The organism is Subdoligranulum sp. DSM 23681 (assembly GCF_057005535.1).
Window position 1 is genome coordinate 2698594 of the sequence record NZ_CM168050.1, and the last position, 56797, is coordinate 2755390.

Genomic DNA, 56797 nt, shown 5'->3' on the forward strand with positions numbered 1-56797 from the left:
TACAACTCTACCGGCGCCTGCCTGGAGAGCGGGCTGGCACTGCTGAACGCCAACTCCCGCCTGATGGGCCAGATCGCCCGGATTTCCGGTGTGGTGCCCCAGGTGGCAGTGATCACCGGCACCTGTGCAGGTTCCTCCGCCGTGCAGGCGGCCGCCGCCGATCTGTGCGTCATGAGCAAGGACGCCGAGCTGTTCCTGAACGCACCGTTCACCAGTGAGGACAAGGTGTCCATTGCCGGCACTGCCGAGTTTGCCGCCCGCGCCGGTGTGGCTGCGGTCCTGGCCGATGACGACCTGCAGGCTGCCAAGAAGGCTGCCTCCATTGTGGCTTTGCTGCCCTCCAACAACCTGGCCGGCCCTGCGGTGTTTGATTTCGCCGCACCCGCCAAGCCGCTGGACCTCAATAAATATGAACCCGCTGCCGCGGCCGCTTCTCTGGCCGACGAAGGCAGCCTGGTGGAACTCTACGCCGGGTACGGCAAGGCCGTATATACCGCGCTGGGAACCGTGGGCGGTGCCGCTGTGGGCATCGTGGCCACGGCCAAGAGTGCCATCAACCACCATTGCACCGCCAAGGCGGCCCGTTTCATCCGCCTGTGTGATGCATACAGCATCCCTGTGCTGACCATCGTCAACACCGACGGTTTCGTCCGCAGCGAGGGAGACGACATGGCCGGCGGTATCCGTCAGGCTGCCCGTATGGCCGGTGTGTATGCTGAGGCCACCACCGTCAAGGTGGCTGTGCTGGCCGGTGAGGCCGTTGGCCCCATCTACACCGTCTTCGCCGCGTCCGCCGACTGGCGCATTGCCGTGGACGGCTGCACCATCGCGCCGCTGGCACCGGAAACGGCCGTCAGCGTTCTGTACAAGGACGAGATCTACGCCGCCGACAATGTGGAAAAAGCCACCAAGGCCAAGGCCGAAGCCTATAAGGCGGAGGTCTGCAGCGCTTCCGCCGCCGTGGCCGCCGGTTCCGCCGATGCCGCCGTGGCGCCTGCCGGCGTGCGTGCCGCCGTGGCCCAGGCCCTGGATATGATGGCCAGCAAGCGCGCGGTGCGTCTGGCCAAGAAGCACGGCAACATCACCCTGTAACATCACACGATCATACATACCAAGGAGGATTCTGTCATGAAACATCTCACCGTTACCGTCAACGGCGTTGCCTATGATGTGACTGTTGAAGAAACCGCCGGCGGCCCTGTGGCCCCCGCTGCCCCTGCTGCTCCGGCGCCCGCTCCTAAGCCGGCTGCTCCGGCTCCCGCGGCAGCGCCCGCACCTGCCGGTGCTGCCGGTGCCGTCACCGTTTCCGCCCCCATGCCCGGCAACATTCTGGATGTGCGCGTCCAGCCCGGTGCCTCTGTCAAGGCCGGCGACACCCTGATGATCCTGGAAGCCATGAAGATGGAAAACGAGATCTCGGCTCCGCAGGACGGCACCATTGCCAGCGTCAACGTGCGCAAGGGCGACACGGTGGCTTCCGGCGATGTGCTGTGCACCATGAACTGAGCCCCGCAGCAGTTTGAAAAAGAGGTGAATCAGATTGGCTAAGAAACCCATTCAGATCACGGAAGTTGTCCTGCGCGACGCCCATCAGTCGCTGCTGGCCACCCGTATGACCATCGACGAGATGCTCCCCATCCTCAAGACGATGGATGAAATCGGTTATTTTTCCATCGAGTGCTGGGGCGGCGCCACCTTTGATGCCTGCATCCGTTTCCTGGATGAAGACCCGTGGGAGCGCCTGCGCACCCTGCGCCGGGAAATGCCCAAGACCAAGCTGCAGATGCTGTTCCGCGGCCAGAACATGTTGGGCTACCGTCATTACGCCGACGACGCCGTGGAATACTTCGTGCAGAAGTCTGTGGCCAACGGTATCGACATCCTGCGTATCTTTGACGCCCTGAATGACCCGCGCAACCTGCAGACTGCCATCAAGGCCGCCCGCAAGGAAAAGGCCCATGTGCAGGCCTGCATCAGCTACACCCTGAGCCCGGTGCATACCAACGAATATTTCGTGGAGTATGCCAAACAGCTGGAAGAGATGGGCGCCGACTCCATCTGCATCAAGGATATGGCCGGCCTGCTCAAGCCCTACACCTGCTATGACCTGGTCAAGGCGCTGAAGGAAGCGGTCAGCATTCCCATCGATATCCACAGCCATTACACCGCCGGTCTGGCTTCCATGTCCATCCTGAAGGGCATCGAAGCGGGCGCCGACATCATTGATACCGCCATGAGCCCGCTGGCTCTGGGCACTTCCCATATGCCCACCGAGAGTCTGGTCGCCGCCCTGCAGGGCACCGACTACGACACCGGTCTGGACCTCGCCAAGCTGAACATCGTGCGGGAGCACTTTGCCAAGCTGCGTGAAAAGTACATTGCCAACGGCCAGATCAGCCCGAAGGTTCTGGGCGTGGACGCCAACACCCTGCTGTATCAGGTACCCGGCGGCATGCTGTCCAACATGATCAAGCAGCTGAAGGATGCCGGCAAGGAAGACCAGCTGGACGAAGTGCTCAAGGAGATCCCGCGGGTGCGTGAGGATGCCGGCTACCCGCCGCTGGTCACGCCCACCAGCCAGATCGTGGGTACCCAGGCCGTGTTCAACGTCATCATGGGCGAGCGCTACAAGATGGTCACGAAGGAGTTCAAGGGCCTGGTCCACGGCGATTACGGCAAGACTCCCGCGCCCATCAAGCCGGAGTTCTCCAAGATGATCCTCAAGGGCGAAGAGCCCATCACCTGCCGTCCCGCGGACCTGCTGGAACCCGAGATGGAGAAGATGAAGGCCGAAGCCGCCAAATATGTCATCCAGGAAGAGGACGTGCTGACCTACGCCATGTTCCCGCAGGTCGCCCCCAAATTCTTTGAAAAGCGCAACGCCCGCCTGCACGGTGTGGATGCGCAGCATGCGGACTACGAAAACAAGTCCCATCCGGTCTGATTTTTCGCTGACTGAAACCCAAAGCCCCCGCGCTGTATGGCGCGGGGGCTTTTTCTGCCTGTATGCCGCCCTTTGCCTTGCCAAACAGCGATGTGGGTAGTATAATAAATTGAATACCTATCAGGAAAAATTTGCTGTGTAAGATATGAGGAGTTCAGGTATGGTTCTCAGCATGACAGGCTATGGTCGGGCCGAGCAGACGCTCAACGGCCGCAATATCACAGTGGAGCTGCGCAGCGTCAACGCGCGCTTTTTCGAGTATTCTTCCCGGCTGCCGCGCACCTGCGGCTTTCTGGACGACAAGCTCAAAGCGCTGGTGGCCGACCGTGTCCATCGCGGCAAGGTGGAACTGAATCTCACCATCCAGAGTGTGGCCGCCGCCGACACCGTGGTGCAGATCAACTGGCCTCTGGCTGAAAGCTACCGTCATGCCCTGCATGCCATGGCGGAACGGCTGGACATCAAGAATGACGTCACCGTCACCGCACTGGCCCGTTTCCCCGATGTGCTGACCCAGACCGCGGCTCCCGCTGACCCGGATGCTTTGTGGGCGGATGTGTCTTCGGTGGCTGCCCAGGCGGTGGATGCCTTCCTGGCCATGCGCGCCACCGAGGGCGCCAAGCTCAAGGAAGATGTGGAAAACCGCCTGCAGGTGGTGGAAGACCTGGTGGGCCAGATCGAACAGGGAAGCGCCGGCCGGGTACAGGCCTACACCGAACGCCTGTATGCCCGCCTGCAGGAATTGCTGGCCGACCGCAATATTGACGAAAGCCGCATCCTCACCGAGGCTGCTCTTTTTGCGGACAAGACCGCCATTGATGAAGAGACCGTGCGCCTGCACAGTCATGTGGCCCAGTACCGGGAAATCCTGGCCCTGGATGAGCCCATCGGCCGCAAACTGGATTTCCTGACCCAGGAACTGAACCGGGAAGCCAACACCATCGGCTCCAAGTGCCAGGACGCTGCCCTGACCCGCCTGGTGGTGGCTCTCAAATCTGAGATCGAGAAGATCCGGGAACAGATCCAGAACATCGAATAAGGGGCAGGTATGAAACTGATCAATATCGGGTTCGGCAATCTGGTCAATGCCGACCGGCTCATCGCCGCGGTCAGTCCGGAATCCGCACCCATCAAGCGTATCGTACAGGACGCCCGGGACAAGGGTGCCGTCATTGATGCCACCTACGGCCGCCGCACCCAATCGGTGCTCATCATGGACTCCGACCATGTGGTTCTCTCGGCCTTTCCGCCGGAAACCATTCTCGGCCGCACGCAGGAGGAAGCCGCACCGTGATCCGGTGTGCTTATAGATGGATACAGGTGTATAGGAAAGCAAAAGAATAGGGGATGCTAAAGTATGAAAGGCGAAAAGTACCTGTTTGTTGTGTCGGGGCCGTCCGGCACCGGCAAGGATACCGTTGTGTCCAAGCTGCTCGGTGACCATCCGGATGTGAAGAAGACGGTGTCCGCCACCACCCGTCCCATGCGGGAAGGGGAAGTGGATGGCGTCAACTACCACTTCCTCAGCAAGGAACATTTCAAGGAAGCGCTGGACGCGGATGGCATCGTGGAATACACCTGCTATTGCGAGAACTATTACGGGACCCTGCGTTCCGAGATCGAACGCCACATGAAGGCGGAAGAACCGGTCATTCTGGTCATCGAGGTGGAGGGCGCCGGCAACATCAAGCGGCTGTACCCGGGTTCCACTACCATCTTTGTACTGCCGCCGGATATGCAGGAGCTGGAACACCGCCTGCGCTGCCGCGGTACCGAGACCGAGGAGGTCATCCAGAAACGCCTCAAGCGTGCCGAAACCGAGATTGCCCGCTCCGCCGACTACGACGAACATGTGGTCAACGATGTGGTGCAGGATTGCGCCGACCGCATCTACGGCATTATCCGGCATCGCCTGATGCAGGAGGATTGATCCGCCCGCACAAGAGGGGAGGACCTGTTTGTCCATGATTGCAAAGGTGGCGGTGAATGACGCCACCATTCATTTCGATAAGTTGTACTCCTATCTTGTCCCCGCAGAACTGGACGGCCATTTGTGGCCGGGCGGCATCGTGCTGGTACCTTTCGGTCGTGGCGACCGGCCCCGCATGGCGGTGGTACTGCAGATGGAGGAAGAAGCCGACCCGGACCCGCGGCTCAAGACCCTGCTGGCCGCCGCACCGGAAGACGCCCGTCTGACCCCCGACCTGCTGGATCTGGTCCGTTTCCTGAAGGACCGGTATTTCTGCACCTGGTACGAGGCAGTCAAGGCCATCATCCCGTACGGGGCCCAGTACCGTCCCGGTGTGGAAAACGGAAAACCGGTGGTACAGAACCGTCTGAGCCGCCCGGTGGAAACGGTGTACACCCTGGTGGGGGAACTGCCTGCCAGGCCAAAGCCCGGACCACGGCAGCAGGCCGCGGTGGAACTGCTGCGCGGCGGCCCCATGTCCCGCCACGACCTGGAGGAACAGGGGGTGGGCCGGACCACCCTGGATGCTCTGTGCAAAAAGGGGATCCTGCAGGCGGAGGAACGCTTCAAGTCTCTGGATCTGTTTTCGGACATCCCCTTTGATCCCCGTCCGGTGGAACTTTCTGCCGAACAGCAGGCAGCCTTTGACCGGCTCAGAGCGGACCTGGATGCCCGACAGCCCCGGGCAGCACTGCTGTACGGTGTTACCGGCAGCGGCAAGACGGCGGTCTTCCTCAAGCTCATTGAGCACACCCTGGCCCAGGGGCGTCGGGCGCTGGTGCTGGTGCCGGAGATCGGCCTCACCCCCCAGATGATCCGCCGCCTGAAAGCCATGTTCGGCAGTCGCCTTGCCGTGCAACACAGTGCGCTGAACAACACCGAACGCCTTTTGCAGTGGCGGATGATCCAGCAGGGAAATGCGGATATCGTGGTGGGGACCCGCAGCGCGATCTTTGCGCCGCTGAAAGATATCGGGCTCATCATTCTGGATGAGGAGCAGGAACACACCTACCAGAGTGAATCCGCCCCCCGCTACTCCGCCCATGAGGTGGCCAGAAAACGTGCTGCGGCGGAAAACGCCCTGCTGGTTTTTGCCTCGGCCACCCCGCGCATCGAGACCACCTACGCCGCCCAGGCAGGGCGGATGGGGATGGTCACCTTGCGGGAACGGTACGGCGGCCGCCCGCTGCCCACGGTGGAGTTTGCCGATATGCGGGCTGAGATGACCGCCGGCAACCCACGGGAGATCAGCGCCCAGCTGGCCGGAGAACTGGCGGAAAACCTGCGCCGCGGGGAACAGAGCATCCTGCTGCTCAACCGCCGTGGCTATAACACGGTGGCCATGTGTGCCGACTGCGGCCAGGTGATCAAATGTCCCAACTGCAGCGTGCCCCTTGTCTATCACAAAAACCGGCAGGCCCTGATGTGCCATCACTGCGGCCACCAGGTCCATCCGGCGCCGGCCCGCTGCCCGGAATGCGGCGGTAAACTGCTGTACAGCGGTTTCGGGACCCAGCGGGTGGAGGAGGAACTCCACGAACTGCTGCCGTCTGCCCGCATCCTGCGCATGGACCAGGATTCCACCGGTCAGAAGGACGCGCATGAGACCATGCTGACCAAGTTTGCCCGCCAGGAGTACGATATCCTGTTGGGCACCCAGATGGTAGCCAAGGGTCTGGATTTTGAAAAGGTGACCCTGGTGGGAGTGCTGGGCATCGACTCCCTGCTTTTCGGGCAGGGGTTCCGCGCGTACGAAAGCGTGTTCAGTCTCATCACCCAGGTGGTGGGACGGGGCGGCCGCGCCGACCTGCCCGGCCGCGCGCTCATTCAGACGGCGGTGCCGGAACATCCTGTGTTGCAGCTGGCGGCCCGACAGGATTATCCTGCCTTTTATCAGGAAGAGATCTCTTTCCGCCGCCTGTGTCTGTATCCGCCGTTCTGTGCCCTGTGCGTCGTGGGCTTTATCGGCGCGCAGGAAGGGGCGGTGTTCACCGCAGCCAGCCGCTTCAGTCAGATTATGGCCGGACTGGCATCCAAACACCCTGACCTGCCGCTGCGGATGCTGGGCCCCGTGCCCATGAACATCCTGATGCTGGGCGGGCGGTACCGATACAAACTGACCCTGAAATGCCGCAACGACGCCCGGTTCCGTGCCCTGCTGCGGGCAGCGCTGGATGCCTACGCGGCCGAAAAACTACCCGGTAAGGCCGGCGTGGTCATTGATTTCAATTCGGACGGCGATTTGTAAAAGCCGTCACAAGATACAACAGATACGATTTTTGGAGGTTCTATATCATGGCACTTCGCACCATTGTCCAGGACGGCGACCCGATCCTGAAGAAAGTCTGCCGCCCCGTCACCAAGTTTGATGACCGTCTGGCCACTCTGCTGGACGATATGAAAGAGACCCTGTACGACGCCGACGGCTGGGGTCTGGCAGGGCCGCAGGTGGGCGTCATGCGCCGCATCTTCATCTCCCTGGATGACCGCAACGCTCCCGATCCGCTGCCGGAAGGAGAGCGCCTGCCCATCATGGAGTTCATCAACCCGGAGATCCTGGAACTCAGCGACGAGCAGGTGGAACTGTATGAAGGCTGTCTGTCCTTCCCGGGACATAACGGCGCCATCAAGCGTGCCAAGCATGTGAAGGTCCGGGCCCAGGACCGCCACGGGGAGTGGTTTGAACTGGAAGCCGATGACATGTTTGCCCGCTGCATCCAGCACGAGAACAACCATCTGGACGGCATCACCATCATGGATCTGGCAACCCATTTCTATGAGGATGACTACCCCGAAGACGAGGGCGAAGAATAATGCGTATCCTGTTCATGGGCACCCCGGACATTGCCGCCGAAAGCCTGGCCGCCCTGATTGCGGTGGGGCATGAGATCGTGGGCGTGTTCACCCGTGCCGACAAGCCGGTGGGCCGCAAGCAGATCCTCACTGCGCCGCCGGTCAAGCAGCTGGCGGTGCAGCACAACATTCCAGTGTGGCAGCCCGCCACCCTGCGGGACGGCAAGGCCGAACCGATCTTCCGGGAGCTGGCCCCTGATCTGGTGGTGGTGGTGGCCTACGGCCGTATCCTGCCGCCGGAACTGCTGCACATTGCGCCGTTGGGCTGCATCAATCTGCATGTGTCCCTGCTGCCCAAGTACCGCGGTTCGGCGCCCATCCAGTGGGCGGTGCTCAACGGCGATGCCGAGACCGGCGTCACCATCATGCAGCTGGACGAAGGCTGCGATACCGGGGATATCCTCATGGTGGAGCGGGTGCCCATCGGCCCCGAGACCACCAGTGGGGAGCTGTTCGACCAGGTTTCGGCCATCGGCGCCAAAACCCTGGTCACCGCGGTGGAAAAACTGGCTGCCGGGGAACTGACCCCCCAGCCCCAGGATGATTCCCAGGCCACCCAGGCGCCGCCTCTCAAAAAGGAGATGGCCAGGTTCGACTTCACCCAGTCTGCCGCCCACATCCACAACTGGGTGCGGGGAATGAACCCCTGGCCCGCCGCCTTCTTTGAACTGGACGGCAAAAAGGTCAAGGTTCTGGAAAGCCGCGTGGCTCCCAATGAAAACGCCGCCCCGGCGGGTACGGTGCTGGCACTCAAGCCGCTGACCATCGCCTGCGGGGAGGGCGCGGTGCAGCTGCTCACCGTCACGCCGGAAGGCGGTAAACCTATGGCCGGTACCGCCTGGGCGGCCGGACGCCGCCTCAAGGCGGGGGACAGCCTGTGACCGCCCGCTACCTGGCCGTCAAGGCCCTGGTACGTCAGGAACAGGATGGTTATGCCAACCTGGTACTGGATGCGGAACTCAGCCGCTGCCGCCCCCCGCTGGAAAGCCGGGACGCTGCCTTCGCCGCCCGTATCTTTTACACGGTGCTGGAACGGCGCAACCTGCTGGACTGGACCCTGGACCGCTTTCTCAAAAAGCCGGTGCGCAAGCTGGACGCCCCCGTGCGGGCCATCCTGCGGGCCGGACTGGCCCAGGCTTCCTATATGAAAGTACCTCTTCCCGCTGCCGTCAATGAATCGGTGAAGCTGGCCCGGGCTTTCGGCAAGACCAGCGCGGCGGGTATGGTCAACGCGGTGCTCCGCCGTGCCGCCGCCTGCCGTCCCGGACCGGAAGATTTTCCTGACCTTTCCCGGCGGCTGCAGACCTATTACAGCCTTTCCGCCCCGTGGCGGAGCTGCTGCAGGGGCAGTACGGGGAGGAAGCGGAGGCCATTGCCGCAGCTTTCTACCTGCCCGCTCCCACCTGGGTGCGGGTGAATTCCCTGAAAACCGACGCGTCCGCCCTTACCGAAAGCCTGACCAAAGAGGGCTGCACCGTGGAGCCGGGGCCATGGGCCCACTGCCTGCGGGTGCAGTTCCCGGGCAGCCCTGCCGCCACCAAAGCGTTCCGGCAGGGGCTGTTCCATGTACAGGGACTGGCCAGCCAGTTTGCGGCAGACAGCGTACAGGCCGCTCCCGGCATGCGGGTACTGGACTTGTGCGCCGCCCCCGGCGGTAAAAGCCTGACCATGGCCCAGGCCATGGAAGACAGGGGAGAGCTGTTCAGCGGCGAGGCCGTGGCTTCCCGTGTGCCGCTGCTGGAAAAAGCCTTCGCCCGCTGCGGGGTGACCTGCGCGCACCCGTTTCAGGCAGACGCCTCCCGGCCCAACGAAGCGCTGCTGAAAGCGCCTTTCGACCGGGTCCTGTGCGATGTGCCCTGCTCGGGGCTGGGGGTCATCGGCAAGAAGCCGGACATCCGTTACAAGGACCTGGCAGGGCTGGATGCGCTGTCTGCCCTGCAAAAAAAGATATTACAAAATGGTTCCAAATACCTTGCCGAAAACGGTCGTTTGGTGTATTCTACCTGTACGGTGAACCAAAACGAGAATGAGGAAGTTGTGGCGCAGTTCCTGCGGGATAACCCGGATTTTGCCGTTATCCCGCCCAAAAAACTGCCTGCCCAGGCCAGGGTTACCCCCTGCGGCACGCTGTTCCTGCCCGGAACGGACGGCTTTGACGGCTTCTTTGTGGCGGTTTTGGAGCGTAAACCGTGAAAGTTTTCGTAAATTTTACATCCTTTCGTGACCCAAAAATGACCAGAACATGGTATGATAGAAAGAGGTGGATTCATTGACGGACCAGCGCCCTGTGTGCCTGACCGACCTGACCCTGTCCCGCTTGACCGACTATGTCAAGGGGATGGGGCTGCCTGCGTTCCGGGCCAAACAGATCTTCAAGTGGGTGCACCAGAAGCTCGTCACGGATTTTTCCGCCATGACCGACCAGCCCAAGTCCCTGATCCAGACCCTGGAACAGACCTGCACCCTGGCGGCGCCCACTATCCGGCGGCGCCAGCAGTCCAAGGACGGCACGGTGAAGTATCTGCTTCAGCTGGCGGACGGCAACTGTATCGAAACGGTTCTCATGCGCTATCACTATGGCAACACCGTCTGCGTGTCCACCCAGGTGGGCTGCGCCATGGGATGTCGGTTCTGCGCCTCCACCCAGGCGGGGCGGGTGCGGGACCTGACCCCCGGAGAGATCGCTTCCGAAATTTACACCGCCCAGAAAGACACCGGCGAACGGGTTTCCCACATCGTGCTCATGGGCATCGGGGAACCTCTGCACAACTTTGACAACGTCATGGACTTTCTGGAGATCATCTCCTGCCCGGAAGGGTTGAATATCGGCATGCGCAACATCAGCCTGTCTACCTGCGGCCTGGTGCCCAAGATCGACGAGCTGGCCCAGCGCAAGCTGCAGCTGACCCTGTCGGTGTCCCTGCATGCGCCGGACAACGCCGTGCGCAGCAGCATGATGCCGGTGAATGACGCCTACCCGTTGGAAAAACTGATTCCGGCCTGCCGCCGGTACCAGAAGATCACCGGACGGCGCATCAGCTTTGAGTATTCCATGGTGCGGGGCGTCAACGATTCCCCGGCCATGGCCCGCAAGCTGGCGGACCTGATCCGGGGGATGAGCGCTCATGTGAACCTGATTCCTATCAACCCGGTGGACGGCAGCCCCTATTCCGCCACCGACGAAGAAAACGTCCGCCGTTTCCGCCAGATGCTGGAAGACCTGGGCGTCAATGCCACGGTGCGCCGCCGTCTCGGCGCCGACATCTCTGCCGCCTGCGGACAGCTGCGGCGGGAAGATGCCAAGCAGGCCGCCCAAAACGGGCAGGCCTGAGTATACTGTGAAAGGAAGGACCTGACTGCATGAAGATCGCAGGGCTCACCGATATCGGAAGCTGCCGCCAGGAAAATCAGGATAATTTCTGTGCCCGACAGCTGACCGATGGCTCCGGCTGGGGTGTGGTGTGCGACGGAATGGGCGGCGCCAACGGCGGCCGTGTGGCTTCGGCCATTGCCACCGCCAGCATGCTGCAGTATTTTGACCGCCAGCTGCGCTGCCTGCGCCACGGTGAGGAAAAGCAGTTCATCCTGCATGGATTTGATCTGACCAACCGCGCTGTGTACGAAAAAGCTACCTCCGACCCGGATATGCTGGGCATGGGCACCACCGGTGTCTGTGCCTATGTATACGGCAATATGGCCCATGTGGTCCATGCGGGGGACTCCCGCGCCTACCTGTGGCACGCCGGGACCATCCGCCAGATCACCCGGGATCATTCCATGGTGCAGCAGCTGGTGGACAGCGGCCAGATCACCCGGGAACAGGCGGCACTGCATCCCCAGAAGAACCTCATCACCCGGGCACTGGGGGTATCGGCCAGCATCGTGCCCGAATACAACCGCTGTGAAGTGGCGGCCGGCGATATTCTTCTTTTGTGTACCGACGGCCTGACCAATATGGTCCCCGATGAGGAGATTTCTCTGATTCTGCAGGAGTCAGCTTTTTTTGATGCGCCCCGGCTGCTGATCGACCGTGCTCTGCGCGGCGGCGGGCAGGACAACATCACCGTCCTGCTGTTGGGAGTGGAAAGTACGGATCAATCAAGGGAGGATACAAATGGATAACCTGATTGGTAAAAAACTGGACGGCCGTTATCTCATCGAAAGCCTGATCGGTGTGGGCGGCATGGCCAACGTCTACAAAGGTCGGGACATCCGCACCGGCAACGAGATCGCGGTCAAGGTCCTGAAAGAAGAATTCTTGGGCAATGAGGAACTGGTCCGCCGTTTCAAGAACGAAAGCAAGGCCATCTCCATCCTGGATCATCCCAACATCGTCAAGGTGTACGATGTTTCGGTGACCGACCAGCTGCAGTATATCGTGATGGAGTATATCGACGGCATCACCCTGAAAGAATACCTCAAGCAGCGCGGCGGTGCCCTGACCTGGAAAGAGGTCGTGCATTTTGCCACCCAGGTGCTTTCAGCCCTGGAACACGCCCACTCCAAGGGCATCGTTCACCGGGACGTCAAACCGCAGAACATTATGCTGCAGGCGGACGGTTCCATCAAGATGATGGACTTCGGCATCGCCCGGTTCTCCCGTGCCCAGAGCCAGACCATCAGCGATAAAGCCATTGGTTCGGTGCATTATATCAGCCCCGAACAGGCCAAGGGAGACCGCACCGATGCCCGCACCGACATCTATTCGGTGGGCGTGATGCTGTATGAGATGCTTTCCGGCCGCCTTCCCTTCGATGGCACCGGTACGGTGTCCATTGCCATCATGCAGATCTCCGAAAAGCCGAAGCCTCTGGCAGAAGTGGCTCCCAATGTGCCGGAAGGCCTGCGCCAGATCACCGAGAAGGCGATGGAAAAGGACCCTGATGCCCGCTATCAGAGCGCGGCGGAGATGCTGGAAGCCATCCGGGCCTTCAAGCAGAATCCCAGCATCCGGTTTGAGTACGAATACAACACCCAGGACTCGCCCAGCAAGACCATCAACAAGGTGGTGGGCGGTACCAAGTCTGGCATCAGCACCCAGCAGGCACGGCGCGCCGGCGCGCCCACTGCGGGAGGAAAGGGCAAAGGTAAGGGCGTGCGCAACGCAAAAGCAAAGTCCGCCGCAAAGGCAAAAGGTTTCTCTCTGCTGCCGATCTTCTTCGGCATGGCAGTGGCGTTTGTCATCGGCGCCTTCATCCTGGTGTACCTGATCTTCACCAACTCCACCAACCCGCTGTTCTCCAACCGCGCCAATGTCCAGCTCATCGACTTCGTGGGAATGACGGAGGACGAATTTCGTGCCTCGGAATACTTTTCCCTCCTGGACCCCGACATTGTGCAGGAGTACAACTCCAGCTATCCTGCCGGAACCATCTTTCAGCAGTCTCCCGCCGCAGGACGTACTGTGAAGGAGCAGCAGAAGATCACCCTGAAAGTCAGCCTGGGCACCGAATACGTCACCCTGCCCGATGTGGCCGGCAATGATAAAGCCACCGCCAAGCAGACCCTCACCGATCTGGGGGTCTCGGTGGTGACCAAGCGGGAGACCAACGACAGCGTGGGCGAAGGTACGGTCATCCGCACCGACCCTGCTGCCGGCAACCAGGTAGAAGGCGGTTCCACGGTCATTCTGTATGTGGCCAAGCCCTCGGTGGACACCAGCGTCATCGTTCCTGCCGTGGAAGGCCTGACCGAAGGGGAAGCCCGCAGCGAACTACGCGCTCTGAACCTGGTCACCAAGGTGGTGGAGCAGGCCAGCGACCAGCCCAAGGGCACGGTCCTGTCCCAGAACCCCAGCGCCGGTACCCAGACCAGCATCAACGGTGTGGTGGTGCTGTATGTTTCCACCGGTGTGCCGGAAGTGACCGTCGCTCCCAGCACCGGCGATACGCTGAACGGCGATCCCAACACGATCATCAAAGAATGGTATGAAGACCTGGGCGACGGCAACACCGAACGCCGCTGGAAGACCGGCGATGGCAACGTGTACGGCGAACAGAGCGGCTTCCTGTATCACGAGGGCTAATGGACTATATCACAAAAGGAATCGGCGGCTTCTATTATGTGCGCACCCAGGACGGCATCGTGGAATGTCGGGCCCGGGGTGTGTTCCGCAAGCGGGGCATCACGCCGGTGGCAGGGGACAATGTGACCCTGAGCGCCGGCAAAGCCGCCATTGAGGAGATCCTGCCCCGCAAAAATGTATTCATCCGCCCGCCGGTGGCCAACCTGGATGTGCTGTTCATTGTGGCCAGCACCACCCAGCCGGTCCCCAGTACCCGCATCCTGGACGAACTCACCGCCGCAGCGGTCTACCAGGAGGTGCGCCCGGTGCTGGTCATCACCAAGGCGGACCTGGCGGCTGCCGACAAACTGGTGGCAGCCTATGATAAGAGTACCATTCCGGTGGTGCAGCTGCACTATGAGACAGGGGAAGGCCTGGACGAACTGCGCGGCTATATCAAGGGGAATCTGTGTGCCTTCTGCGGCAACTCCGGGGTGGGCAAGTCCACCCTGCTCAATGCGCTGGACCCGGAACTGCGTCGGGCCACCGGCGATATCAGCCAGAAGCTGGGCCGGGGCCGGCATACCACCCGGGAAGTGGAAATCTTCGAAAGCTGCGGCGGCCGCATTGCGGACACCCCCGGTTTTGCCAGCCTGGAAGCCCAGAAACTCTGCCGCATCCCCAAGGAAGAGCTGCAGCATGCCTTCCCGGAATTCGAGCCCTACTTTGGCAGATGCCAGTTCACCGGCTGCTCCCACCGCAGCGAAAAAGGCTGTGCGGTGCGGGCTGCTCTGGAAGAAGGCCTCATCTCTCCCACCCGGTATGAAAGCTATCTGGCCATGTACGAGGAAGCCAGCCAACGAAAGGAGTGGGAACGGTGACCCACACCGACCCGCAATTGCATCAGGGATCCAAGCCCGCCGCGCTCTGCACCCGCGCGGCGGTGCTTTCTGCCGTGCCGGTCACGGCGGATATGCGTCGCTACCTGACACCCGATACCTTTGTCATTGCCTGTGATGCGGGGTACCGGAACGCTGACCGGCTGGGTGTGCAGCCGGATCTGCTGCTGGGGGACTTTGACTCAGCGCCGCGTCCGGACCCGGTCCCGGCGGGGACCATCATTCTGCCCCATGTGAAGGACGATACCGACACCCACTACGCCGCCCGCTGGCTGGTGGAACACGGATGCCGGGAAGTCGTGTTTCTGGGGGCTTTGGGCGGAGTCCGGCTGGAACATACTCTGGCCAACCTGAACACTGCTCTGTTCATGGCCAAAGCCGGGGTCAATGTCACCCTGGCCAATGACCGCAGTGAACTGCATGTGCTGTGCCCCGGTCAGCCCCTGGTCCTGGAAAAAGGGGAGTGGATGTACCTTTCGCTCTTCCCTCTGGATGGGCCCCTGCAGGGCGTGAACGAGCAGGGGGTATTTTACCCGCTGGAAAACGCCACCCTCACCCCGGATTATCCTTTGGGGGTCAGCAACGAGTTCACGGCTCCCCGGGCAACCCTTTCCTGCCGCAGCGGATACGGATTGGTGGTGCTTTCCCGCGCTGACGGGTAACACCTGCCGCCGGCATGGCATAGTATGGCTCACCCCAGACAAAAACGAGGTTGGAGGTGCGCCATGCGAATCGTCATTGTCAAATGTCCGCCTGCTTTCCGCTGGATTCTGCGCGCGGTGTTCAAGGTCTGAACCCCCTGTGCTGTCCGGCTCCATCATTTTCAATTGGCTCTGCCTTCGGGCGGGGCTTTTTTCTTTGCCCCAAATTCCGGCACACAAAACTTGTCCTGCCTTATGCTATTTCCTTTCCCTGGCGCATATAGTTGCACAAGAAAGCCCAAAGCAACACAAGGGAGGACATAAATGATGGAACTGAAGGTGTTCAACAACACCATCACCGCCTATGGCGGGCGATGGGAGACGCGGCTGGAACTGCCGGTGGAGACCGAGATCCTGATCCCGGACTACCTGCCCGCCGTGTTCAAGATCGTCAAGTGCCTCATTGAACCGGTGGTCATGCACAACGACCTGACCGGGTCCCGCTGGCAGGGAGACGGGTATCTGCGGTGCACCGTCTTCTACCAGTCGGACGAGACCGGTGCACGGCTGTGGCGCACCGAGCAGAAATTTTCCTTTGAAAAATCGGTGGAACTTCCCGCCGGCCGGTATGCCTCCGGTCCGGCCCGACTGTGGGGCGAGGTGGAATACTGCAACTGCCGCGCTATCAGCGAGCACCGCATCGATCTTCGGGGGGCCTACACCCTTTGCGTGGCGGCTCTGCAATTGGAGGAGCGGGAACTGCTGACCTCCCTGGCAGATTGCGGCATTGAGCAGCGCACCCAGACCCTGTGCGGTACGGCCCCTGTGGCCGCTGTGGAAAAAGCCTGCACTGCCGAAACCACCTTCCCGCTGCCCGGTACCGGGGAAGCCATCCTGGATATCGGTGGCTGCTATCTGCCCCAGGGCTGTACGGTGCAGACCGGCCAGATCAGCTGTCAGGGCATCCTGCGGCTGGAAGCGGTCTACCGTGCCGAAGGGGAGGAAGAACTGTCGGTGCGTCAGAAGGAACTGCCGGTGCGCCAGACGGTGGATATGGAAGGCGCCGCGGAAGGGGACATGTGCTGCTGCTGGGCCGAGATCCTTTCCTCCACCCTGGCTGCCGGGGATAATCCCGGGGACGAACCCCTGCTCACCGTGACCTGGAAGCTGCACGCCGAAATCTGGCGTGCCGTGGAATACACCGCCGTGGCGGATGCTTACTCTACCCTCTGCCAGACCGAGGTCACCACCAGTCCCTGCCGCCTGCTGCAAAAGGCCGCCGACCTGGATACCACCCTGTCGGTCAGTGTGGAGGATACCCTGCCCGACCCGGAAGCCGTGGTGCGCGGCTGCTTTGTCACCCTGGGCGGTGCCCAGGCCGTGGAAGCGGAAGGCGACCCCGGCGCGGTCCGCCTGACCGGCCGTGGGGTTGCCCATGTGCTTTGTGCCGACGCCCGGGGAGAAATGACCTGTTATGACAAGCCCTTTACCTGGCAGATGCCGGATACCTGGTCCGGTCAGGCCGCGGACTTTGTGGTGCATGCCGGGGTCAGTGTCCTGCGGGTGTCCAGCAGCCGCAGCGGGGACCGCATGCGGGTGGAGGTGGAGGTGTCCGTCCACGGACAGCTGCTGTATGTGCAGAGCCGGGAAGTGGTCCAGACGGTGGAGCTGGGGGAGGAATACCCCGACAAAGCGGAAGGTCCGGCGCTCTATCTCTACTACGCCCAGGCGGGGGAGCGCATCTTTGACATTGCCAAGCGCTACCATGCCCGGGCCCGGGACCTGGCCGCCGCCAACGACCTGACCGAAGCTGGTCAGGAAACCACCACCCAGGCCGCTTGTCTGCTGATCCCGGCGGCTCTGTAACTTTGAAAGGGGGACCCTCCTGTGACCCAGGAACAGATCTACCAGAATATGGCCCGACGCACCGGCGGCGATATCTACATCGGTGTTGTGGGGCCGGTGCGCAGCGGCAAGAGCAGTTTCATCAAGCGGTTTGCGGAGCTCATGCTGCTGCCGCATATCAAGCAGGACGCCCAACGCGCCCGCGCCACCGATGAACTGCCCCAGTCCGCTGCCGGACGCACCATCATGACCACCGAACCTAAATTCATTCCCGAACAGGCGGTGGAGATCGAACTTTCCGGCGGGGGCAGTTTCCGTGCACGGCTCATCGACTGCGTGGGCTACATGGTGGACGGCGCCCTCGGCCATGAGGAAAACGGCGAACCCCGGCTGGTCAAAAGCCCCTGGTTCGACGCTGCCGTGCCCTTTGATCTGGCCGCCGAGACCGGTACCCGGCGGGTCATCCGGGAACATTCCACCATCGGTCTGGCCGTCACCACCGACGGTTCCATCGCCGATCTTCCGCGGCAGGCCTATGTGGACGCCGAACGCCGGATCATGCAGGAACTGGAAGACAGCGGCCGGCCCTATCTGATTCTGCTCAACTGCACCGACCCGGACAGCGAGGCCAGCCGCGCCCTGGCGGAGGAGCTGCAGGAGCAGTACGGCTGCACGGTGGTGCCCATCAACTGCCTGGAAGTCACCGCCGAAAAGCTGGACGAAGTGCTGCAGAAGCTGCTGTATGAATTCCCCATCCGGGAGATCGCGGTGACCATGCCGCCCTGGGTCACCATGCTGGAACCCGGCCACTGGCTGCAGAGCGCGGTCTACGGTGCCTTGCTGGAAATGGCCTCCAAGGCCCGCAAGATGGGGGACGTGAGCCGCCGCAACCTGCAGATCGACTGCGAATACAGCACCGAAGCCACCCTCATCGGCATGGACCTGGCCACCGGCACGGTGCACCTGCGCCTGGGGATCGCCCAGGATATCTTTTACAAGATCCTTGGGGAGCAGACCGGCCTGGACATTGTGGATGAAGCCAGCCTTCTGCCCTGCATCGTGGATCTGGCCCGGGCCAAACGGGCTTATGAGAAGCTCAAGGGGGCCCTGGCCCAGGTAGAAGCCACCGGCTACGGCATTGTCATGCCGGGGCTGGATGAGCTCAAGCTGGAAGAGCCCGAGATCGTGCGCCAGGGCGGGCAGTACGGGGTGCGCCTGTCGGCCAGTGCGCCTTCCCTGCACATCATGCGGGCGGTCATCCACACCGAACTTTCGCCCACCGTGGGCAGTGAGGAGCAGGGGGAAGAACTCATCCGCAACCTGCTCAAGGATTTTGAAAGTGATCCCGGCAAGCTGTGGAGCACCAATATTTTCGGCAAGAGCCTGAACGAGCTGGTCAACGAAGGCCTGCAGGCCAAGCTTCTGCACATGCCCCAGGCTGCCCGGTCCCGGCTGCAGACCACCCTGGAACGCATCATCAATGAAGGCTGCGACGGCCTGATCTGCATCCTGCTCTGAAGCGGGGAAGGAGGGAGGCCATGGGATTTTTTCTGCCGGACAACAACCGGGAACGGGCGGCGCGCAAGGCCCGCGCGGCCGCTGTCGCCGCATTGCGCCGGACATACCGGGATCTGCGGGCCAACGAAGCGGCTTTTCAGGAAGCGCAGGACCGGTTTGCGGTGGAACAGCTGATCTATGAGCATGCAGCCCTGGAATGCCGCTGTCGGGCACTTTTGCGGGACCTGCGGGGAGGTGAGTCCTCTTGTCGCCGCTGATGTGGGCTGTGGGGAGCGGATGTCTTTTGGCAGTGGCCCGCGCGGCCGCAGCGGGGCGGCATCCGGTGCGCAGTGTGCTGGCAGGTGCGCTCTGCGGGTTGTCGGGGCTGGCGGCGGTGGCGCTGCTGTCCCCCTATACCGGCGTGACCCTGCCACTGAATGCTTTTACCGGATTTGTGGCTGCCGTGCTGGGTCTGCCAGGGGTCATTCTGCTGCTGCTCATTCCTTTGCTCTGAATCAAATGAAAACCGCGCCCGCCGGAAGGTCTCCCTTCCTGGCGGGCGCGGTTTTTGCAACGACTGGACCGTAAGCCGGGTTCTGTATCAAACGACGATCTATCTTGACCTTGCGTCACCGCAAGGCTCCGCGCCTGTGGCACGTGGTCGCAGGCGTCATGCCATCTCCGGGACGTGCGAGGCTTCCACATATGTCCCATACGGATGTTGCTTCTGACAGGGTTTACATAGCCGCAAAGTCGCCAGTGCGCTGGTGAGCTCTTACCTCGCCTTTCCATCCTTACCGCCCAAAAGGCGGCGGTCTATTTCTGTTGCACTTTCCCTGGGGTCACCCCCGGCTGCCGTTAGCAGTTGTCATGCCTCTGAGAAGCCCGGACTTTCCTCAGGACGGTCGCTGTCGCCAACGCCGCCCCGCCGTCGTATGTTCCACTCGTTGAGTTAAAATATACCACATCGCTGAAATTTTGGCAAGCGGTTTGCAACAGACGTCGCTTTATGCTATAATGGCAACCGTATAAGTATGGGGAAGGGGGCAGTCTGCGTCTTGCAGTCATTGGTGTTTGTGGTGCCGCCGCAGGCGGAAGGCCGGCGTCTGGGCGTATTTTTGCGTCAGGCGGGCGTCAGTGCCTCCTGCATCAAGGCGGTCAAGCACCAGGGCCGCGGCTTTTTTGCCGACGACGCGCCGCTGCATACCGACCAGCCCGTGCATGCGGGCCAGACCATCCGGTTTGACCTGCCGCCGGAGCCGTCTACTTCGGTCACGCCGCAGCCGGTTCCCTTTACCCTGGTATACGAAAGTGATTTTGCCGCCGTGGTGGACAAGCCCGCCGGTCTGGCCGTGCATCCGACCCTGAACCATACGGACGGGACACTGGCCAACGGCTGGCTGTATCATCTGCAGCGCAGCGGCCGCACGGGTGTGTTCCGGCCCACCAACCGGCTGGACAAAAATACCAGCGGCCTGATGCTGCTGGCACAGAATGCCTATGCGGCACCGGGGCTGGCGGATTCCGCCCGCAAATGCTATCTGGCCCTGGTCCAGGGGGAACTTCCTCCCGGCCCCGGCAGCATTGATGCGCCTCTGGGCCGGCGGGGGGATTCCATCATCGGGCGGTGCGTGCGCGCCGACGGCAAGCCCAGCCGTACCGATTATCTGGTGCTGGCAGCGGGGGGCGGCCACAGCCTGGTGGCCTGTCTGCCCCGCACCGGACGCACCCATCAGATCCGGGTGCATATGGCGTATATCGGCCATCCGCTGGCGGGGGATTCCCTGTACGGCGGTGCAGAGACTCTGCTGCACCGCCATGCCCTGCACTGCGCTGTGCTGGCCTTTGCCGAACCGCCCTTCGGCACGCCCCACCGGTTTGAAAGTCTGCCCCCGACAGATTTTACGGTGGCCTGCCGCACCTGCGGCCTTCCCTGCGGGGAGGCACTGCAGGAGACCCTGCGGGCTCTTCCGCTGACCGATCCCGGAGCGGGGGAAGCCTGACCATTACCATTTGCATTTCCCTGTGTACGCGCTTCCCGGCGCGGAAAGGAGTTCTGTTTTGAAGCCTTCGCAACTTGACGAAAAACCCGGGAGCCAGCAATCCGGCCGCCGCAAAAAGCGGCGCGGCCCCGGTAAACTGGCCCTCTGGCTGGATAACCTTCGCTGCCGGCTGACGGTCCGGTCCTGGCACCGCACCACCAAAAAGAAAGCCCGCCGTGCCCGCATGGCCGGTATGCTGCGGCGCCTGCCCCATGCCACCATCATCGGCAATGCGCTGTACCTCATCGGTTTCTGGGTGGAATACGCCATGATCTGCGCCGTTCGCGGCGTGGAAAAAACCGTCCGCGTGGTGGCCTTGCATGCCGGCCAGCTGATCCTGACCATTGCACGCCCGTTCCTGCTGGGGTTCATCACCCTGCTGGAAGACCTCACCGAACCCTTCCGGCGGATGCACTCCGGCCTGAAACACATCGGTGAACTGGAAGAAGCCCTGCCCGACGAAAGCGCCCGTCAGATCCGCAAGGAGAAGATGAAATATTTCCGGCGCGGTGCACGGCGGTATTTCCCGGTCGTACTGAATGCCTTGTCCTATCTGCTGCCGGTGGCGGCGGCTGTGGGGCTTTTCTATGTGGTCAAGACCGGCCTTGGGTATGACTATGTGCTCAACGTCATTGTGGACGGGGAGTCGGTGGGCTATGTGGCCAATGAACAGGTATTCGAGAACGCCCGTGATGATGTGCAGGGCCGTATCGATACCGCCAAGAGCATGATGCAGAGCGCCGGGGACACAGGGGCTGACAGCCAGTGGAACATTTCCCCGACCTACACTCTGGCCATCAACGGTGAGACCATGACCGAAAGTGAGGTGGCCAACGCCATTCTGGGAGCCTCCAGCGATGAGATCGGGGAGGGAACCGCCGTCTATGTGGATGGGGAACTGAGATTCGTCATCAATGAAGGCGACCACCTGCGGGCATACCTGGAAAGTGTGAAGCAGCCCTATGAAGATACCTCCGACCCCAATCGCCGGGTCAGCTTTGTACATGACATCACCCTGGTGGACGGCATCTATCTGCTGGATTCCGTCATGTCCTACAGAGATGTGATCTCTGCCATGAATGAGGGCGGCGGTCCCGTGACCTACACCGCCGCGGCCGATGAAACGGTGCAGAATGTGGTGGACGCCACCGGCGTCTCCTGGGATTCTCTGGCAGCCCTCAACCCGGACCTCACCGGTCTGGACGAGACCTTGCAGGAAGGACAGCAGCTGATCACCAGTGTGTCCTCTCCCGAACTGCTGAAAGTGGAAGTCATTGAACGGCAGACCTACACCGTAGATGTGCCTTATGAGACTTCCACCAGTGAAAGCGACGAATACGACTTCGGCGAAACGGTGGTCACCAGCCCCGGTGAAAACGGCATCCAGGAACTGACCCAGGATGTGGTGTATGTGGATGGTTCTGTCACCGCCACCAACATCGTCAAGGTGGAGACCCTGAAAGAACCTGTGACCGAGTATGTGGTCAAGGGAACCCGTTTGAAGAGCGGCATGACCGCCGCATACGGTTCGGGCGAATGGATGTGGCCGGTGCCCGGTTACACCTACGTCAGCCGCTGGATGAGCTCCTACCACAAGGGCGCTGATATCTGCGCCCCCTACGGAACGCCCATCTATGCCGCCGATTCCGGTGTGGTCGTCACGGCCGGGTATCATTACAGCTACGGCAACTATGTCATCATCGACCATGGCAACGGCTGGCGGACCCTGTATGGTCACATGTCGGCCCTGGGCTGCTCCGTCGGACAGGCGGTACAGCGCGGACAGGTGATCGGCTATGTGGGCTCCACCGGCAACTCTACCGGCAACCACTGCCATTTTGAAATGTACCAGAACGGCACATTGGTCAGCGCAAGAAACTTCTTTGGTAATATGTAACGCCGTCACCCTGCCTAAAGAAAATTTGCCAGGCCCTGTGTTTTTACCAAATCCCTGCAAATAATAAGGCCGACACTTTTCAAACAGTGCGGCAAGGTGTATAATAAAAATAACAATGCGGTCCTGTCATTGGGCGCGGGTGCGATACCTGTGCGCCGCAGACCGCAGGCGGAAACTCAAAGGAGAGTAACCACTTGGAAAAGTTTGTGATTCGCGGGGGCAACGCCCTTTCGGGTGATGTGGTCATCGGCGGCGCCAAAAACGCAGCTGTTGCCATTCTGCCCGCCACCATTCTGGCGGCGGACAAATGCCTGATTGAAAATCTTCCCTGCATCAGTGATGTCATGGCTTCCCTGCAGATTTTGAGCGAGCTGGGCGCCGGCATCCGTATGATCAGCAAAAATACCTACGAGATCGATACCACCCATATCAACTGCACCGAAGTCTCCAACGAGCTGTCGCGGCAGATGCGGGCCAGCTATTATTTCCTGGGCGCCCTGCTGGGACGGTTCGGTGCCGGCCAGGTAGCCATGCCCGGCGGGTGCAACCTGGGGCCCCGCCCCATTGATCAGCACCTCAAGGCGTTCACTGCCCTGGGGGCGGAGGACTCGGTGGAATACGGCCAGATCCGGGTGCGGTCGGAACACCTGACCGGGGCGCATATCTTCTTTGATACCGTCTCGGTGGGGGCCACCATGAACGCCATGCTGGCGGCTGCCATGGCCGACGGCCAGACGGTGCTGGAAAATGTGGCCCGTGAACCCCACATTGTGGACCTGGCCAACTGCCTGAACATGATGGGGGCCGACATCCACGGTGCCGGTACGGATGTGATCAAGATCCGCGGCGTGAAAAAACTGCACGGCTGCAATTACTCCATCATTCCCGACCAGATCGAAGCCGGCAGCTACATGGTGGCTGCCGCCATCACCAAGGGTGACGTGCTGCTGCACAATGTGATCCCCAAGCATATGGAACCCATCACCGCCAAGCTGCGGGCTGCAGGCTGTGAAGTGGCCGAGTATGATGACTCCATGCGCATCCGCCGCACCGGGCCGCTGAAGCCCCTGAAAATCAAGACCATGCCCCATCCCGGCTTCCCCACGGATATGCAGCCGCTGATGACCGTGCTGCTGACCCTGGCAGAGGGAACTTCCATCGTCACCGAAGGCATCTGGGAAAACCGTTTCCGTTATGTGGACGAGCTTATCCGGATGGGTGCCAACATTCAGGTGGATGGTCAGGTGGCGGTGATCGAGGGCGTCAAGAAACTGAGTCCGGCTCCTTTGCGGGCGCTGGACCTGCGTGCCGGCGCTGCCATGGTGATGGCCGCTCTGGCTGCCGACGGCGTGAGCGAGATCGATGAAACCGCCCATATTGAACGGGGATACGAAAATATTGTGGAAAAACTGCAGGCTTTGGGGGCAGATATCCGCCGTGTGGAAACGCCGGTGAATACTGTCACCCGCGCCATGTGACGAGGTTGCGTCCATGGCTTTGTTCACAACTCTATATTCCGGTTCTTCCGGTAACTGCGCCCTGGTGGTCCACCAGGGTCGTTACCTTCTTATTGACATGGGCAAGAGCTGCCGCACCACCCTGAAGGCGCTGTCCAGCCTGGGGCTGGCCGTCTCGGACTGCGAAGGCATCCTCATCACCCATGAACACGCCGACCATGTGGCCGGCCTGGAAACCTTCCTCAAGCATTACAATGTACCGGTTTTTTCCAGTGCGGCCACGCTGGACATGCTGGAATCCCGGGGCACGTTGCCGCCGGCCATCGACGCGGTGGCCATGGACGGGCGGACGGAAGAGATCGGCGGTTTCACCGTAAAGTCTTTTCCCACCAGCCATGACGTGCCCTGCTGCGGTTACCGCATCCATACGCCGGACGGCCATACCATGGCCCTGGCCACTGACCTGGGGGAGCTGACCCCGGTGGTGGCCGAAAACCTGGCCGGGTGCAGCCTGGTGGCGCTGGAAGCCAACTATGATGCTTTCAGCCTCCATGGCGGGCCGTACCCGTATTATCTCAAGGTCCGCATTGCCAGTGACCGGGGACATCTGGATAACCGTGCCTGTGCCGCTGCGGTGCTGGATCTGATCCAGGATGGCTGCAAAAAGTTCGCGCTGTGCCATCTGAGCCAGACCAACAATACACCGGAACTGGCGCTGACCACCGTCTACAATGTGCTGCTCAGTGCAGGCATCCAGCCCGGACGGGATGTGCTGATCCAGGCCCAGAGCCGCAATGAAGTTTCTGCCTACATAGAATTCTGAGGTCCCTCCCATGCAAAACATCGATCTGATCTGCGTCGGAAAGCTCAATGCCGCGTATTTTGCGGCGGGTGTGGCCGAGTACCAGAAACGGCTGGGCGGATTCTGTCATTTCCGCATTGTCGAACTGCCGGAAGCACCGGTGTCCGACCGTAACCCCAGTCCGGCCCTGATTGAAAAGGCGCTGGACAAGGAAGGCAAAGCCATGCTGGCGGCGGTGCGCAAAGGGGCCTATGTAGTGGCTTTGTGCGTGGAGGGCCGTCAGATTTCCAGCGAGGATCTGGCCGCCATGATCGCGGACCGCGCCAACAGCGGAGCGGGGGACATGGCGTTCCTTATCGGCTCCTCCCACGGCCTCTCTCCCCAGGTCAAGGCGGCGGCCCAGGCGCGGATCTCTCTGGGACGCATCACCTTGCCTCATCAGCTGGCCCGTCTGGTGCTGACCGAGCAGCTCTACCGGGCCTGTACCATCAATGCCGGTATGAAGTACCACAAGTAAACATAAATCAAAGAGCCCCCGCACCGAACGGTGCGGGGGCTCTTTCTTGTCTGTCAGGTTCCGTAAAGGCGAACTATCAGTACTTCAGTGCTTCCAGATTCTCGCGGTACGGGGTGTCCAGCGGGTTGGACATAGGCGCCTGGGCCTTGTACTTGGCCAGCATGGCGGCGCTGCGGGCAGGGTCGGCCAGGGTGCCGGCGCCGGCAATGCAGCCGCCGGGGCAGCCCATGCCTTCCAGCAGGTATCCGTTGTACTTGCCGGCCTTGGCCATCATCATCATCTTGCGGCAATCCGCCAGACCCTGGGCCGAAGCAACCTTGACTTCGCGGGTGGGGTCCAGCTTCTTGATGACATTGACCACAGCCTGGGCCACACCGCCGGAAACCGCGAACCCGCGGCCGTCGCCGCTGGCTTCGTCGAAGTTGTCGGTGGGATCGTCGGGCAGGGAGCTGAAGTCGATCTCCTTGGCCTCGAACAGGCCCATCAGTTCCTCAAAGGTCAGCACGAAGTCCACCTCGCTGCGTACCGAGCGGCGGCTGGCTTCCAGCTTCTTGGCGGCGCAGGGGCCGATGAAGCAGATGCGGGCATCCTTGTCGTCCTTCTTGATCAGACGGGCAGTCAGTACCATGGGAGTCATGGTCATGCTGATGCAGTCGGCATATTCGGGGAAGAGCTTCTTGGCCATCACGCTCCAGGCGGGGCAGCAGGAGGTGCCCATGAAGGGATGCTTGGCGGGAACTTCTTCCATGAAGTCCTTGGCCTCATCAATGGTGCACAGGTCGGCGCCGATGGCAACCTCAGAGATGCCGGCAAAGCCCAGCAGCTTCATGGCCTCCCGCAGCTTGGCAGGGGTGACGCCGGGGAACTGGTTGACAAAAGCGGGGGCGACGATGGCGATGACACGGTCGCCGCGCTTGATGGACTGGATCAGCTGGAAGATCTGGCCCTTGTCTACAATGGCGCCGAAGGGGCAGTTCACCAGGCACATGCCGCAGCTGACGCACTTGTTGTAATCAATCTCCGCACGGCCGTAGGCGTCGGAATGGATGGCGTCCATGCCGCAGGCCTTGGCGCAGGGACGCTCCACACGCACGATGGCGTTGTAGGGGCAGGTGGCCACGCAGCGGCCGCACTTGACGCACAGGCTCTGGTCGATGTGGCTCTTGCCGTTGCGGAAGCTGATGGCCTTCTTGGGGCAGACTTCCTGGCAGGGATGTGCCAGACATCCCTGGCACAGGGACGTGACCTTGATGAGCTTTTCGGGGCACTTGTTGCAGGCGTACTTGATGACGTTGATCAGGGGCGGTTCATAGTACTTGTCCGCGGTGATGATGCTGTCCAGACCTTCGCTGGCCGAAACGCTCTCGTCCAGCGGCCGCAGGGACAGGCCCATGGCCAGACGGATGCGCTCGGACACGATGGCTCTTTCCAGGAAGATGCTGCTGCGCAGCGAGCGTTCCTCGCCGGGGATGATCTCATACGGAAGTTCCCGCATCAGGTAATCGATATCCACCTTCTCGTTCACTTCGTAGGCCATCCGGGCAACTTCGGTAAAAACCTTGCGCCGAATGTCGGTAACAGGGGTATAAATGCCTCTCATTGCGCTTTACTCTCCTTAATACGCATTTTGGGAGCGCACGGAAAAATACGCCTTTTCCCGCAATTTTATAGAACATGTGGCTCCTGTTAAAATATTACCAAGAACCGCCGCGTTTGGCAAGGGGAAAACACAAATTTGCGGGGGAAAACACCAAATTGACAGGAGACGTTCTTTTTTGGGCGCCCTTTGGCCAATAAAAAAGGCAGAGACGTGCGGTACGCTTCTGCCTGAAAATGGTTATGCAGTCGGACGGTTCACTCTTCGGCCGCGGCTTTGCTGCGCTGCCCGTCCCATTCTCCCAGTGTCACGGTCACGATGTCCCCGCTTTTGTGCCCGGGCGCGGTGACCGCCACCGGCAGATACTGCTTGGTGTACCCGGTGAAGAGGGTGGCGGACAGGGGCGTTTCCAGCAGCACTTCGGCTTTGCGTCCCTGCATGGCGGCCGCTTCCTGGGCCCGCACGGCCTCCACGGCCTCACTCATGCGGCGGCTGCGGGCCTCCTTCTCGTGCTCGGGAATCTGGTCCGGGAAATCATAGGCCGGTGTGCCCGAACGACGGGAGTAGGGGAAAACGTGCACCTTCAGAAAGCGCTGGGCTGTGACAAACTCCATGCTCTTTTCAAAGTCCTCCTCCGTCTCTCCGGGAAAGCCCACGATCACGTCGGTGGTCAGGCTCAGTTCTTCGGCGCCGAAGGCTTCCCGCAGCTTGCGCACCACCTGGGCATACTGGGCGGTGGTGTAAGGGCGGCGCATGGCCCGCAAGGTCTTGTCGCAGCCGCTCTGCAGGCTCAGGTGAAACTGGGGGCAGAGCTGGGGCACGGCAGCCAGACGGCGGATATCCTCGTCGGTGAGCATGTCCGGGTCCAGACTGCCCAGACGGATGCGGTCAATGCCCGGAACTGCCGCCGCATGTTCCACCAGCTCCGCCAGTCCGGTTCCGGTGTCGGTGCCGTAGCTGGGCAGACTGATGGCTGTCAGAACCACTTCCCGGTAGCCGGTCTGCACCAGACGGCGCAGCTCCTCCAGAATGCTGCTTTCTGCCCGACTGCGCACCGGACCCCGGGCCCGGGGAATGACACAGTAGGCGCAGCGGCGGTTGCAGCCGTCCTCCACCTTCACAAAGGCCCGGGTGTGTTCCGCAAAGCGGTCCATGGGCAGCTCCTCGAATTTTTCCCCCTTTTCGTGGGGACGGATGTCCACCACCCGCTCGGCGGTGCCGTCCAGCACCTTCTGCACCGCCTGCAGAATGGCATGGCGGTTACCCGACCCGGTGACCACGTCCGCTTCCGCAATGGCTGCTGCCTCCTCCGGAAAAGCCTGGGGGTAGCACCCGGTGAGAACGGTCACCGCGCCGGGATGCTCCCGCTTCTGGCGGCGCAGCCATTTGCGGCTCTTCTGGTCGCCGAAGTTGGTCACCGTGCAGCTGTTGACCACATACACGTCGGCGGCCTCGCCGGTCTCGACCACGGTGTAGCCGCTGGCCTCAAACAGCTGGGCCAGGGCACCGGTCTCGTTCTGGTTGACTTTGCAGCCAAGGGTATAAAAGCTGACGCGCATAGTTCGGTCCATCCTTTTGCTCTAAAAAATCTGATTCTACTATTATAAAGGCAAACGGCCGAAAGCACAAGCAGCCATATTCCGGCGCCGTGCCGCATAGGATGGGGCAAGAGTTTTGCAAAAGGGGAGGCTTCCGCATGAAAAAACGGCTTGTGTGCCTGGTGTTGTGCCTGACCTTGTGTCTGGCAGCGGTTCCGTCAGCCTGGGCGCAGGATATCGAGCCCGCGACCGCGGCGGATTTTGATGTGCCCTGTCAGGCAGCCATTCTGATCGATGAGGACTCCGGCACCGTTCTGTACGAAAAAAATGCCGACGAGCAGCGGCCCATTGCATCCATCACCAAAGTGATGACCCTGCTGCTGACTTTTGAGGCACTGGAAGCCGGCAGAATTTCCCTGGACGACTATGTCCCTGTGTCCGAACATGCCTACAGCATGGGCGGCAGCCAGATCTGGCTGGAACCCGGGGAACAGATGACCCTTGATGACATGCTCAAGGCCATCTGCATCTCCAGCGCCAATGATGCTGCCGTGGCGGTGGCCGAGTATGTGGGCGGCAGCGAGCCTGCCTTTGTGGCCATGATGAATGAGAAGGCTGCCGAACTGGGCATGACCAACACCCACTTTGAAAATGCCTGTGGCCTGGATACCGACGGGCACCTTTCCACCGCCCGGGATGTGGCGATTATGAGCCGGGAGATGCTGCTCCATCACACGGAGGTGGAGGATTACTGCATGATCTGGATGGATTACCTGCGGAACGGCACCACCCAGCTCATCAACACCAACAAACTGCTCAAAAACTATAACGGGATCACCGGCCTGAAAACGGGCACGACCGGCAAGGCGGGGGTGTGCATCAGTGCCAGTGCCCAGCGGGGCAACCTGCGCTTGATCGCGGTGGTGCTGGGATCGCCTTCCAGCCAGGACCGTTTCAACGCGGCTACCGCCCTGCTGGATTACGGCTTTGTGAATTACGAGAGTATGACCGCCACCCTGCCGGAGGATACCCCCCAAAACCTGCCGGTGGAAGGGGGGACCACAGAACTGGTGGAACTGGAGTATACCGCTCCCGGCAGCTACCTGATGCCCAAGGACCAGGTGGGGGAACTCACGTCCCAGATCACGCTGCCTTCGGCGGTGCAGGCACCGGTCAGCGCCGGACAAACGCTCGGCACCATCAAAATTCTCAACAACGGCACCGAGCTGGCTTCCTGTCCCATTGTGGCCGCGGGTGACGTAGCGGCGCGCAGTTTTGGCTTCTGCCTTGGCAGGCTTGCCCAGTCCCTGATTCCGCAAGGCGAAAATTTTGTGCAAAAGCAATGAAAAGCGGCGCCGTCAAAGCTTGACAAGGCCGCTGCGAAACGGTATCATGGAATTACTAACAATCAAAGGAGGAGCTAACGATGAGTGTCAAATACAATGGCAAACATCTGGCAAAATTTATCCGTCCTGAAGAATATGACGCTATCTTTCCGCAGGTCGAGCTCGCCCACCGCCAGCTGGAGACGAAATCCGGCGCAGGCAATGACTTCTTGGGTTGGCTCGACCTGCCTGTCAATTATGACAAAGAGGAGTTTGCCCGCATCAAGCAGGCGGCGGAGAAGATCCGCTCTGACTCCGATGTGCTGCTGGTCGCTGGCATCGGCGGTTCCTATCTGGGCGCCCGCGCTGTGGTGGAGGCCGTCAAGGGCCAGTTCCACAACGAGACCGAAGACGGCCTGAAGATTTATTTCTGCGGCAATACCATCTCTCCCACGGCCCTGAACGACATCATCCGCATGACCAAGGGCAAGCGCTTCTCCATCAACGTCATCTCCAAGTCCGGCACCACCACCGAGACCGCTCTGGCTTTCCGTGTGCTGCGCAAGCTGCTGGAAGATTCCGTTGGTGCTGAGGAAGCCAACAAGCGCATCTACGCCACCACCGACCGTGCCCGCGGCACTCTGAAGCAGCTGGCCGACGCCCAGGGCTGGCCCACCTTCGTGGTCCCCGACGACGTGGGCGGCCGTTACTCGGTGCTCACCGCCGTGGGTCTGCTGCCCATTGCCTGCGCCGGTATCGATATTGATGCCCTGATGAAGGGCGCTGCCGATGCCCGGGAGCAGTTCAGTGTCTGCAGTATGGACAACGATGCCTATCGTTACGCCATGACCCGCAACATCCTGTACCGCAAGGGCAAGAAGGTGGAGACCCTGGCTGCGTTTGAGCCAGACTTCACCATGATGAACGAATGGTACAAGCAGCTGTTCGGCGAGAGCGAAGGCAAGGACCAGAAGGGCCTGATGCCCACTTCCTGCATCTTCTCCACCGATCTGCACTCCATGGGCCAGTTCCTGCAGGACGGCTCCCGCGTGATGTTCGAGACCTATGTGGATATCAAGAACACCCGGGAGGACTTCTTCATCCCCGAACTGGAAGGCAACTTCGACGGCCTGAACTTCCTGGCCAACCAGAACATGTCGGTTGTCAACCGCAAGGCCATGGAAGGCACCATCCTGGCCCACACCGATGGCGGCGTGCCGCTGGGTGTGATTGAAGTGGACAGCCTGGATGCCTACAACGTGGGCGCCCTGATCTACTTCTTCTGGAAGGCCTGCGCCGTGTCCGGCTACCTGCTGTCGGTCAACCCCTTCGACCAGCCCGGCGTGGAAAGCTACAAAAAGAATATGTTCGCTCTGTTGGGCAAACCTGGCTACGAAGCCCAGAAGGCTGAGCTGGAAGCCAAGCTCAACGGCTGAGGATAATTTCCCCAACTACTTTTAAGGAGGCACACTCTTATGATCAAACTCATCGTAGGCGCCAAAGGCTCCGGCAAGACCAAGACTCTCATCGACATGATCGACCAGGCCACCCGCACTTCGGCCGGCAACATCGTCGTTATCGAAAAGTCCATGAAGCTCACCACCGAGATCAACCACAAGGCCCGTCTGCTGGATGTGGACGAGTATGACATCAAGGGCGCCGAGATGTTCTACGGCTTTGTTGCGGGCGTTCTGGCCGGCAACTACGATATCACCGAGCTGTTCATCGACGGCATCCTGAAGGTCGTGGACCACGACATGGAGCAGGCCACCAAGGTCCTGGCCGAAATCGACAAGATCACCGCCAACAACGTGGAAGTGGTTGTCACCGTTTCCGCCAACGTGGAAGATCTGCCCGAAGGCATCAAAAAGTATCTGTAAACCGCAGTGCGGCAGGGGCGGTCCTTTCGGGGCACCGCCCCTTTTCTTGTGGCAGGGAAAGGCCCAAAAACAATTTCTTGCGGTTTTTTGCAGATTTTGGTTGACAAGCCCCCCTTCCTTGTGTATACTAGATAAGCGACCTTTTGAGGTGAAGTATGCAATTCGATATACGGAACTTTCTGCAAAGCGCGAAAACCCCCTATACAACGCAGTTTTCCGCCGATCTCTCGGCAGCTGACTGGGATGGTTTCCGCGTGCCCGACCCGCTGGAATGTGCGTTTACCGCTCATCCCACCCAGGAAGGCGCGGTGATGACGCTGCACGTCAAGGCCAGCATTGAGGCCGAATGTGCCCGCTGTCTGGCGCCTGTGCATGAATCTTACGACTTCACCCGGGAATATCTGGTGCGTATGCGCGACCTCGATGACATCGACTTCGAGCTGCCTCTGGATGACCAGGGTCAACTGGATTTGCGGGAACTCGCCTATCAGGAACTGATCTTCGAGGTCCCGCGGGTGCTGCTGTGCAGCCCCGATTGCCAAGGTCTATGCCCCATCTGCGGCAAAAGAAAAGCGGAAGGCTGTGCCTGCCAAGTGGCGGCCGAAGCCGCCCCTGTGGATGCAAGGCTTAGCATATTAAAACAACTGCTTAGTTGAAATTCACCAAGGAGGTGCGATAAAATGGCAGTCCCTAAGAGAAAGCAGTCCAAAGCCCGCCGCGACAAGCGCCGTTCCAATGTCTGGAAGCTGGAAGCGCCTACGCTGGTGAAATGTCCTCAGTGCGGCGAGCTGACGGTGCCCCATCAGGTTTGTGGCAAGTGCGGCTACTACAAAGGCCGTGAAGTCGTTAAGGTCAACAAGGAAGCCTGAGCGGATTTTTTCAAAGCAGGGGAGGGGGCCAGTGCCCCCTCTTTTTCTTTGCGTATTTTCGTGGTATACTACTGTTACTGATGCGAATGGAAAGGGGAAAGGATCATGCCGCTGGTCGTTCAAAGCGTGGACGAAAACTCTGTGGCCCAGCGTCTGGGCCTGGGTGCCGGCTGTCTGCTGACGGCCATCGACGGCAACCCGTTGTGCGATGCCCTGGACTATCAGTTCTACACCGCCTCCGAGCGCTTCACCCTCACCGTCTGTGAGGACGGCCGGCAGCGGGACATCCCGGTGGAAAAGGACCAGTACGAGCCCTTCGGCTGCAACTTCAAGACCTATCTGGCGGATGAAAAGCACAGCTGCGATAACCATTGCATGTTCTGCTTCATCGACCAGCTGCCCCCGGGCATGCGGGCGCCCCTCTATTTCAAGGATGACGACGAGCGCCTGTCCTTCCTGTACGGCAACTATATCACCATGACCAACCTTTCCGAAAGGGAAGTGGAGCGCATCATCAAGATGCACATCAGCCCCATCTTCATTTCGGTGCACACCACCAATCCTGCTTTGCGGGTGCGGATGATGGCCAACAAGAAAGCCGCCGATACCCTCCGGTATCTGGACATGTTCGCCAAGGGCGGCATCGAGATGAACTGTCAGCTGGTGCTCTGCCGGGGCATCAACGACGGGGATGAGCTGCGCCGCACCCTGGACGACCTGCTGGCCCTGCGGCCCCATGTGGGCAGCATCGCGGCGGTGCCGGCGGGCATCACCGATTACCGGGACAAGCTGTTCAAACTGACTGCTTACGATGCTGAGACCGCCGCCCAGACCCTGGATATCCTGGAAGAGTACAGCCGCCGCTGCCGGGAGCAGTACGGCCGCAGCATCGTCTATCCCAGCGACGAGTGGTATCTCACCGCCGGACGGGAGATCCCGCCCACCGAGTTCTATGACGATTTCGCCCAGCTGGAGGACGGCGTGGGCATGTGGCGGCGCTACCATGACACCTTCCTGGAGGAGCTGGCCAAGCCCCGGCGTCTGGTGCTGCCCCGCCGCATCGACGTGGTTACCGGCACCCTGGCGGCCCCGCTCATCGAGCAGATGGCCCAGGAGACCCACCGCCGCTATCCCGGCGTGCATATCACCGTCCACGCCATCGAAAACCGCTTTTTCGGCGGCAACGTGAGCGTGGCAGGTCTGGTCACCGCCACCGACATCATCGACCAATGCCGCGGCAAACTCAGCGGACACATCCTGGCCGTGCCTGAAGTGATGCTGCAGGATGAGGAAGACCGCTTCCTCGACGATATCACCCCCGAACAGCTGGGCGAAGCCCTGGGCTGCCGGGTGGTGGTGATCCCCACCGACGGCGCGGGCAGCTGCCGCGCCTACCTGGGGGTACGGATGCTCAAATCCGCCCCCCACAAGCCAAAGGAGGAATGACCACATGGCAAAACCGATCGTGGCCATCGTGGGCCGCCCCAATGTGGGCAAGTCCACCATCTTCAACAAACTCACCGGCCAGCGCATCGCCATCGTGGAGGATACCCCCGGCGTGACCCGGGACCGCATCTTCTGCGATTGCGAATGGAACGGCCACAAGTTCCTGCTGGTGGATACCGGCGGTATCGAACCCAGCATTGACGACGGCATCCTGGCCCACATGCGTCAGCAGGCCCAGATGGCCATTGATTCCGCTGACTGCATCGTCATGGTCACCGACCTGCGGGCCGGGGTGACACCCCAGGACCACGAGGTGGCTTCCATGCTCATGCGCAGCGGCAAGCCGGTGGTGCTGGCCGTGAACAAATGTGATAAAATCGGCGACCCGCCCATGGAGCTGTACGATTTCTACGCCCTGGGTCTGGGGGAACTGGTGCCTGTTTCCGGCGTGCACGGCCACGGCACCGGCGACCTGCTGGACGCCGTCTGCGCCCACCTGAACTTCTCGGAGGAGGAGCAGGAGGACGAGGACCGCATTCCGGTGGCTGTCATCGGCCGCCCCAACGTGGGCAAGTCCAGCCTCATCAACCACATCCTGGGCGAAGACCGCCTGATCGTGGCCAATGAGGCCGGTACCACCCGGGATGCCATCGACACCGAGGTGGAAAACCAGTACGGCAAGTTCATTTTCACCGACACCGCCGGCCTGCGCAAAAAGGGCAAGGTGGAAAGCGGCGTGGAACGCTTCAGCGTGCTGCGCAGTCTGGCGGCGGTGGAGCGCAGCCGGGTCTGCGTCATCATGATCGACGCCACCGTGGGCTTTACCGAACAGGATTCCAAGGTGGCGGGCTACGCCCATGAACAGGGCAAGGGCTGCATCATTGCGGTGAACAAGTGGGACGCGGTGGAAAAGGACACCTACACCATGGACCGCATGCGCAAGGAGCTGGAAGAATCCTTCAGCTTCATGTCCTACGCGCCCATCATCTTCATCAGCGCCAAGACCGGCCAGCGCATTGACAAGCTGTTCGAGACCATCCACTATGTGGATATGCAGAACGGCACCCGCATCCCCACCGGTGCCCTCAACGAGATGCTGGCCCGGGCCACGGCGCGGGTACAGCCGCCTTCAGACAAAGGCAAGCGCCTGAAGATCTTCTATATCACCCAGAGTTCCACCCGCCCGCCCACATTCGTCTGCTTTGTCAACCAGCGGGCATTGTTCCACTTCTCGTATCAGCGGTATATCGAAAACCAGATCCGTGAGAACTTCGGCCTGACCGGCACGCCGGTGCGCATGCTTGTGCGTGAACACGGCGACGGGTCGGCCCGATAAGCGAAAGGGGAAGGAATCATGACTCTCAATCTCATTGCAGCTGTTGTGCTGGTGGCCCTGGAAGGCTACCTGCTGGGCAGCATCGTTTTCGGAATCCTCATTTCCCGCCTGCTCTGCCGTGATGATGTGCGGACCCACGGCAGTGGCAGCGCCGGCATGACCAACATGCTGCGTACCTACGGCAAGTTGCCCGGAGCGGCCACCGCTATCGGCGATGTGGCCAAAGGTGCTGTGGCGGTGTTCATCGGCAAATGGCTGTTCACCGCCCTGGTGCCTCAGCTGGACCCGGCCTGCGGGGCCTATCTGGCCGCCATCTTTGCCTGTATCGGCCACATGAAGCCGGTCTGGTTCGGCTTCAAGGGCGGCAAGGGGGTGCTGGTCTGCGGCGGCGCCATTCTGGCATTGCAGCCCCTGGTGTTTTTGATGCTGGTGGTGATCTTCCTCATTGAGTTTGCCATCACCCGCATCGTTTCCCTGGGCAGCATCATCATTGCGGCGGTGTATCCCATCCTGACGCTCTGCTTCTGGGCTTGGCACGGTGCGGACGTGCCCAACCTGATCTTTATCTTTGTCTGCAGCGTCATCATGGCGGCCATGGTCATTTACATGCATCGTTCCAATATCCAGCGCCTGCGCAACGGCACCGAGTACCGCTTCGGCCAGAAAAAGAAAGAATCCGACGAAAAGTAATCCGTCCCGGAACCGTATTGCGGCGGTTCCGACCACATCGCTGATACTGAACATCAAAACAAAGCCCCGGGCTGCCTGCCATTCTGGCAGATGCAGCCCGGGGCTTCTTGCTTTTTATACCGGTTACAGCCGAACCATATCCGGGGTGATGTCGGCCAGAGTCTTGGCGCCGCACATGGCCATGGTGTCGGCCAGTTCGGCGGCCAGCTGGTCCACATAGGCCTTCACGCCATCGGCGCCGGCACCGTACACGGCGGTGACAAAAGGCCGTGCGATCAGTACCGCGTCGGCACCCAATGCCAGGGCGCGGAACACATCCAGACCGGTGCGGATGCCGCCATCCACCAGGATCAGCGCACGGCCCTTCACGGCCTTGGCAATTTCCGGCAGGACTTCGGCGGTGGCGGGGGTGCCGTCCAGCACACGGCCGCCGTGGTTGGAGACCACAATGCCGGTCGCGCCGGCCTGCACGGCCTTTTCGGCCCCCTTGACGGTCATGACGCCCTTGACGATAAAGGGAACACCCGCATCCCGGATGATCTCGCCCAGCTGCTCCACCGTCTTGCTGCCGGCGGGCGGGTCCAGATTCTTCAGGAAAGGCAGTCCGGCGGCATCAATGTCCATGGCAGCCGCAAAGGCGCCGGATTCCCGGACCAGGGCCATTTTTCTGGCCACGGTGGCGGTATCCCAGGGCTTGACGGTGGGAACACCGAACCCGGCATTGGCGCCGATGACCCGGCAGGCGGCTTCCATCACGGCAGGGTTGGTTCCGTCGCCGGTGAAGGCCAGAATGCCCGCATCCCGGCAGGCGGGGACCAGAATATCATTGTAGGCAAGGTCATCATATTTGGTGCCGTAGTGCAGCTGCACGGCGCCCACGGGGCCCGCAAACACCGGGACCTTGAAGGTATGCCCCAGCATGGTGCAGCTGGTGTCCGGCGTACCGGGCTCACACAGCGTGTCCATGTTCACATGAACGGCCTGCCAGGCCGCATAGTTGCGGATGGCGCAGTCGCCCACACCCTTGGCGCCCGGGCCGGGAATGGTTCCCCGGCAGGCACGGCCGTCGCATACGGCACAGGCTTTGCAGGGGCCCATCTGGCCGCGCGCCTGCGCTGCAATATCCTGATATGTCATTGCAAACATCTCCCTTTCAGGTATGGTTTTCACCTGGTTCTATACTACCTCTTTTCGCCGTCAAACGCAAGCAGCGGCTTTCCTTTTTGTGGCAAGTGTGTTATCCTAAAAGACAAGCGCAAAACCTCATGAAAGGAGACCCTTACCCCATGAAATTTTCTGAAATGCCTTACCAGCGCCCGGACCTGGAGGCGGTGCTTACCGGCTGCAAGAGTCTGGCTGTCCGTCTGGCCGCTGCCGAAAGCGGGGAAGAACTGATCCACCTCTACCGGGAGGAAAACGACTTCCTGGCCCATTACCGCACCGCCCAGGTGTTGGCCAATATCCATTATACCCTGGACACCCGTGACACGACCTGGGCAGCCGAGCAGGACTGGTTTGATGCCAACGGCCCTGCCGTGGCCAATGCCGAGACCGAAATCGCCCGGGCCATCCTGTCCAATCCCCACGCCGACGCCCTGGAAAAAGCCTTCGGTTCCACCGTTCTGCCCACCCTGAAGAACCGGGTGCTGTCCATGGACGAGCGGGTCATCGACCTGCAGAAGGAAGAAAACACCCTGACCAGCGCCTATCAGCGTCTGTACGGCGGCGCCCTGGTAGAACTGGACGGCAAGCAGCTGACCATCCCCCAGCTGACGCCCTACAAGCAGAGCCTGGACCCTGCCATGCGTCGGGCTGCCTATGAGGCTGAAGCCTCCTACTTTGATGCCCATCGTGCCGAGTTCGACGATCTGTATGACCGGCTGGTCAAGAATCGCACCGAACAGGCCCACATTCTGGGCTACAAGGATTACAGCGAGCTGAGCTATGTCCGCATGAACCGCATCGGTTACGGACAGAAGGAAGTGGCCGCCTTCCGCAAGGAAGTGGAAGAACAGGTGGTGCCTCTGCTGCGCCGCATGCTGGACCTGCGTGCCAAGCGCACCGGCATCGAGCATCCCATGTTCTGGGATTCCGGTGTCTGCTTTGCGGACGGCAATCCGGCACCCCACGGCACCTATGAGGAGCTCATGGCCGGTGCCCGCAAGATGTACCATGAACTGAGCCCTATCACCGGGGAATTCATCGACTTCATGCAGGACAACGAGATGTTTGATGTCATGAGTCGTCCCGGCAAGATGACCGGCGGCTATGAGGAAATCATCCCCGACCACAAAGCTCCCTTCATCTTTGCCAACTGGAACGGCACTTCCGGAGATGTGGATGTGCTTACCCATGAAGCCGGCCACGCCCTGGAGGCCTATCTGGCCGCCCGCACCGAGATCCCCCAGGAACTGCAGTGCCCCGGCATGGAAAGCGCCGAGATCCACTCCATGTCCATGGAGTTCCTCACCGCACCCTGGCATCATCTCTTCTTCGGTCCCGACACCGACAAGTATGAACTGTATCACGCCGAGGACAGCTTCGTATTCCTGCCCTACGGCTGCATGGTGGACGAGTTCCAGCATATTGTCTACCAGAATCCGGACCTGACCCCGGAACAGCGCAATGCCGAATGGCTCAAGCTGGAACAGAAGTACCGTCCCTGGAACGAGTTCGGCGACCTGCCTTTCTACGGCCGGGGCGCGGGCTGGCAGCGCCAGCTGCACATCTATGAGTGCCCCTTCTACTACATCGATTACTGTCTGGCCACCGTCATTGCCCTGCAGTTCTTTATTGCAGCGCTGCATGACCATCAGGATGCCTGGCAGCGTTACCTCAAGCTGACCCGTCTGGCCGGCACCGCTTCTTATGCGGAGCTGGCCGAGGCTGCGGGCATGAAAGTCCCCTTCACCCCCGGCAGCCTCACCGATCTGGCCCGGGAAGTGGAAACCTGGATCGAACAGCATCAGCTGTAATCCGACGAAAAAACAGACAGCCCTCCGTCCGGTCTTCCCGGCGGAGGGCTGTCTGTTATTGGGTCAGGTTTCTTTTGGCTTTGTACAGTTCCCGGTCGGCAGCTTCGATCAGGTCCGGGATGGTGTTCATCTTGTCGCTGTATGCCGCGTAGCCGATACACAGGGACAGGTGCCAGGGCTCCCCGCTGGCTGCATTTTCTTCTGCCAGGGTCTGGATGATGCGGTCCCGCAGCTGACAGATCTCCGGCTCGCTGTCTGCCTCTCCGGCCACAATGAATTCATCGCCGCCGTACCGTGCAATCAGGAACCGGGGCGGCACCGATTTCTTCAGGGCTGTGGCAATCTGCACCAGTGCCCGGTCTCCGGCGGTGTGCCCGTAGGTGTCGTTGATGTTCTTGAACCGGTTGGCGTCCATCATCAGCAGATACAAAGTCTTGTCATGGCTTTTGATGTGCTCGGAAAGATACTGTATCAGCTGGGTACGGTTGTTCAGGCCGGTCAGCGGATCCCGGGAGATCAGCCGCGCCTGCCGGTTCTGGTACAGCAGGATGATGGACATGGTGATGCCCACGCACAGCATGGGCGCATCGCCGCCCAAAAACAGCTGCAGGGCGGAGAACAACAATGGGAACAGCACAAAGGACGCCAGCATCCGGTATTCGGATCGATGGGCGTAATAGCGCCGCTGGGTGGATTTGATGTAGGCCTTTCCGGCGGGCCAGAAAATGTAGAGATAGGCGACCGCCACCTGGAACCAGTGCAAAGGGCCGCGCTGGTATCCTTCCGGACCGATGTAAAACACCAGCCCTGCCAGGGTGATGATCTGCAGGACCACGGCCGGCGTCAGGGAAAGGCAGAACAGGCTGCGCTTTTGCAGCCAGCAGGATTCCATACAGGTCTCGGCGTACAGCATCCAAAAAACCGAGGTCAGGTTCAGCGCCAGGAAATACAATTGGTTGACGGTCCAGCTCAGGGGCTCCGGCGCACCGGCGGCGTGCAGCAGGGCCCAGGCAAGGTCAAAACCAAAACTCAGCAGGGCGCAGCACATCAGACCAATAAAAAGCCGCACCCGGGGAGATTTATCAATGTCCCGCGCCAGCTGCACGATTTCCAGCACCACAATCAAAATACAGATCAGGTTGATTTCGACGTACAGAATATGATCCATGCCGCACCTCCTCCGTGTTGAAGATGAATCATTCTGCGCTGACGATGTGACTTTAGTATATCATAGCAGGAAAAAATTGGAAAGACTGGAACCGGGAAATCGGACCTTGCAGGGATAAAAACGGGTCTGCAGAAAAAAATTGAGCAGAAAGTGCTTGACAGAAAAGCCGCTGTGTGCTATAGTCATTGCATCGGTTAGAATAAACTAACTGATGACGCCATCCTGCCCTTCGCTTTCTGGCGAAAAGGCGAGAGGGGCTGTTTTTTGACTTATTGGTTAGTTTTAGCTAACTAACGGACCAACAAAACCGGGAGGTGATTTTTATGCGCAGAGATTTTGGCGTGGCCTTCATTACCCAGTGTGCGCCGGTCATGGCCGGCATCAAACCGGCCAATCTGTTCCGCTGGGTGGAGCCGGATGCGGCCTCCATGCATAAAACCCTTGCGGTCTGGCGTTCCCAGCTGGCCTCCAGGGGCGTAAAAATTCAGGTTCTCAAGGCCTGTTCGCTGACCTCCGCCTTTCTCATCTATGTATACCGTGCCAATCGCCTGCGGGAGATCCTGCAGCGGACAGAGGTACAGTCTTATCTGGCTGAGGCCGGGTATGGCACAGGTCCTTTGGAATCCCAGCTGGCGCATCTTTCGTCGCGTCTGTGCACGGAAGCGGAATTCCCGCATGAGATCGGTATTTTCCTGGGATATCCCCTGGAGGACGTGGTCGGGTTTGTGCAGAACAAGGGAAAAAATTATACATGCAAGGGATACTGGAAAGCATACGGCGATCCGGATGCCGCGCGTGCCCGTTTTGCGCAATACCGCAAATGCACGGAGGTGTATCTGCGCTGTTACCGCAGCGGATTCACGCCCACCCGCCTTACCGTGGCGGTGTAGTGCAGACAACTGTTTCCAATTCGATTATTTCCAGCCTGAAAAAGAACGTACACAGCCATTTGCGATCTTTTGAAAAAGGCTTTCCGAATCAGCAAAACCGGCGCCCGTGTACTCTCCGTGCGGGCGCCGGTTTTGTTTTCGTTGGGGAAGGCTTATTCTTCGGGAAAATGCTTTTCGGCGTATTCGGCCAGCCGGTCGAAGGTTTCGGGGCTCAGGTCGTGCTCGATCTTGCAGGCGTCTTCTGCAGCGGTCTCCTCATCCACACCCAAAGCCATGAGGATGCGGGTCAGCAGCTTGTGGCGCTGGTAGATCCGGGTGGCGATGTCGTATCCCGGTGCTTCCAGGGTGATGCAGCCGGCACCGTCCATGGAAATATAACCTGCCAGCCGCAGATTCTTCATGGCTACGCTGACACTTGGCTTGGAAAAGCCCAGCTCATTGGCAATGTCAATGGAGTGGACTTCGCCCTTCCGCTCCTGGATCATAAGAATTTTTTCCAGATAATCTTCTGCAGATTGGTGAATCTTCATAAAAAAAGCCTCGCTTTATTGGTCTTTACTTAAAACATTAGCACAAACTAACCTGAAATGCAAGAAAAAGGATTGACATTCCCGGTTAGTGGTGATAAACTGCAAATGATCCGGAAGTTAGTAAAAACTAACTGATATCGTTTATCCGGGGCCATACCAGCACAGGACAGAAAGAAGGGGAACAATTTGCTGCCGATCACCATGGGCAAAATCGGAGAAAGCTACACCATCCGGAAGATCACCGGACGGGATGATGTGCGTCAGCACCTGGCCGAACTGGGCTTTGTGCTGGACACGCGGGTCGTGATTGTCAGCCAGTTGTCCGGCAACCTGATCCTGCAGGTCAGGGACAGCCGGGTGGCACTGGACAAGACCATGGCAAACCGCATTCTGGTCAGCTGAACGGGCAAGCCGTTGGCCATAGATTTGTATGGAGGAGGCAATACAATGAAAACGCTGAAAGAAGCCAAGGTGGGGCAGACCGTCACCGTAGCCAAGGTACACGGGGAAGGTCCGGTGCGCCGGCGCATCATGGATATGGGTCTGACCAAAGGCGTTCAGATCCTGGTGCGCAAGGTGACGCCGCTGGGGGATCCCATGGAACTGAATATCCGTGGATATGAGCTCAGCATTCGCAAGGCGGACGCGGAGATGGTGGAACTGGTATAAAGCGGGCGGTTGTTGCAGGACCGCCTTCTTTCAAGCTCATAAGTTAGCAAAAACTAACTTTTTGAGAGAGACCATATAAGAAGGGGAGTATACACATGTGCCTACATCGGCCGTGTGGTGGAACAGGCGGTGCACAAGCAGGCCCGCAGCGGCAACCTGACCGTGTCCGACCGCATTGACCGTATCGTGACCAACCGCATTCTGGCCCTGCCGATTTTTGTGGTGGTCATGGGGGTGATCTATTCCATTGCCATGGGGCAGCTGCCCATCTCCATCGGAACCAAAGGGACCGACTGGGCCAATGATGTTCTGTTCGGGGAGATCGTTCCTGGTCTGTTTGACAAGCTGCTGCTCAACGCGCAGGGAGAACCGGTGGTGGCCCACTGGCTGTACGGTCTGATCCAGGACGGCATTGTGGCCGGCGTGGGGGCTGTGCTGGGATTCGTGCCTCAGATCCTGGTGCTCTGCTTCCTGCTGGCGATTCTGGAAGATGTGGGCTATATGGCCCGTGTGGCGTTTGTCATGGACCGCATCTTCCGCCGCTTCGGACTCTCCGGCAAAAGCTTCATTCCGCTTCTGGTGGCCACCGGATGCGGTGTGCCCGGTATCATGTCCACCCGGACCATTGAATCCGACCGGGACCGCAAGATGACCATTATGACCACCGGTTTCATCCCCTGCAGTGCCAAGCTGCCGATCATCGGTCTGTTTGCCGGTGCCGTCTTCGGGGAAAATCCCCTGGTGGCCACATCCGCCTTTTTTATCGGCATTGCGGCAGTGGTCATTTCCGGTATCATGCTTAAAAAGTTCAAAGCCTTTGCCGGGGACCCTGCACCTTTCGTGATGGAACTGCCGGCCTACCATGTACCTGCCTGGGGCAATGTGTTCCGGGCCACCGGAGAACGGGGACTGTCCTTCATCAAGCGCGCCGGCACCATCATCCTGGTGTCTTCGGTGGTGCTGTGGTTCCTGCAGGGATACGGCTTTGTGGACGGCGCCTTTTCGGCGGTGGAGGACAATAACCACTCCCTGCTGGCAGCCATCGGCAATGCCATTGCCTGAATTTTCTATCCCCTGGGCTGGATGGGCGATATGGCCTGGAAAGCCACAGTGGCGACGGTCACCGGTCTGATTGCCAAGGAGGAAGTTGTCAATACCTTCGGTGTGTTGTATAATTACGCCGGTGACATTGATCTGAAACAGGATTCCAGCCCTATCTGGGGGGCCGTGGCGGCAGATTTCGGCGCCGTGCGGGCGTACAGCTTCATGATCTTCAATCTGCTGTGCGCGCCCTGCTTCGCGGCCATGGGGGGCCATCAAGCGGGAGATGAACAATCCCCGCTGGACTCTGGGTGCCATCGGGTATATGTGTGCCTTCGCCTATGTCATCGCCATGATCGTCTATCAGCTGGGCGGTCTGGTGACCGGGGAAGCGGTGTTCGGGCCTTTCACGGTGGTGGCCGTTGCCGCGCTGTGCGGCCTGGTATACCTGCTTGTGCGCCCCAATCCCCACAAGACGGAAAAGCTTCGTCTGGATGTGCGCAAGGTAGTTGCCGCCAAATAAAATCAGACCATACAAGGTTCAAGGAGGGTTTGCCATGCTGGCATTTCTGGGAGGCGGACTGGCCACGGTCATTGTGGCGGTGCTGGTGTTCGGCGCCATGGGCCTGGCCATTTACAAGATGATTCGTGATAAGCGGGAGGGCAAGCACTCCTGCTCCTGCGGCGGTTCCTGCGGGGGCTGTGCCGGGTGCAGCGGCTGTTCCGGCGGATGCACCCATACCGGAACAGACACCCATACCTGATACAGTTTATCATCCTAAGGGGCAGACACGGCAAAGACGGGGGCAGATGCCGCGCGGGGGCTGTGCCTGCCCTTTTTTCAACACAATTCGGAAAGGAGAGCGCCATGCCCTTGTCTGATGCCAACCTGCGGTATCTGTTTGCGGTGTCCGATCTGGCCGCAGGGGGACGCCCTGTGCGTTCCAAGGAGGTGGCCGATGTCCTTGGTGTCACCCGTCCCTCGGTGGTGCGGGTGCTGCGGACCCTGGCAGAGCACGGTCTGGTGGAAAAAGCCCCCTACGGCAAAATCACCCTGACGGAACGCGGCTTTTTTGCCGCACGCTATTACCGCAACCTGGTAGAGCGGATCAACGGGGATTTCCCCTCCACAGGACTGGAACTGACCCCGGCCCAGCGCTGGCAGGCGTCGCTGGTGCTGGCGGCAGCTCTGCCGGATACAGAGTACCTCCGCCGGTGCCCGCCGGCCCTGAAGACGCCGGAGGGATCCGGATGCGAAGCCTGATTTTTCCGCTGCTGTTTGCGGGAACGGTGGGGAGCGTTACCATTTTTATCCGGCACCTTGTCCGCCGGATGGTCCGCCTTGACACCACCCGGTCCGCATGCTACAATGACCAACAGAATTTGTAGGAATTAGGAGGACGGAGCCTTATGATCGACCAGTTTTCCCGCACCCGCGCCATGCTGGGGGAAGCCGGCCTGCAGCGTCTGCAGCATGCCCGCGTGGCGGTGTTCGGCGTGGGCGGCGTGGGCGGCTATGCCGTGGAGGCCCTGGCCCGCAGCGGCGTGGGGACCCTGGAGCTGATCGATGACGATGAGGTCTGCCTGACGAACCTGAACCGCCAGATCATTGCCACCCACGATACCATCGGCCGCCCCAAGGTGGAAGTCTTTGCCGAGCGTATCCACGCCATCAACCCGGCGGCGGTGGTGAACACCCACCGGGTCTTTTTCGGCCCGGATACCGCCGGCCGGTTTGATTTTTCCGCCTTTGATTATGTGGTGGACGCCATTGATACGGTCAGCGCCAAGGTGGAACTGGCTTGGCTGGCCCAGCAGGCGGGGGTGCCGGTGATCAGTTCTATGGGAGCCGCCGGCAAGATGGACCCCACCGCGTTTGAAGTGGCGGATCTGTATGCCACGTCGGTATGTCCGCTGGCCCGGGCCATGCGGACCCAGTGCCGTAAGCGGGGGGTCCGGTCCCTAAAGGTGGTCTATTCCCGGGAGACGCCCCACACGGTGCCCGCCCAGAGCGGCGGCAGCCTGGACACGGCCCGTGCCGGCTCCGGAAAGCGGTTCACGCATGGTTCCAATGCGTTTGTGCCTCCGGTGGCCGGACTGACCCTGGCGGGGGAGGTCATCAAGGACCTGGCCGAATGGCCCGCACTTGCCGATCAGGAGGTGATGGCGGATGCCCCGTGAACTGCAGCCTTATGAAGTGATTGAGCGAAGCCTCATCAAGAAATACCGCAAGCAGCTGTGGAACCCTTTTGTGGCCGCCATCAAGCGGTATGAGCTGGTACAGGAAGGGGACCGGGTGGCGGTGTGCATTTCCGGCGGCAAGGATTCCATGCTGCTGGCCAAGCTCATGCAGGAACTCCACCGCCATACCGAAGTGCCTTTCGAGCTGAAATTTTTGGTCATGGACCCCGGTTATGCTCCGGAAAATCGCAGACAGATCGAGGAAAACGCCCGACTGCTGAATATTCCCGTCACGGTGTTCGAAACCGATATTTTCGACACGGCCTATCACACCGACCGCAACCCCTGCTACCTGTGTGCCCGCATGCGCCGGGGGCATCTGTACAAGCAGGCCCAGCTTATGGGCTGCAACAAGATCGCCCTGGGGCATCATCTCAATGATGTCATCGAGACCGCGGTCATGAGTATGTTTTACGGGGCGCAGCTGCAGGGCATGCCTCCCAAACTGCACAGCAAAAACTTCCCGGGCATGGAACTCATCCGTCCGCTTTACTGTGTCAAGGAACAGGATATCATTGCCTGGGCCCGGTACCATGATCTGCATTTTCTGCAGTGTGCCTGCCGCATGACGGCCCGCAGCGATGAACCCGGCGCCTCCAAACGGCAGGAGGTGAAAACCCTGCTGCGGGAGCTGAAAAAGGCCAATCCCAACATTGAAAACAATATTTTCAGCGCGCTGCATGCAGTCTGTCTGGACACGGTTCCCGGCTATAAATCCCATGGGGTGGCCCACACCTTCCTGGAAGGCTACGACGACGCTCCGCCTGTCTCCGAATAAATCATAAGGCACCTGCCATCCCCGCTGGATGACAGGTGCCTTTGTTTATGGTTTCTGCCGCTGTTCCAGAATTTCCTCCCGGCTCAGCCCGTATTTGCGGGCGATGTCCCGGGCATAACTCAGCCCGTCCGGTTTGGTGCGCAGGATGCGGTAACTGCGGGTCCCGTCGCCCACGTTCTGCATCTGCGCCACCAGATTGTCCAGCTTGCCGGGGCCTACGCTCAGTTCGTCCAGGCGCTGACTCAGTTCATGGATATGGGTCACATACAACCCGCCGCAGCCGATTTCACTGATGGCTGCCAGTACCTCGGCGGCGATGTAGCCGCCTTCCAGCAGGCTGGTGGAGCTGAAGCTCTCGTCCATCAGCAGCAGATCCGTGTCGTGCAGCCGGGGCAGGATGGCGCTGATGCGGGCACATTCGCTCTCCAGCCGCCCTTTTCCGTAGTTGTCCTCGTCGGAAGTGGGAAAGTGGGTGTAAATGCCGGTTACCGGGCTCATCTCCGCTTCCTCCGCAGGCACCGGCAACCCCAACTGGAACAGCGCCTGGGCCATGCCTACCGCATAGCAGAAGATGGACTTGCCCCCATGATTGGGACCGGTCACCAGATAAAAGCGCCCGTTCTCATCCAGGCAAAAATCGTTGCATACAATGGGGTCGTGAAGGTTTTTTAAGGCCAGCATGGGATTGTATACATTGTGCAGCCGCAGGGCGCGGTCCTGTACCGGACGGATAACAGGCCGGCACACCGGACACCCGGCCTGCCGCAGCTGACAGATAAAAGGGACTGCCGCGGCCAGAAACCGCAGATCGTCCATCAACGCAATGAAAAATCGGGTCTCATCATGGAAAAACTGGTTGATCACCGGCTCCCAACTGCGGATGGTCCTGGCAAACACCGTGTCCAGGGCGCGGCAGACCGCACCATTCAGTGCCTGCCGTTCTTCATCCCGTCCGGCCTTGCTCACGTTGGCAAAGCCGGAAAGGCATACCATGGGGTCCTTGTGACTGCCCAGCAGCTTGTCCAGGATGCTTCCCTGCCGGAAGGGCTGTGTGTGCAGCCCCAGCAGACCGGCCTCGGTCACATGCAGGCTGCCGTCCAGATTCACTCCCAGAGAGATGCTCTTGACCTGTCCGATCTGCATGTCCAATTCCTGCAGATGGGCACGCAGAGCCCGATAATCTTCACTTTCACAGCGGGCCTGTATCTCGGCTTTCAGCCGCCGCAGGCCGGCACTGGCAAGGTCCAGGGACGCCAGACGGGACCGGAACAGCTCCACAAGTTCCAGGTACTGCTCGATATACCGGGTACTGGCCAGCCCGCTTTCCAGGCTGCCGTCGCCCTGCTTCAGGACCTTGCACATCTCGTAGGCATCCCGGATCAAAGGCAGGGCATCCCGGACCAGCCCCTGCAGCGCTTCGCTGTCCGCAATTTCCAGGATCAGTTCTGCCCGGTAAGCCAGGACGGCGGGCTCGCAGCTGAAGAACTGCTCCAGCCGCAGGTCTGCAATGCCGCGGTAGCTTTCCCGGCGGATGCCGATCATCTGGTCCAGCTGCAGGGTGTGGATGAATTCTGTGTCCGGCAGGGCACTGCCTTCGGCGGGGGCATATCCCGCAGGGAACAGCAGCCGAAAAGGTTCGTTGGACATAAGGCGTATCCTTTCTTATCATGAAACCTACAGTTTCATCTTACGCTTAAAAAACAGGAACGTCAATTCATTTGCGCGCTGCTTTGCTGGACATTTGGCCGTGTATGCGATACAATAGGAAAGAACCGAAGCTGTGCACTTTTGTGCCTGCGGTTTGAATTTTGCTTTGTATCACCTGAAAGGGGAACATAATGGGTAAATATTTTGGTACCGACGGCTTCCGCGGGGAAGCCAACATCAACCTGACCGCCGACCACGCCTACAAGGTGGGCCGGTTCCTGGGCTGGTACTATAACGAAAAACGCCGCCGCGCCGCCGAGGAAGGCCTGGCACCCCAGCAGGGCCCGGCCCGCATCGTCATCGGCAAGGATACCCGCCGCTCCAGCTATATGTTCGAGTACAGCCTGGTGGGGGGACTGGTGGCTTCCGGTGCGGATGCCTACCTGCTGCATGTGACCACCACCCCGTCTGTGGCGTACATTGCCCGCGTGGACAATTTTGACTGCGGCATCATGATCTCCGCCTCCCACAACCCCTACTACGACAACGGCATCAAGCTCATCAACGGCCAGGGGGAAAAGATGGACGAAGAGACCATCTCTCTGGTGGAAGCCTACCTGGACGGCAATCTGGAAGCCTTCGGCCAGAAATGGGAGGAACTGCCCTTTGCCCACCGCGATAAGATCGGCTGCACCGTAGACTATATCTCCGGCCGCAACCGGTACATCGGTTATCTCATCAGCCTGGGCATGTACAGCTTCCGCGGTGTGAAGGTAGGCCTGGACTGCGCCAATGGTTCCAGCTGGAACATTGCCAAGGCGGTGTTTGATGCGCTGGGAGCCACGACCTATGTGATCAACGCCGAACCCAACGGCCTGAACATCAACCTGAATGCCGGTTCCACCCATATTGAAGGGCTGCAGAAGTTTGTGGTGGAAAAGGGCCTGGATGTGGGCTTTGCCTACGATGGCGACGCGGACCGCTGCCTGTGCGTGGACGAGAAGGGCAATGTGGTCACCGGCGATCATATCCTGTATATCTATGGTCGCTATATGAAAGAGCGCGGCAAGCTGGTCACCAACACGGTGGTCACCACCGTCATGTCCAACTTCGGCCTGTACAAGGCTTTCGATGAGCTGGATATCGACTATGCCAAGACCGCTGTGGGCGACAAGTATGTCTATGAGTATATGCAGCAGCACGGCAGCCGTATCGGCGGTGAGCAGAGCGGCCATATTATCTTCAGCAAATACGCCTCCACCGGTGACGGCATCCTCACCAGCCTGAAGCTGATGGAAGTGATGATGGCCCGCAAGAAGCCCATGAGCGAACTGGCCGCCCCGCTGGCCATCTATCCCCAGGTGCTGGAAAACGTCAGGGTCACCGACAAGGCCACGGCACAGAACGATCCGGATGTGCAGGCCGCCGTGCAGGCCGTCGCTGCGGAGCTGGGGGACACCGGCCGCATTCTGGTGCGGGAATCCGGCACTGAACCGCTGGTCCGTGTGATGGTGGAAGCGCCCAGCAAGGAGATCTGCCAGAAGTATGTGGACCAGGTCGTGGATGTGATTCGCCACAAAGGCTACGAACAGGCGTGAAAAATTGAAAAAATCAAAGTTTTTGTAAAAAACTGCAGAAAATCCCTTGACAAAACCATTCAAACCCGTTATAATCATACATGCTGATTGACCGGCTCGGTCGTAACCGGGTGTAGCGCAGTTTGGTAGCGCGCTTGAATGGGGTTCAAGAGGCCGTGAGTTCGACTCTCGCCACTCGGACCAAACAAGGGCCGTCAGATCAGCCCGTCAAAAGGACCGTGAAACGCAAGTTTCACGGTCCTTTTGCTATGTCCGCCTGCAAACCAAGGACGATCCCGACACAGACAGAAAAACGGCAGGCTTTGTCCCTTCAAAGGGGCAGAGCCTGCCGTTTTGTTGGTTATGGGGTGGGATCCGGGGTCGGCTTTTTCAGCATCTCCCGCTGGTAGGCCTTGATGAAATCCGTAAAAGTATCCGACTCGGACACCAGTTCCTGTACGGGGAAGAGGCTGCTTTTTTTCAGAAGCAGCAGAATTTCAATCTTCTGCCGGTCATCCAGCAGGAAGAAGGAGTTGCCCCGGATGGTATTTTCAGAAAATGCATAGCACTTCTTGATGGCCTTTTCCGGCGCAATCAGTTTGGCCAGCATGGGTTCCTGGTCGATCAATTGTTTTATGGTGTCCTCGTCCAGAATAATGGGGGAGGTGTTGAGTGCCAGGATTCCCCGCAGGATATTGTCCACGTGGGGATCCCGATAATCCTGCTTCACCCGGAAGACGGCCATTTTCTGAAACAGCGGCGCGTGCACCTGGTTCAGGGAGAAGGTCAGCATTCCCATGGTCATGTAATAGCGGATATCGCTGCTCAGGTCCAGATAAGAGAACATCAGGGCCATGGCCCGCCGTCCGTCACTGCTGGAAATGAAGCTGTAGGCAATGTTGGAACTTTCAAAGTGATACAGGTTTCCCTTGAGCGTAAAGCAGGGCATAGGCTCGCCGTAGAAGGTGGTGTTGGCTTTCAATTCGTGCAGTGTGATGGTGGAGTGCCCGCCGGAAATGCTGATGTTCATAGCGGCTTCTTCAATGCTGCCTTCCTCCACCGGTTTCAGCCGGTCCTCGGAAAGTTTGGGCTTGAAGTAGTAGCAGTAATACTGCCCGTCATAAAAGTCGTTGCCGACCGGACAGATGGAACGGTCCTGCTTTTGTTTTTTCAGCAAAGCGTTGATTTCCAGTGCGTTGGAAGCGGGTGCGTTGGGAAACTCACAGATATCCTGCAGGGGAAAATGAAAGATCTGGGACAAGGCCACGATTTCCTGCAGCTTGACTTCCCGGTCTGACAGGATATCAAACATGGCGCTGATCTTTTGCGGGGAAGTCCGAATGTGGAAATCCTCCTCCATCTTGTTGGCAATGGCGGTGTAGTTCAGGTTGGCTGCGTGCATTTCTTCGTAGTTGGTTTTCCAACGGCACAATCTGGATTTGATCATAGCGTTGTACGACATGGATTCTGTGGGCTCCTGCCGGCAGGGCATGGGTTTGCTTTTCATTTCCTGACCACCTTTCCTGAGGAATTTTGGAGATCCTGTGTCTGTATTATAGCAATACTGTTCCAAAAAAACAATATGAAACAATTAAAAATGAAATGCATCTGTATAAAAAACATACAGAATAATATATTCAAAAAGTCAATTGTAGATGCAAAATCCTTCTGATACAATTGAACTACAGCCGAAGAAACCAGCTCCTTCGTCAAAGCAATCCATTCTGCAAGGGAGGAAACGAGTGATGGAAAATTCTTATATTGATCTGCATACCCACACCACCAAAAGCGACGGTGTGTGCACACCGGAGCAGCTGTGCGCCAAAGCGGAGCAGGCACAGATCGGCGTACTTGCCATCACCGATCACAACTATACGGAAGACATTGGTGGGCTGCAGGCCCGACATCCGGCGATCCGGTTGATACAGGGCGCCGAAATCAGCTGCTTGTATACCACATCCCAGAAGGCAGAAGTGGAAATCCATGTTGTGGCGCTGGGGTTCGATCGCTGCAGCCCCCGGATACAGGAAGTCCTTTTCCACAATAAGCCGGACCGCGCACCATATATCAATGCGATTCTGGACCGCCTTCGCCTGTGTGGGATTGATCTGGGCAGTTATGAGGATCTGCGCCGCCTTTATCCGGACAAACGCCATATCGGACGGATGGTCATTGCCGGCATGCTCAAGGAGCGGCACTATGTGGAGACGGTGGATCAGGCCTTTGACGTTTATATCGGACAGTACGGCCAGAGAAAGGCTTTTGTTCCCAATCCGCTGCGGTATGTGTCCATGGAAGAGGCGGTGGGGGCCATTCTGGCGGCAGGCGGTGCGGCGGTGCTGGCGCATCTGTACTATTACCGCCTTGACGAAACCGAAAATGAACGGCTGCTCAAGCAGTTCAAGGAGCTGGCCGGCAGTCGTGGTGCCATGGAGGTACTTTACCGGCAGTATGATGACAACCAGCGGCAAACACTGAAAAAGCTGGCCGACCGGTATGACCTGATGTACAGTGCCGCCAGCGATTACCATGGGCAGAGCGAACAGGACAGCCTGTTGAATCATTTCCCGCAGGATTCCTGCACGCGCCTGCTGGAGTGTCTGGGAATGTGAAGATTCGGGCTTTCTGTCGCCGGGAAACAGATGACGTTCCCCGGCGCTTACTATTCCAGAGGAGGAGCTGGTCAGGATGAGAAGGATGGCCGTCCCCGGCGGGGTACGCAGCACCTGCTGGGATACATATACCCAACCGCCGTATGCCGCCGGTATGCAGGAACAAGCCATCGGTATGCCGGCCGGAGCGGAACGGGAAAAGGAAGCTGCGGTACAGATCTGCTGGAAAGGCGGTTTTGCGGCGGTGGCAGCGGGGATGGCGGGAATGCTCTCTCCCGGTGAGCAGGCGGCGCCGATTTTGTCCGGGTGCTGGCTGCAGGCGTGCTGCGGGCCATTCTCTGAAACCTGGTCAAAGGAGAGAGCGGACCTGTCCGGGTGGCAGACCGGGGCAGGGGAGGTTTCCGGCAGATGATGCCGGACGACCGGAAAAAAACGAAAAAATACAGAAAGGCCGGAGGCCCCGTCAGGGACCCCGGCCTTTCTCGATCAATGATGTTTTTGCCGCAGTAAAAAAACCTTGAAGCGGCTGTACCCGTTCATCTTATCGGTGTCAAATTCTTCCGTCAGCACATACCGCTTGCGCATGCCGTCAAACTGCAGGGCGGTGCCCTCTTCCTGCACATCGGTCAGTACTCGGGGCAGAGCCTTCTGGTCGGTCTCAAATTCCGGCTCCTTGTCCCACAGGATCTTTCCGGTCTCATCCAGCCCGTGGGCCCATACGCTGAATACCAGACAGGCGGCTTCCCCGTAGCAGTAGCGCTCAAATTTGATGCGCCCGTCCAGGTAGAACAGCAGGCAATCCCGGAAGTGGGTCTCCAGCTCTTTTTCGTAGCGGCGCCCGCAGGACGGTCCGGCAAAGTCGGCAGCATTGGCAGTCATCGGCAGATGTTCCTCCCCAAGATGGATTTACCGGCTCATTATACCGCAAAATCCGGCAAAATACCAGTGAAAATTATTCCGCGCGTACATCCCGGGCCCGCAGGAGCAGGATGGCCAGTCCTGCAAATATCCCGGCCCAGACAAGGCAGGCCAGCAAAAAGGGGAAAAACTGACCGCTCAGCATATCGTCTTTCCGGTTGGAGTTCATACCGGCCTGCATCAGGGCAAAAGGCCAGAAGAGGGACAATCCCCGGCTGGCGGCCAGCATGCCGCTCACCCCACCGGCCAGGCCGACCAGGACAGGCACGGCAAAGCTGCGGATGGCCATGGCCAGCAGCAGTTCAAAGGCGATGACGCCCAGGCTGCCCAGCACCCCGCGCAGCAGCCAGATCACGATTGTGACCGGAGGCCATCCTGGCAGACCGGCCCAAAACTTGCCCGCCAGCAGATACAGCAAAAACACCCACCCCTGGGTCAGCAAGGTCATCTTGGCTACCACCAGAAACTTTGCCAGAAAAATATAGGAACGGCGTACCGGAACCGTCATGATCAGGTTCCAGTTGTGCCCCAGGTGTTCCAGCCGCCACAGGTAGGCGGCGTAGACACCTACCATGGGGGCAAAGAAGAACAGGGTATAAAACAAGGTGTGCTGGGTCCAAAGGTTGTACCAGTCAAAGGTGAGCAGGCCCAGGTTCTGCAAAAAGTTGAAGGTACCGTATAAGGCCGAGATCATCGGCACGACCAGGAACACCAGCCAGATCACGGCCCCGTGCAGTTTTCGGTTTTCAGCCAGAATACAGCGGATCAGCATAGTCAGACCTCCTCCTGTTCAATGGCCCGACGGCACATCCGGGCCAGAATCACCGCCAGCAGCACAGTGACCCCCAGCAGCGGCCAGCACAAAGGCCGGACGAACATCCGGGCGATGCGGGTATCTGCGTCCCAGTCCATGCCCACAGGGCTCAGCGGGATGTAGTAGCCGAAGGGCACCAGATAGGAAACCCATACGGGCATGAATGCGGCAAACAGTCCCAGAAGGGCGCCGCAGAATCCGACCGCCAGGGCGGCCACCTGGTTGGCCAGACGGATGCTGAGCAGAAAGGAAAGAAAGTACAGCATCCCGTTTACGCAGAAGGTGCACAGCAGCAGCCACAGGCAAAGCCTTGCATCCAATGCTTCGGTGAAGCCCCGGAAATACCCCAGCACCGGCATGGCCAGAATCTCCAGCCCGCATACCAGAAGATTTTCCAGCATCCCCAGGGCGGCCTTGGCCCCGAACAGACTGCCGCGGCTCTGCAGGGTGAACAGCAGTTTGCAGGTCTGCCCTTTGGTCTCGGCATCCCAGATGCGGCTGGCCAGGGCTGCCATTCCCACCGGCATGACCACCGCGTTCATGATGGGCAGGGCATACAGCAAAGCGCTGTATCCGGCGGCACGCTCATCGGCGGTGCTGGGGGCGCTGGCGCTGGCCCACAGGACCACGATCAGTGCAATGCCCACCGCCACCGGCAGGTCGTGACGGCGGCGGGTCTTCTGCACTTCGGCCAAAAAGGCGCGCATTCAGACCACCTCCTTGCGGCTCTCGGTCAGGCTCAGGAAGATTTCTTCCAGCGTCCTGGTGCGGCGGGTCACGCCCACCACGCCGGCTCCCTGGTCGGCCAGCTGCCGCACCAGTTCAGCCACGGATGTTTCAGGCAGGGCAGGCAGCTGCAGGCAGTGGGGATCGCCGCCGTCACAGGCGAAAATCCGGGCGGCTCCCAGCACCCGGCGGGCCGGACCGGGATTCAGCACTTCCAGCAGGATGTTTCCCCGGCTGTGACGGCGCAGTTTGTCCAGCGGTCCCTGGAACAGCAGCTGCCCGTTGTTGATGATGCCCACATGGTCCACAATCATTTCCAATTCACTGAGCAGGTGGCTGGAAATGAGCAACGTGGCGCCGCAGGTGCGGGGCATCTCGGCAATCAGGCTGCGCATCTCCTGAATCCCTGCGGGATCCAGCCCGTTGGTGGGTTCGTCCAGTACCAGCAGCTTTGGGCTGCCCAGCAGGGCCTGGGCGATACCCAGCCGCTGACGCATGCCCAGGGAATATTGGCCTACCTTCCGCCGCCGGTACTCTTTCAGATGCACGATCTCCAGTACCCGGTCAATGTCTTTGCGCGGCACCTGCTTCAGGTCCGCCACGATCTGCAGATTTTCCTGGGCGGTTAGGTGCGCATACCCGGCGGGGGATTCGATCAGGCTGCCGGTACGGCGCAGGATGTCCAGCCGGTTGCGGGCATCCATCCGCTGCCCCAGAAGCCGCACGGTGCCCCCGGTGGGGTGAATCAGTCCCAGCAGCATCTTCATGGTGGTGCTTTTTCCCGCGCCGTTGGGGCCGATAAATCCGTATACGCTCCCTTCCGGGACCAGCAGGTCCAGATGGTCCACAGCGGTGTGGCTTCCGTAGGCCTTGCACAGGTCTTTCGTCTCTATGATATTGGTCATGGCAGTGTTTCTCCCTTCCTGTTGACGGCGGGGTTCTCTTTTGTCCCCGCATTGTCATCCTACATGCGGCGCCTTAATCGGGGGTGACACCCGGCTTAATTTTGCCTTAAGTTTTGGCGGGAGCCATAGCGCCGGAGCGGCCGGAAGGGTATAATAAAACCGTTATGACAGAAAGGAAGTGGCATGGGATGGGGCGTATTCAGGATGTGGAGATCCTGCTGGTGGATGACAACCCCGAACTTCTGGATTTGCTGTGCCAGACGCTGCACGGTGCCGGGTATACCTGCCTGCATACGGCCCAGACCTGTGCCCAGGCCCGGGCCGTCTTTGCCCAAAGCAGGCCGGGGCTGATGGTGCTGGATATCAATCTGCCGGATGGGGATGGCTTTTCTCTGTTCCGGGAGCTGAACGGGGCAGGGGAGATCCCGGCTCTGTTTCTGTCTGCCCGGGACGCCGACGCCGACCGTCTTTTCGGTCTGGGGCTGGGGGCGGATGATTACCTGACAAAACCTTTCCTGACCCAGGAATTGCTCCTGCGTATCCAGCTGATTCTGCGCCGGGTCTGGGGTCGGAGCGGGCAGGAAAGTCCGGCGGCAATCCTGCACCTGGCGGCCTGTCGTGTGGAACTGGCCGATGCGTCTGTCCACCGGGTGGACGGTACGCAGCTGACCCTCACCGGGACCGAGCGGACTATCCTGCAAAAATTGGCGGATAACCGGGGACATATCGTGACCTATGATGCGGTGTGTCAGGCGGTGTGGGGACAGGGGTATTACGGTTATGAAAACAGCCTGAATGTACACATCCGCCACCTGCGGGAGAAGATCGAAGCAGACCCCTCCCATCCCAGAAGCCTGCTGACGGCCCGGGGACTGGGGTACAAATTGCTGACGGAGGAATGCCCATGATACGCACCTTTGGCCGGATGCTGCGCCGGTATGCGTTGGCGGTGGCCGGCGGCGTTCTGGTGCTGACCGTTGCCATGCTGGCAATGTTCGTGGGCGTCGTGGCCTATTATGCCGACAAATACCAGGAAAACGTCCGCTACAGCGCCCAGCAGGTCGCCGGAGCGCTGGAACAGACACCGGACGGTTACCGGCTGAACAGCGACCACACCACCCAGGAATGGCTGTACGGGTATGAGTGGGCCATGCTGCTGGATGAGCAGGGAACCGTGGTATGGCAGTACCATCTGCCTGACCAGCTGGATCATGCTTATACCGTTACCGAAGTAGCCTCCTTCACCCGCTGGTATCTG

The 56797-nt window shown here is 60.0% G+C and carries 57 protein-coding genes, 1 tRNA gene, 1 other RNA gene and 1 pseudogene (2 of these 60 running past the window's edge); 48 read left to right on the forward strand and 12 right to left on the reverse strand.

The window, feature by feature from the left end; translation table 11 throughout:
- The 20 genes from AC127K_RS12420 to AC127K_RS12515 all read left to right on the forward strand — a co-directional run.
- On the forward strand, positions 1-1092 hold the 3' portion of the coding sequence (locus AC127K_RS12420; RefSeq protein ID WP_294542714.1) for a carboxyl transferase domain-containing protein. Its footprint begins 231 nt before the window's first position; the window shows 1092 of its 1323 coding nt (coding positions 232-1323); its start codon lies off the left edge, out of view; its stop codon occupies positions 1090-1092.
- A 36-nt stretch (positions 1093-1128) separates the two neighbouring features.
- Entirely contained in the window at positions 1129-1506 is a 378-nt protein-coding gene (locus AC127K_RS12425) for a biotin/lipoyl-containing protein (RefSeq protein WP_294542713.1), read from the forward strand.
- A gap of 34 nt (positions 1507-1540) precedes the next feature.
- Positions 1541-2944, forward strand: a complete 1404-nt coding sequence (locus AC127K_RS12430) for an oxaloacetate decarboxylase subunit alpha (RefSeq protein ID WP_294542712.1) — start codon at positions 1541-1543, stop codon at positions 2942-2944.
- 160 nt (positions 2945-3104) lie between these two features.
- A complete protein-coding gene (locus AC127K_RS12435; protein WP_483720833.1) occupies positions 3105-3983 on the forward strand; it encodes a YicC/YloC family endoribonuclease in 879 nt (292 codons plus the stop codon).
- Between the two features lie 9 nt (positions 3984-3992).
- Positions 3993-4238 carry a DUF370 domain-containing protein gene (locus tag AC127K_RS12440; RefSeq protein ID WP_294539955.1) on the forward strand — a complete coding sequence of 82 codons (246 nt, stop codon included), beginning with the start codon at positions 3993-3995 and terminating at the stop codon, positions 4236-4238.
- Positions 4239-4301: 63 nt separating this feature from the next.
- Entirely contained in the window at positions 4302-4874 is a 573-nt protein-coding gene (gmk, locus tag AC127K_RS12445) for a guanylate kinase (RefSeq protein ID WP_483720834.1), read from the forward strand.
- A gap of 34 nt (positions 4875-4908) precedes the next feature.
- Positions 4909-7161 carry a replication restart helicase PriA gene (gene priA, locus AC127K_RS12450; RefSeq protein WP_483722194.1) on the forward strand — a complete coding sequence of 751 codons (2253 nt, stop codon included), beginning with the start codon at positions 4909-4911 and terminating at the stop codon, positions 7159-7161.
- Positions 7162-7208: 47 nt separating this feature from the next.
- Positions 7209-7727 carry a peptide deformylase gene (gene def, locus AC127K_RS12455; protein WP_483720835.1) on the forward strand — a complete coding sequence of 173 codons (519 nt, stop codon included), beginning with the start codon at positions 7209-7211 and terminating at the stop codon, positions 7725-7727.
- Positions 7727-8647 (forward strand): methionyl-tRNA formyltransferase, encoded by a 921-nt coding sequence (gene fmt / locus AC127K_RS12460; protein ID WP_483720836.1) that lies wholly within the window; start codon positions 7727-7729, stop codon positions 8645-8647. The genes def and fmt overlap by 1 nt, the downstream gene beginning before the upstream one ends.
- Positions 8644-9183, forward strand: coding sequence for a transcription antitermination factor NusB (locus tag AC127K_RS12465; protein WP_483720837.1), 540 nt, complete (start codon positions 8644-8646; stop codon positions 9181-9183). The genes fmt and AC127K_RS12465 overlap by 4 nt, the downstream gene beginning before the upstream one ends.
- Positions 9093-9959 (forward strand): RsmB/NOP family class I SAM-dependent RNA methyltransferase, encoded by an 867-nt coding sequence (locus tag AC127K_RS12470; RefSeq protein ID WP_483720838.1) that lies wholly within the window; start codon positions 9093-9095, stop codon positions 9957-9959. The genes AC127K_RS12465 and AC127K_RS12470 overlap by 91 nt, the downstream gene beginning before the upstream one ends.
- A 145-nt stretch (positions 9960-10104) precedes the next feature.
- Positions 10105-11097 carry a dual-specificity RNA methyltransferase RlmN gene (rlmN, locus tag AC127K_RS12475; RefSeq protein ID WP_483722196.1) on the forward strand — a complete coding sequence of 331 codons (993 nt, stop codon included), beginning with the start codon at positions 10105-10107 and terminating at the stop codon, positions 11095-11097.
- Between the two features lie 29 nt (positions 11098-11126).
- Positions 11127-11888, forward strand: a complete 762-nt coding sequence (locus tag AC127K_RS12480) for a Stp1/IreP family PP2C-type Ser/Thr phosphatase (RefSeq protein ID WP_294539943.1) — start codon at positions 11127-11129, stop codon at positions 11886-11888.
- The gene (pknB, locus tag AC127K_RS12485; protein WP_483720839.1) at positions 11881-13791 is read left to right on the forward strand and encodes a Stk1 family PASTA domain-containing Ser/Thr kinase; all 1911 of its coding nucleotides are present in this window, start codon (positions 11881-11883) and stop codon (positions 13789-13791) included. The genes AC127K_RS12480 and pknB overlap by 8 nt, the downstream gene beginning before the upstream one ends.
- Positions 13791-14651, forward strand: a complete 861-nt coding sequence (rsgA, locus tag AC127K_RS12490) for a ribosome small subunit-dependent GTPase A (RefSeq protein ID WP_483720840.1) — start codon at positions 13791-13793, stop codon at positions 14649-14651. Before pknB ends, rsgA begins: the two co-directional genes overlap by 1 nt.
- A complete protein-coding gene (locus tag AC127K_RS12495) occupies positions 14648-15331 on the forward strand; it encodes a thiamine diphosphokinase (RefSeq protein ID WP_483720841.1) in 684 nt (227 codons plus the stop codon). Before rsgA ends, AC127K_RS12495 begins: the two co-directional genes overlap by 4 nt.
- Positions 15332-15634: 303 nt before the next feature.
- A complete protein-coding gene (locus AC127K_RS12500) occupies positions 15635-17176 on the forward strand; it encodes a DUF3794 domain-containing protein (protein ID WP_294539935.1) in 1542 nt (513 codons plus the stop codon).
- 21 nt (positions 17177-17197) lie between these two features.
- Positions 17198-18673, forward strand: coding sequence for a stage IV sporulation protein A (gene spoIVA, locus AC127K_RS12505; RefSeq protein WP_483720842.1), 1476 nt, complete (start codon positions 17198-17200; stop codon positions 18671-18673).
- Positions 18674-18693: 20 nt separating this feature from the next.
- Positions 18694-18930, forward strand: a complete 237-nt coding sequence (locus AC127K_RS12510) for a hypothetical protein (RefSeq protein ID WP_483720843.1) — start codon at positions 18694-18696, stop codon at positions 18928-18930.
- A gap of 32 nt (positions 18931-18962) precedes the next feature.
- Positions 18963-19166: a pro-sigmaK processing inhibitor BofA family protein gene (locus AC127K_RS12515; RefSeq protein WP_483722197.1), complete on the forward strand. Its 204-nt coding sequence runs from the start codon at positions 18963-18965 to the stop codon at positions 19164-19166.
- Between the two features lie 56 nt (positions 19167-19222).
- Here the strand turns inward: AC127K_RS12515 and rnpB are convergent.
- Positions 19223-19599, reverse strand: an RNA gene (rnpB, locus tag AC127K_RS12520) — RNase P RNA component class A.
- Between the two features lie 111 nt (positions 19600-19710).
- On the opposite strand from rnpB, the gene AC127K_RS12525 reads away from it, so the two are divergent.
- The 5 genes from AC127K_RS12525 to AC127K_RS12545 all read left to right on the forward strand — a co-directional run bounded on the left by AC127K_RS12525 (position 19711) and on the right by AC127K_RS12545 (position 25367).
- Positions 19711-20655 carry an RluA family pseudouridine synthase gene (locus AC127K_RS12525; RefSeq protein WP_294539931.1) on the forward strand — a complete coding sequence of 315 codons (945 nt, stop codon included), beginning with the start codon at positions 19711-19713 and terminating at the stop codon, positions 20653-20655.
- Positions 20656-20713: 58 nt separating this feature from the next.
- Positions 20714-22591, forward strand: a complete 1878-nt coding sequence (locus AC127K_RS12530) for a peptidoglycan DD-metalloendopeptidase family protein (RefSeq protein WP_483720844.1) — start codon at positions 20714-20716, stop codon at positions 22589-22591.
- A 194-nt stretch (positions 22592-22785) separates the two neighbouring features.
- Positions 22786-24069 (forward strand): UDP-N-acetylglucosamine 1-carboxyvinyltransferase, encoded by a 1284-nt coding sequence (locus AC127K_RS12535; RefSeq protein WP_483720845.1) that lies wholly within the window; start codon positions 22786-22788, stop codon positions 24067-24069.
- Between the two features lie 13 nt (positions 24070-24082).
- The gene (locus AC127K_RS12540) at positions 24083-24871 is read left to right on the forward strand and encodes an MBL fold metallo-hydrolase (protein WP_483720846.1); all 789 of its coding nucleotides are present in this window, start codon (positions 24083-24085) and stop codon (positions 24869-24871) included.
- A 10-nt stretch (positions 24872-24881) separates the two neighbouring features.
- Positions 24882-25367, forward strand: coding sequence for a 23S rRNA (pseudouridine(1915)-N(3))-methyltransferase RlmH (locus AC127K_RS12545; RefSeq protein ID WP_294539924.1), 486 nt, complete (start codon positions 24882-24884; stop codon positions 25365-25367).
- Positions 25368-25443: 76 nt separating this feature from the next.
- Here the strand turns inward: AC127K_RS12545 and AC127K_RS12550 are convergent, their stop codons facing one another.
- Both AC127K_RS12550 and mtaB read right to left on the reverse strand, forming a co-directional pair.
- A complete protein-coding gene (locus AC127K_RS12550; RefSeq protein ID WP_483720847.1) occupies positions 25444-26967 on the reverse strand; it encodes a 4Fe-4S dicluster domain-containing protein in 1524 nt (507 codons plus the stop codon).
- A 254-nt stretch (positions 26968-27221) separates the two neighbouring features.
- Positions 27222-28523: a tRNA (N(6)-L-threonylcarbamoyladenosine(37)-C(2))-methylthiotransferase MtaB gene (gene mtaB, locus AC127K_RS12555; RefSeq protein ID WP_294539919.1), complete on the reverse strand. Its 1302-nt coding sequence runs from the start codon at positions 28521-28523 to the stop codon at positions 27222-27224.
- Between the two features lie 137 nt (positions 28524-28660).
- Here mtaB and AC127K_RS12560 point away from each other — a divergent pair, with 137 nt between their 5' ends.
- From AC127K_RS12560 to plsY, 8 genes are all read left to right on the forward strand, one after another.
- Positions 28661-29848 (forward strand): D-alanyl-D-alanine carboxypeptidase family protein, encoded by a 1188-nt coding sequence (locus AC127K_RS12560; RefSeq protein WP_483720848.1) that lies wholly within the window; start codon positions 28661-28663, stop codon positions 29846-29848.
- 80 nt (positions 29849-29928) lie between these two features.
- The gene (locus tag AC127K_RS12565; RefSeq protein ID WP_294539916.1) at positions 29929-31263 is read left to right on the forward strand and encodes a glucose-6-phosphate isomerase; all 1335 of its coding nucleotides are present in this window, start codon (positions 29929-29931) and stop codon (positions 31261-31263) included.
- 39 nt (positions 31264-31302) lie between these two features.
- Positions 31303-31707 (forward strand): hypothetical protein, encoded by a 405-nt coding sequence (locus AC127K_RS12570; protein WP_204645737.1) that lies wholly within the window; start codon positions 31303-31305, stop codon positions 31705-31707.
- A 155-nt stretch (positions 31708-31862) separates the two neighbouring features.
- A complete protein-coding gene (locus tag AC127K_RS12575; protein WP_294539913.1) occupies positions 31863-32363 on the forward strand; it encodes a YceD family protein in 501 nt (166 codons plus the stop codon).
- A gap of 24 nt (positions 32364-32387) precedes the next feature.
- Positions 32388-32576 carry a 50S ribosomal protein L32 gene (gene rpmF / locus AC127K_RS12580; RefSeq protein ID WP_204645733.1) on the forward strand — a complete coding sequence of 63 codons (189 nt, stop codon included), beginning with the start codon at positions 32388-32390 and terminating at the stop codon, positions 32574-32576.
- A gap of 105 nt (positions 32577-32681) precedes the next feature.
- Positions 32682-34022 carry a DUF512 domain-containing protein gene (locus tag AC127K_RS12585; RefSeq protein ID WP_483720849.1) on the forward strand — a complete coding sequence of 447 codons (1341 nt, stop codon included), beginning with the start codon at positions 32682-32684 and terminating at the stop codon, positions 34020-34022.
- Between the two features lie 4 nt (positions 34023-34026).
- Positions 34027-35358 carry a ribosome biogenesis GTPase Der gene (gene der, locus AC127K_RS12590; protein ID WP_483720850.1) on the forward strand — a complete coding sequence of 444 codons (1332 nt, stop codon included), beginning with the start codon at positions 34027-34029 and terminating at the stop codon, positions 35356-35358.
- Between the two features lie 18 nt (positions 35359-35376).
- A complete protein-coding gene (plsY, locus tag AC127K_RS12595; RefSeq protein WP_294539907.1) occupies positions 35377-36048 on the forward strand; it encodes a glycerol-3-phosphate 1-O-acyltransferase PlsY in 672 nt (223 codons plus the stop codon).
- Positions 36049-36171: 123 nt separating this feature from the next.
- On the opposite strand, the gene AC127K_RS12600 is transcribed toward plsY, so the two are convergent.
- Positions 36172-37185 (reverse strand): alpha-hydroxy-acid oxidizing protein, encoded by a 1014-nt coding sequence (locus tag AC127K_RS12600; RefSeq protein ID WP_483720851.1) that lies wholly within the window; start codon positions 37183-37185, stop codon positions 36172-36174.
- Positions 37186-37334: 149 nt separating this feature from the next.
- Between AC127K_RS12600 and AC127K_RS12605 the strand changes: the two genes are divergently transcribed.
- Positions 37335-39023 (forward strand): M3 family oligoendopeptidase, encoded by a 1689-nt coding sequence (locus AC127K_RS12605; RefSeq protein ID WP_483720852.1) that lies wholly within the window; start codon positions 37335-37337, stop codon positions 39021-39023.
- A 55-nt stretch (positions 39024-39078) separates the two neighbouring features.
- On the opposite strand, the gene AC127K_RS12610 is transcribed toward AC127K_RS12605, so the two are convergent.
- Positions 39079-40191: a diguanylate cyclase domain-containing protein gene (locus AC127K_RS12610; protein ID WP_483720853.1), complete on the reverse strand. Its 1113-nt coding sequence runs from the start codon at positions 40189-40191 to the stop codon at positions 39079-39081.
- A gap of 323 nt (positions 40192-40514) precedes the next feature.
- Here AC127K_RS12610 and AC127K_RS12615 point away from each other — a divergent pair, with 323 nt between their 5' ends.
- A complete protein-coding gene (locus AC127K_RS12615) occupies positions 40515-41081 on the forward strand; it encodes a DUF3793 family protein (RefSeq protein ID WP_483720854.1) in 567 nt (188 codons plus the stop codon).
- Between the two features lie 152 nt (positions 41082-41233).
- Here the strand turns inward: AC127K_RS12615 and AC127K_RS12620 are convergent, their stop codons facing one another.
- Positions 41234-41611 carry a metal-dependent transcriptional regulator gene (locus tag AC127K_RS12620; protein WP_483720855.1) on the reverse strand — a complete coding sequence of 126 codons (378 nt, stop codon included), beginning with the start codon at positions 41609-41611 and terminating at the stop codon, positions 41234-41236.
- 186 nt (positions 41612-41797) lie between these two features.
- Here AC127K_RS12620 and AC127K_RS12625 point away from each other — a divergent pair, with 186 nt between their 5' ends.
- The 7 genes and pseudogenes from AC127K_RS12625 (at position 41798) to AC127K_RS12655 (ending at position 46340) form a co-directional block, all read left to right on the forward strand.
- The gene (locus AC127K_RS12625; RefSeq protein ID WP_294539901.1) at positions 41798-42013 is read left to right on the forward strand and encodes a FeoA family protein; all 216 of its coding nucleotides are present in this window, start codon (positions 41798-41800) and stop codon (positions 42011-42013) included.
- A gap of 45 nt (positions 42014-42058) precedes the next feature.
- On the forward strand, positions 42059-42280 hold the full coding sequence (locus AC127K_RS12630) for a FeoA family protein (RefSeq protein WP_483720856.1): 222 nt from the start codon (positions 42059-42061) through the stop codon (positions 42278-42280).
- 99 nt (positions 42281-42379) lie between these two features.
- Positions 42380-43844, forward strand: a pseudogene (gene feoB, locus AC127K_RS12635) (ferrous iron transport protein B); the annotation flags it as partial.
- A 34-nt stretch (positions 43845-43878) separates the two neighbouring features.
- The gene (locus AC127K_RS12640; RefSeq protein WP_483720857.1) at positions 43879-44085 is read left to right on the forward strand and encodes a FeoB-associated Cys-rich membrane protein; all 207 of its coding nucleotides are present in this window, start codon (positions 43879-43881) and stop codon (positions 44083-44085) included.
- Between the two features lie 104 nt (positions 44086-44189).
- A complete protein-coding gene (locus AC127K_RS12645; RefSeq protein ID WP_483720858.1) occupies positions 44190-44585 on the forward strand; it encodes a metal-dependent transcriptional regulator in 396 nt (131 codons plus the stop codon).
- A 146-nt stretch (positions 44586-44731) separates the two neighbouring features.
- Complete coding sequence (locus AC127K_RS12650; RefSeq protein WP_483720859.1) at positions 44732-45502, forward strand: tRNA threonylcarbamoyladenosine dehydratase; 771 nt, start codon at positions 44732-44734, stop codon at positions 45500-45502.
- On the forward strand, positions 45492-46340 hold the full coding sequence (locus AC127K_RS12655) for a tRNA lysidine(34) synthetase (RefSeq protein ID WP_483720860.1): 849 nt from the start codon (positions 45492-45494) through the stop codon (positions 46338-46340). The genes AC127K_RS12650 and AC127K_RS12655 overlap by 11 nt, the downstream gene beginning before the upstream one ends.
- Positions 46341-46385: 45 nt before the next feature.
- On the opposite strand, the gene AC127K_RS12660 is transcribed toward AC127K_RS12655, so the two are convergent.
- On the reverse strand, positions 46386-47987 hold the full coding sequence (locus tag AC127K_RS12660; RefSeq protein WP_483720861.1) for a MutS-related protein: 1602 nt from the start codon (positions 47985-47987) through the stop codon (positions 46386-46388).
- Positions 47988-48178: 191 nt separating this feature from the next.
- On the opposite strand from AC127K_RS12660, the gene glmM reads away from it, so the two are divergent.
- Both glmM and AC127K_RS12670 read left to right on the forward strand, forming a co-directional pair.
- Entirely contained in the window at positions 48179-49585 is a 1407-nt protein-coding gene (glmM, locus tag AC127K_RS12665; protein ID WP_483720862.1) for a phosphoglucosamine mutase, read from the forward strand.
- A 106-nt stretch (positions 49586-49691) separates the two neighbouring features.
- A tRNA-Pro gene (locus AC127K_RS12670) sits at positions 49692-49768 on the forward strand.
- 157 nt (positions 49769-49925) lie between these two features.
- Here the strand turns inward: AC127K_RS12670 and AC127K_RS12675 are convergent.
- Positions 49926-51071 carry a hypothetical protein gene (locus AC127K_RS12675; protein WP_483720863.1) on the reverse strand — a complete coding sequence of 382 codons (1146 nt, stop codon included), beginning with the start codon at positions 51069-51071 and terminating at the stop codon, positions 49926-49928.
- A gap of 238 nt (positions 51072-51309) precedes the next feature.
- Between AC127K_RS12675 and AC127K_RS12680 the strand changes: the two genes are divergently transcribed.
- Both AC127K_RS12680 and AC127K_RS12685 read left to right on the forward strand, forming a co-directional pair.
- A complete protein-coding gene (locus tag AC127K_RS12680) occupies positions 51310-52176 on the forward strand; it encodes a PHP domain-containing protein (protein ID WP_483720864.1) in 867 nt (288 codons plus the stop codon).
- A 76-nt stretch (positions 52177-52252) separates the two neighbouring features.
- Entirely contained in the window at positions 52253-52588 is a 336-nt protein-coding gene (locus AC127K_RS12685) for a hypothetical protein (protein ID WP_483720865.1), read from the forward strand.
- A gap of 74 nt (positions 52589-52662) precedes the next feature.
- Here the strand turns inward: AC127K_RS12685 and AC127K_RS12690 are convergent, their stop codons facing one another.
- The 4 genes from AC127K_RS12690 to AC127K_RS12705 form a co-directional block, all read right to left on the reverse strand.
- Positions 52663-53055 (reverse strand): hypothetical protein, encoded by a 393-nt coding sequence (locus AC127K_RS12690; protein ID WP_294540642.1) that lies wholly within the window; start codon positions 53053-53055, stop codon positions 52663-52665.
- Between the two features lie 73 nt (positions 53056-53128).
- The gene (locus tag AC127K_RS12695; protein WP_483720866.1) at positions 53129-53866 is read right to left on the reverse strand and encodes an ABC transporter permease; all 738 of its coding nucleotides are present in this window, start codon (positions 53864-53866) and stop codon (positions 53129-53131) included.
- Positions 53867-53868: 2 nt separating this feature from the next.
- Positions 53869-54615, reverse strand: coding sequence for an ABC transporter permease (locus AC127K_RS12700; RefSeq protein WP_483720867.1), 747 nt, complete (start codon positions 54613-54615; stop codon positions 53869-53871).
- Complete coding sequence (locus AC127K_RS12705) at positions 54616-55539, reverse strand: ABC transporter ATP-binding protein (protein ID WP_483720868.1); 924 nt, start codon at positions 55537-55539, stop codon at positions 54616-54618.
- A gap of 188 nt (positions 55540-55727) precedes the next feature.
- Between AC127K_RS12705 and AC127K_RS12710 the strand changes: the two genes are divergently transcribed.
- Together AC127K_RS12710 and AC127K_RS12715 are read left to right on the forward strand one after the other, a co-directional pair.
- Entirely contained in the window at positions 55728-56447 is a 720-nt protein-coding gene (locus AC127K_RS12710; protein WP_294540634.1) for a response regulator transcription factor, read from the forward strand.
- Positions 56444-56797 carry the start of a sensor histidine kinase gene (locus tag AC127K_RS12715; protein WP_483720869.1) on the forward strand. Its footprint extends 1038 nt past the window's final position, so 354 of the gene's 1392 nt are visible here — the first part of the coding sequence; it begins with the start codon at positions 56444-56446; its stop codon lies off the right edge, out of view. Before AC127K_RS12710 ends, AC127K_RS12715 begins: the two co-directional genes overlap by 4 nt.

What these genes read in the sequence shown, in the direction of transcription:
- AC127K_RS12480 (WP_294539943.1), top strand. Translation starts at nt 11,127, where the DNA reads ATGAAGATCGCAGGGCTCACCGATATCGGAAGCTGCCGCCAGGAAAAT.
- AC127K_RS12620 (WP_483720855.1), bottom strand. Translation starts at nt 41,611, where the DNA reads ATGAAGATTCACCAATCTGCAGAAGATTATCTGGAAAAAATTCTTATG.
- AC127K_RS12565 (WP_294539916.1), top strand. Translation starts at nt 29,929, where the DNA reads ATGAGTGTCAAATACAATGGCAAACATCTGGCAAAATTTATCCGTCCT.
- AC127K_RS12660 (WP_483720861.1), bottom strand. Translation starts at nt 47,987, where the DNA reads ATGTCCAACGAACCTTTTCGGCTGCTGTTCCCTGCGGGATATGCCCCC.
- rsgA (WP_483720840.1), top strand. Translation starts at nt 13,791, where the DNA reads ATGGACTATATCACAAAAGGAATCGGCGGCTTCTATTATGTGCGCACC.
- AC127K_RS12685 (WP_483720865.1), top strand. Translation starts at nt 52,253, where the DNA reads ATGAGAAGGATGGCCGTCCCCGGCGGGGTACGCAGCACCTGCTGGGAT.
- AC127K_RS12700 (WP_483720867.1), bottom strand. Translation starts at nt 54,615, where the DNA reads ATGCGCGCCTTTTTGGCCGAAGTGCAGAAGACCCGCCGCCGTCACGAC.
- priA (WP_483722194.1), top strand. Translation starts at nt 4,909, where the DNA reads ATGATTGCAAAGGTGGCGGTGAATGACGCCACCATTCATTTCGATAAG.
- def (WP_483720835.1), top strand. Translation starts at nt 7,209, where the DNA reads ATGGCACTTCGCACCATTGTCCAGGACGGCGACCCGATCCTGAAGAAA.
- AC127K_RS12425 (WP_294542713.1), top strand. Translation starts at nt 1,129, where the DNA reads ATGAAACATCTCACCGTTACCGTCAACGGCGTTGCCTATGATGTGACT.
- AC127K_RS12705 (WP_483720868.1), bottom strand. Translation starts at nt 55,539, where the DNA reads ATGACCAATATCATAGAGACGAAAGACCTGTGCAAGGCCTACGGAAGC.
- AC127K_RS12680 (WP_483720864.1), top strand. Translation starts at nt 51,310, where the DNA reads ATGGAAAATTCTTATATTGATCTGCATACCCACACCACCAAAAGCGAC.
- AC127K_RS12615 (WP_483720854.1), top strand. Translation starts at nt 40,515, where the DNA reads ATGCGCAGAGATTTTGGCGTGGCCTTCATTACCCAGTGTGCGCCGGTC.
- AC127K_RS12675 (WP_483720863.1), bottom strand. Translation starts at nt 51,071, where the DNA reads ATGAAAAGCAAACCCATGCCCTGCCGGCAGGAGCCCACAGAATCCATG.
- glmM (WP_483720862.1), top strand. Translation starts at nt 48,179, where the DNA reads ATGGGTAAATATTTTGGTACCGACGGCTTCCGCGGGGAAGCCAACATC.
- AC127K_RS12645 (WP_483720858.1), top strand. Translation starts at nt 44,190, where the DNA reads ATGCCCTTGTCTGATGCCAACCTGCGGTATCTGTTTGCGGTGTCCGAT.
- AC127K_RS12500 (WP_294539935.1), top strand. Translation starts at nt 15,635, where the DNA reads ATGATGGAACTGAAGGTGTTCAACAACACCATCACCGCCTATGGCGGG.
- AC127K_RS12640 (WP_483720857.1), top strand. Translation starts at nt 43,879, where the DNA reads ATGCTGGCATTTCTGGGAGGCGGACTGGCCACGGTCATTGTGGCGGTG.
- AC127K_RS12630 (WP_483720856.1), top strand. Translation starts at nt 42,059, where the DNA reads ATGAAAACGCTGAAAGAAGCCAAGGTGGGGCAGACCGTCACCGTAGCC.
- der (WP_483720850.1), top strand. Translation starts at nt 34,027, where the DNA reads ATGGCAAAACCGATCGTGGCCATCGTGGGCCGCCCCAATGTGGGCAAG.
- AC127K_RS12650 (WP_483720859.1), top strand. Translation starts at nt 44,732, where the DNA reads ATGATCGACCAGTTTTCCCGCACCCGCGCCATGCTGGGGGAAGCCGGC.
- AC127K_RS12695 (WP_483720866.1), bottom strand. Translation starts at nt 53,866, where the DNA reads ATGCTGATCCGCTGTATTCTGGCTGAAAACCGAAAACTGCACGGGGCC.
- gmk (WP_483720834.1), top strand. Translation starts at nt 4,302, where the DNA reads ATGAAAGGCGAAAAGTACCTGTTTGTTGTGTCGGGGCCGTCCGGCACC.
- AC127K_RS12610 (WP_483720853.1), bottom strand. Translation starts at nt 40,191, where the DNA reads ATGGATCATATTCTGTACGTCGAAATCAACCTGATCTGTATTTTGATT.
- AC127K_RS12560 (WP_483720848.1), top strand. Translation starts at nt 28,661, where the DNA reads ATGAAAAAACGGCTTGTGTGCCTGGTGTTGTGCCTGACCTTGTGTCTG.
- pknB (WP_483720839.1), top strand. Translation starts at nt 11,881, where the DNA reads ATGGATAACCTGATTGGTAAAAAACTGGACGGCCGTTATCTCATCGAA.
- AC127K_RS12540 (WP_483720846.1), top strand. Translation starts at nt 24,083, where the DNA reads ATGGCTTTGTTCACAACTCTATATTCCGGTTCTTCCGGTAACTGCGCC.
- AC127K_RS12545 (WP_294539924.1), top strand. Translation starts at nt 24,882, where the DNA reads ATGCAAAACATCGATCTGATCTGCGTCGGAAAGCTCAATGCCGCGTAT.
- AC127K_RS12605 (WP_483720852.1), top strand. Translation starts at nt 37,335, where the DNA reads ATGAAATTTTCTGAAATGCCTTACCAGCGCCCGGACCTGGAGGCGGTG.
- AC127K_RS12710 (WP_294540634.1), top strand. Translation starts at nt 55,728, where the DNA reads ATGGGGCGTATTCAGGATGTGGAGATCCTGCTGGTGGATGACAACCCC.
- AC127K_RS12510 (WP_483720843.1), top strand. Translation starts at nt 18,694, where the DNA reads ATGGGATTTTTTCTGCCGGACAACAACCGGGAACGGGCGGCGCGCAAG.
- AC127K_RS12575 (WP_294539913.1), top strand. Translation starts at nt 31,863, where the DNA reads ATGCAATTCGATATACGGAACTTTCTGCAAAGCGCGAAAACCCCCTAT.
- AC127K_RS12690 (WP_294540642.1), bottom strand. Translation starts at nt 53,055, where the DNA reads ATGACTGCCAATGCTGCCGACTTTGCCGGACCGTCCTGCGGGCGCCGC.
- AC127K_RS12570 (WP_204645737.1), top strand. Translation starts at nt 31,303, where the DNA reads ATGATCAAACTCATCGTAGGCGCCAAAGGCTCCGGCAAGACCAAGACT.
- rlmN (WP_483722196.1), top strand. Translation starts at nt 10,105, where the DNA reads ATGGGGCTGCCTGCGTTCCGGGCCAAACAGATCTTCAAGTGGGTGCAC.
- rpmF (WP_204645733.1), top strand. Translation starts at nt 32,388, where the DNA reads ATGGCAGTCCCTAAGAGAAAGCAGTCCAAAGCCCGCCGCGACAAGCGC.
- AC127K_RS12600 (WP_483720851.1), bottom strand. Translation starts at nt 37,185, where the DNA reads ATGACATATCAGGATATTGCAGCGCAGGCGCGCGGCCAGATGGGCCCC.
- AC127K_RS12435 (WP_483720833.1), top strand. Translation starts at nt 3,105, where the DNA reads ATGGTTCTCAGCATGACAGGCTATGGTCGGGCCGAGCAGACGCTCAAC.
- plsY (WP_294539907.1), top strand. Translation starts at nt 35,377, where the DNA reads ATGACTCTCAATCTCATTGCAGCTGTTGTGCTGGTGGCCCTGGAAGGC.
- AC127K_RS12585 (WP_483720849.1), top strand. Translation starts at nt 32,682, where the DNA reads ATGCCGCTGGTCGTTCAAAGCGTGGACGAAAACTCTGTGGCCCAGCGT.
- fmt (WP_483720836.1), top strand. Translation starts at nt 7,727, where the DNA reads ATGCGTATCCTGTTCATGGGCACCCCGGACATTGCCGCCGAAAGCCTG.
- AC127K_RS12440 (WP_294539955.1), top strand. Translation starts at nt 3,993, where the DNA reads ATGAAACTGATCAATATCGGGTTCGGCAATCTGGTCAATGCCGACCGG.
- AC127K_RS12655 (WP_483720860.1), top strand. Translation starts at nt 45,492, where the DNA reads ATGCCCCGTGAACTGCAGCCTTATGAAGTGATTGAGCGAAGCCTCATC.
- mtaB (WP_294539919.1), bottom strand. Translation starts at nt 28,523, where the DNA reads ATGCGCGTCAGCTTTTATACCCTTGGCTGCAAAGTCAACCAGAACGAG.
- AC127K_RS12550 (WP_483720847.1), bottom strand. Translation starts at nt 26,967, where the DNA reads ATGAGAGGCATTTATACCCCTGTTACCGACATTCGGCGCAAGGTTTTT.